Genomic DNA, 55,935 nt, shown 5'->3' with positions numbered 1-55,935 from the left:
CGGCCGGCATGTCCGGCCGCTGCGCCTTGTAGAGCGGGTAGAGATCCTTGCGGAAGGTCTGCTCGCTCTTATCGAAGACGACGGCGAGATGGGTCGGCGGCGGCTGGAAACCGGCATGGGTCTTCGCCGCCTGCACCAGCTTCCACAGCATGTTGCAGAAGCCGGCCACCGCGCCGACCGGGAGCTTGTCGGAGGTGCGGGTCAGCGGCGGCAAAGCGTGGTAGGCGCGGAAGATATAGGCGGAGCCGTCGATCAGGACGACATGGTCGCCGGCATCTAGCGGGTCGGTCTCGGGCATCGGGCGCTCCGGTTCGGGCGCGCACGATGCCCAAGCCCCGCCTGAGGAGCAAGCCCCGCCCGAGGAGCCGTCCCGCCTGAGGAGCAAGCCCGTCGCCGCGGGCAGGACCCCAACCGGGCGCGGCGGGCAGGACCGCGTTTAGGGGACCGGTCTCAATTTCGCCGCCTGAGGCATGGATCGTCAGGCGGAAGCATGATCTTTCGGCAGCGTCGTAAACCGGTGATCGCCCGGTGCGCATGATGTTTGTCGATACCACCCCCGCTTGATGCGGGCACGTTTCTTGCTTGCAGGTTGAGGGATAGATAGAAGAAATCTAGACTGGCCTCTACACTGGGTTGGGGAGCACCTGGATGCTGGATCTGCCATCGATCGCGGGAAAAACCGGAGGTCTTTCTTCTCCGGCCTCTGTGAGACACGTCGATATCTGGCTGATCAAGGCCACCCGCTATGACGATGACGGCTACCCGATCCGCTGGATCCGCTCGGCCATCCCGTCCAATTCGCTCGCCTGCGTCAGCGCTCTCGTGGTGGACGCCATGGAGCGCCGCGTGTTCGGTCCGGACGTCGAGACGCGGGTGCACGCGATCGACGAGACCAACACACGGGTCGACATTCCCGCCATATTGCGGAGCCACCGCGCCGAGGGCACGCGGGCCATCGTTATGCTGGTCGGCGTGCAGACCAATCAATTTCCCCGCGCGATGGACATCGCGCGCCCGCTGCGGCAGGCCGGCGTGCCCGTCTGCATCGGCGGCTTCCACGTCTCGGGCTGCATCGCCATGCTCGGCGAGGATGCCGAGGAGCTGGCCCTCGCGCGGGAGCTCGGCGTCAGCCAGTTCGCCGGCGAAGCCGAGCCCGATCGCCTCGACGAGGTGCTGCGCGACGCCTTCGACGACACCCTGAAGCCGATCTACAACCACCTCGACGACCAGCCCAGCCTGCAGGGCGTGCCGGTGCCGCTCCTTCCCGGCGCGACCGTGCGCCGCTCGTTCACGCACTGGTCGAGCTTCGACCTCGGGCGCGGCTGCCCGTTCGAATGCTCCTTCTGCACCATTATCAACGTGCAGGGCCGCAAGAGCCGGTTCCGCACCGCCGACGAGCTGGAGTCCATCGTGCGGCTGAACGCTGCCGAGGGCGTCACCAAATTCTTCGTCACCGACGACAATTTCGCCCGCAACCGCAACTGGGAGGCCTATTGCGACCGGCTGATCGAGCTGCGGGAAAAGGAGGGGCTGGAGGTCCGGCTGCTGATCCAGGTCGATACCATGGCCCACCGTATTCCGGGCTTCATCGACAAGGTGGTGGCGGCCGGGGTGCGGCTGGTCTTCATCGGGCTGGAGAACATCAACCCGGACAATCTGGAAGCCGCGAAGAAGCGCCAGAACCGCATCGAGGAATATCGCGAGATGGTGCTGGAGTGGAAGCGCCACCCGGTGGTCATCAGTTGCGGCTACATCATCGGCTTTCCCGCCGACACGCGGGAGTCGATCCTGCGCGACGTCGACCTGATCAAGCGCGAGCTGGCGATCGACGTGCTCTACTTCAACATCCTGACGCCGCTGCCGGGCAGCGAGGACCACAAGAAGATGAAGCAGGCCGGGGTGTGGATGGACCCCGACTTCAACAAATACGACCTCAACCACCGCGTCACCCACCATCCGCGCATGAGCGACGCCGAGCTCGACGCCGTCTTCGACGAGGCCAGCCGGCGCTATTACGATTTCGCGCATATGGAGCGGGTGTTCAAACGGCGGGTGCAGCTCAGGAACGGCATGCGCCTGACCACCATGTACAACCTGATCGCCTATCGCCAGGGACCGCGCTACGAGGGCGTCGCCTTCGCCGAGTTCGGCCTCGGGCGCATCATCGACCGGCACGAGCGGCGCTATGGCCTGCCGCGCGAGAACCCGGTCACGTTCTACGCCCGCTATGGCTGGCGCTCGGCACGTACCCTCGCCGCGTACGTCTACACCTATGGCCGGCTGCGCCTCAGCGTCGCCAAGGCCTGGCGGGTCTGGGGCAAGCAGGATCTCTATCCCTATGCGGACGAGGCGATCGCCGCCGTTGAGGCGGCCCACGATCCGCTCGTGCACGAGACCGCCGCGCGCAGCACGCCCTATGCGCGGCGGCGGCAAGAGAACCGTCTGAAGGCGATGAACCGCGACGTTCTCGCCGAGGCCGGCTCAGGCCCCGATCTCGCCGGGCAGGCCGAGCCCGCGCCCGTCGGCGGCAGCACCTGATCGGGGAAGGCGGGCGCCAGGCGAGTGCCCAGCCCGGCGCTACTCGGCCGGCTGCAGCGCCGCGCCGTCCGGCCGCCGCTCGATCTTGAAGCGCTCCGGCCGCTCGAACAGGAACTTCAGCGGGGTGTTGCGCACCAGCGCGTGGAAGATCAGCGGCGTCACCACCCCCGCGGCTGTGACGATCAGCGAGACGACGCCAATATCCTCGATGATGCCGGTTTTCAGCAGCACCACGCGGGTGATCGCCATCGGCAGGAAGAAGGCGAGATAGACGACGATCGAGTTGCGCCCCGCATATTCCAGCCAGCCGAAGGCGCCGCTTCTTGCCAGAAGCGCGCAAAGCGTGACCACGGCGGCGGCGCCGATGAGACCGAGCGCGAGGCTCACCCCGGGAAGCATGGCATAGCCGGCGAACACCAGAAAGCCGTTCAGCAGGCCCCAGGCGAGCAGTCCGGCGATGCCCGCGAGCGGCGCGTTCTGGGCGCGGCCGGCCAGCGCGAAGACCTGCGGCGCGAAGACATAGCCGACATAGAAGAACACGAAGCGCTCGGCGAATTCGTCGATGACGATCCAGCCGGTCTCGATGGTCATCATCTCCAGCGCCGCCGCGATCGGCAGCATGACCCAGATCGGGACACGCCGGGTCAGCTTGGTCACTACGAAGAAGATCGGCAGCAGATAGATGAACCACAGCGTGCCGAAGGGCTCGATATAGCCGAGCAGATAGAGCCCGGGCAGCGCGCCCCAGCCCTCGTCGGCGGCCATGCCCGGCGCCTTGAAGGCGAACTGGATGGTGAACCAGATCACGTAGAAATAGAGGAAGTGCACCACCTTGCGGTCGAGATAGGTGCGCCAGTCGCGGTCGATCACCCGGGCGAGGAAAAGCCCTGAGATCAGGAAGAAATCCGGCATGCGGAAAGGCCGCGCGAAGGCCACGACATAGCCCATGAAGCCGGTGCGCTCGGCGGCGTCCTCCACCCCGAGAGTGGAATGCATCATCACCACGAAGACGATGCAGAAGCCCTTCGCCATGTCGACCCAGTCGACGCGCGGCGGCCTGCCGACACCACCCAACCCGGCATCGGCGCTATACGCCGTGGAGGAAGCCTTGCCCGACATGTGCTCTGATCCCTGTCCCGCTAAGGAACGCTTTTCCAGTCTCGCGCCAATTTCGCAAGCGCCGTGCCATCCGCGGCCATCACATTCCTGTCGCCACGTTCGCCGCCCGCAGCTCAGAGGCGGCCATGACGGTCCGACGGAGCGAGGCGAGGTGACGGAACGCGCCGGCGGCGCTAGACAGCGCCCAGCCCCGCGAGAAACTGATGCCCCGCTACAAGCTCACCATCGAATATGACGGCACGCCCTTCGTCGGCTGGCAGCGCCAGGCCGTGGGGCTGTCGGTGCAGGGCGTGCTGGAGACGGCGGTCGAGCGCCTGTCGGGCGAGCGGGTGCATGTGCAGGGCGCCGGCCGCACCGATGCCGGCGTGCACGCCACCGGCCAGGTGGCGCATCTCGACCTTGCGAAGGACTGGCGGCCGGACACCGTCCGCGACGCGCTGAACGCGCATCTGCGCCCCGCGCCCGTCGCCATCCTCGCCGCCGAGCGGGCGGAGGACGATTTCCACGCCCGCTTCTCGGCGGTCGGCCGCCGCTATGTCTACCGGCTGATCTGCCGGCGGGCCGACCTCGCGCTGGAGCGCGACCGCGCGTGGAAGCTGCCGCGCCCGCTCGATGCGCCGGCGATGCAGGAGGCGGCGCGGCGTCTCGTCGGCCGGCACGACTTCACCACCTTCCGCGCTGCCGACTGCCAGGCAGCCTCGCCGGTCAAGACGCTCGACCGGCTGGAGGTCGAGGCGCTGCCCGGCGCCTTCGGGCAGGAGCTGCGCGTGCACGCTGCGGCGCGCTCCTTCCTGCACCATCAGGTGCGCTCCATGGTCGGCACCATCGTCAAGGTCGGCGAGGGCGCCTGGACACCCGAGGACGTCACCGCCGCGCTGGAGGCGCGCGACCGCACCCGCTGTGGTCCGATGGCGCCCTCCGCCGGGCTCTATCTGGCGGAAGTGATGTACTGACGGTTGCCCGTTGCCGCGCGATCGCGTATCACCGCGCCCGCATCAAGAGTCGGGCCGACGCCCGGCACCAACCTGCTCCCGGGCAAGGTGGTGCCTCCGGATAGTGGAGGGATGTGGCCGGACCGGCAACAAACGGGCTCGCTCCATCCATGCACGTCGTTCCGCCTCCCTGCGTTCAGACAGGAGAAGGCTTGTCCGCCATGACCGACGCCCAGCAATTCGCCAGCGACAACTATGCCGGTATCTGCCCCGAGGCCTGGGCGGCGATGGAGGCGGCGAACCGCGGCTCGGCGCCCGCCTATGGCGACGACGAATGGACGACGCAGGCCTCCGACGCCTTCCGCGCGTTGTTCGAGACGCCCTGCGAGGTGTTCTTCGCTTTCAACGGCACGGCGGCGAACTCGCTGGCACTGGCCTCGCTGTGCCAGTCCTATCACAGCGTGATCTGCGCCTCCTCTGCCCATGTCGAGACCGATGAATGCGGCGCGCCGGAGTTCTTCTCCAACGGCTCGAAGCTGCTGATCGTGCCGACGCCGGACGGCAAGCTGACGCCCGATGCCGTGCGCGCTCTCGCCGTCAGCCGCACCGACATCCATTTCCCCAAGCCGCGCGTGGTGACGATTACCCAGCCGACCGAGACGGGTCAGGTCTACACCGTCGAGGAGGTGCGGGCGCTGTCGGCCATGTGCCGCGAGCTCGGCCTGAAGCTGCACATGGACGGCGCCCGCTTCGCCCATGCCTGCGCCGCGCTCGGCTGCGCGCCAGCCGACATCACGTGGAAGGCTGGCGTGGACGTGCTGTGCTTCGGCGGTACCAAGAACGGCATGGCGGTCGGCGAGGCGGTGCTGTTCTTCGATCCCGCGCTGGCGCAGGATTTCGATTATCGCTGCAAGCAGGCCGGTCAGCTCGCCTCGAAGATGCGCTTCCTCTCCGCGCCGTGGGTCGGCCTGCTCGGCTCGGGCGCGTGGCTCGCCAATGCCCGCCATGCCAATGATTGCGCGGCGCGCCTCGCCGCCGCCGTCGCGGGGTTGCCGGAGATAGAGCTGATGTTCCCGGTCGAGGCCAACGGCGTCTTCCTGCGCGCGCCGGAACCGGTGCTGGAGGCGCTGCGGGCGAAGGGCTGGCGCTTCTACACCTTCATCGGCGGCGGCGCCCGATTCATGTTCGCCTGGGATGCCGACCCCGTGCGGGTCGACGCGCTGGCGGACGATATCCGTGCCGCCTGCGCGGGTTGAGGGTGTCGGCCCATCTCCTGCCCATCCGGCCGGCCGTCATCCTGAGGTGCTCGGGCATCGCCCGAGCCTCGAAGGATGGTTGTCCGGGTGCTCGCAAGAAGCATCCTTCGAGGCGAGCTTGCGCTCGCACCTCAGGATGGCGTGGCATTTCTAGAGGGCCAGAGGCCGCCTCACGCCTTCTTCAGCGTCTCCAGGAACCGCACCGGCCGCCCGCGCGACGGCGCGGTCAGCTCGCCCTCCCACATCACCTTCAGCCCGCGTATGAGCGTGCCGATCGGCCAGCCGGTGACCTCGACGCCGTCATAGGGCGTCCAGCCGGCCTTGGAGGCGATCCATTCGTTGCGGATGGTCTCGCGCCGCTTCAGGTCGACCACCGTGAAGTCGGCGTCGTAGCCGACCGCGATGCGGCCCTTGGTGGCGATGTCGAAGATGCGCGCCGGCCCGGCGCTGGACAGGTCGACGAAGCGCTCCAGCGAGAGCCGCCCGGCATTCACATGGTCCAGCATCATCGGCACCAGCGTCTGCACGCCGGTCATGCCGGAGGGGCTGTCGGGATAGGGCTTGGCCTTCTCCTCCAGCGTGTGCGGCGCGTGATCCGAACCGAGCACGTCGACGACCCCTTCCGACAGCGCGTCCCACAGCGCCGCGCGATGGCGCGCCTCGCGCACCGGCGGGTTCATCTGCACGAGGCTGCCGAGCCGCCCGTACCAGCTCGAATCCATGGTGAGGTGGTGCGGCGTCACCTCGACGGTGGCGACGTCCTTGTGGTCGCGCAGGAACGCCATCTCCTCGGCGGACGTGACGTGCAGCACATGCACGCGCTTGCCCTCCTCGCGCGCGAGATTGACGAGCCGGGTGGTGGCGGTGAGCGCGGCGATCTCGTCGCGCCACACCGGGTGCGAGGAGGCATCGCCTGCCACCCGTAGCCCCTTGCGCTCGGAAAGCCGCGGTTCGTCCTCGCAGTGGAAGGCGGCGCGGCGGCGGATCACCTTGAGGATCGCCCTGACCCCCGGATCGTCGGCCACCAGCAGCGAGCCGGTGGAGGAGCCGATGAAGACCTTCACCCCGGGCACGCCCGGCAGCATCTCCAGCTCCGGCAGGTCCTTCACATTGTCATGCGTGCCGCCGACGAAGAAGGCGAAGTCGCAATGCATGCGATTCGTGGCGGCCGCTATCTTGGCGGCGAGCGCCTCGCCCGAGATGGTGAGCGGATTGGTGTTCGGCATCTCGAACACCGCCGTCACGCCGCCCATCACCGCCGCGCGCGAACCCGATTCGAGGTCTTCCTTGTGAGTGAGCCCCGGCTCGCGGAAATGCACCTGGGTGTCGATGACGCCCGGCAATATGTGCAGCCCCGTGCAGTCGATCGTCTCGCCGGCTTGGCGGGCGTCGAAGCTGCCGATGCCGGCGATCCGGCCGTCCTTCACGCCGACGTCGCGCGGCGCCGTCCCGTCCTGGTTCACCACCGTGCCGCCCTTGAGCAGTAGGTCGAAGGTCTGGGTCATGGGGAGCCTCGCGCGGTCAGGGAGCGCCGCGTCTTAGAGCATGTTCCGCGAAAGTTGAAAGACTTTCGCGATGAGAACATGCTCCAAACTATTGAGTGAGAGCACTTTCTTCTCGATCAGGTGATCCCACCTGATCGGAAAGGGCTCCAGACCAACTTGCCGCCGGCGGGAATGGCCGGACCTCAGGCGAGGGCGAACTCGATCTCGACGCGCGTGCCGCCGCCACCGGAATATTTCACCGTGCCGCCGAGCTGCATGGCGAGCGCCTGGATGATGCGGAAGCCGAGGCTGTTGCCGCTCGCCGGATCGAAGCCGGCCGGCACGCCGCGCCCGTTGTCGGCGACGGTCACGCGATAGCGGCGTTCCGGCAGGGCTTCGATGACGATGCCGATGCGCCCCTGCATCTGGGCGGTGAAGGCATGCTTCAGCGAGTTGGTGACGATTTCCGCGACCAGCAGCGACAGCGTGGTGAGCTGTGCCATGTTGAGCGTCAGGTTCGGGGCCCGGACATCGCAGCTCACCGACGTGCCCGAGGTGGCGATGAGGTCGGCGCAGAGCTCGCTGAGATATTGCGCCGTCGGCAGATTCAGCCGCTGCGGGTCGTACAGCCGCCGATGGATCCGCGCGATGGTCTCGATCCGCACGCGGGCCGCATCGATCACTAGGCCGGGGTCGACCGCGGTCTCGCTCGCGCGGCGCTTGTGCAGGGCGAGCAAGCCGGCGACGAACTGCATGCTGTTGGCGACACGGTGTTGCAGCTCCTGGAACAGGGTGCGCTGCTGCTCGTAGAGCTGCGCGGAGAGCTCCTTTTCCTGTTCCAGCAGATCCAGCGCCCGGATGCTGAAATGCACCAGCGCGATATCGATGGCCGAGACAAACAGGAAGAAGACGATGGCCAGCGCCGATGGTCCGTCGAACCGCATGCCGTTTGCCGGGCCGATGAAGAACGCCCAGGAGACGGCCGCGCCGAGCAGTGCGCAGACGATGCCCGGCCGCAGCCCGCCGAGGAAGGTGGCGAGCACCACCACCGGGAAGAAGGTGATGAAGGGAAAGCCGGGCGGCAGCGCCGGATCGATGGCGAGACGCGTGAGAAAGGCCAGCAGCAGGAGGCCGAGGCCGGCGAGATCGCCGAGAAAGGGATGGCGGCGGAGCGGCCGCGCCATGCCGTTGAGCCGCCAGAAGACGGAATCGGCCCGCGGCCGGGAGTGCCCTTCAGCCATGGAGACGCACGCGCCGCCCACGGTCCCTGCCCGGATCGCTCGCTCGCGGATTGCAATCGTCATGCGCCGCACTCCTCACCCGATACCCCCCGCCCTGGCTATGCGCGACCCATCTGCATTCTTCTAGACACATCGGGGCGCGAGTTCTGCGCACTAGTGAACATTTCGCCGGCTCGCGCATTGAGAGGGCGACCGGTTGAGCCGGGCGGACGGAGCCAGGGAAATCGAACATGCGGGATATCGATTCGCCGGAGGGCACGGGAGCCGGCACGAACGGGATCTCCTCGGGTGGCAACAATTTGCTCGGCGCGCTGCGCGAGACGGACTTCGCCCTCATCCGCGGCGTGCTCCGGCGCATCGACCGGCCGGCCGGCGCGGTACTCTACGAGCCGGGCGAGGACGTGCGGACGGTCTATTTTCCCTGTGCGCAGGCTGTCGTCTCCTTCATGGTGCTGCTCGAGGACGGCCGCGCCGTCGAGATCGGGCTGATCGGCCGGGAGGGAGCGGTCGGCGGCATCGTCAGCCAGGGCCGCCTGCCGGCGTATGCCCGCGCTGTGGTGCAGATCGGCGGACCGCTGCTCAGGCTCGATGTCGGTGAGCTGGACCGCGCCAAGGCGGCCTCGCCGACCCTGAGGAACCTGTTCGCGCGCTATGCCGACTGCCTGCTGGCGCAGATATTCCAGTCGGTCGCCTGCAATGCCGCGCACTCGATCGAGCAGCGCACCGCGAAATGGCTGCTCGCCGCGCGCGATCGCACCGGCGAGGCCGACCTGCGCCTCACCCAGGAGCAGCTCGCCGCCAATCTCGCCGTCGGGCGCTCCTATATCGGCCGCGTGGTGCAGGCGCTGCGCGCTGCCGGCGCGGTGGAGACGCGGCGCGGGCGGCTGCGCATCGGCAGCCCGGAACGGCTGCGGGAGCTGAGCTGCAACTGCAACGATCTGGTGCGCCGCCATTTCGACGACGTGCTCGGCGGCGTCTATCCCAACGGCAACGGCCATGGCGGCGGCCTGATCGTCACCAACGGACCGCTGTTCCGCCCGTGACGGGCGCGGCTGGGATGGGGATATGACGTTCGGATGACGTGATTCAGCGCAAGGCCGGCATTTCGCACTGTGCAAATATGCCGTCGAGTGAACGCGGGGCATCGCACTTATGTCGATCGAACCGGCTGCGATGATCGCCGAAGGCGCGGAGCGGCCGCAAACCGCCGTGCCTTCCGAGGCAGGCTCGGCCGGCCGGGGCGTCGCAGCTGATCCTGTCGTGAAGCTTCAGGTCTCGCACCTCACCTTCCGCTATGGCGAGACGGTGGCGCTGAGGGACGTCTCGCTGCCGATCTACCGCAACAGGGTGACCGCGTTGATTGGTCCGTCCGGCTGCGGCAAGTCCACGCTGCTGCGCGTGTTCAACCGCATCTATGAGCTCTATCCCGACCAGCACGTGGCCGGCGAGGTGCTGCTCGACGGCGTGAACCTGCTAGATCCTTCGATGGACGTGCTCTCGCTGCGTACCCGCGTCGGCATGGTCATGCAGAAGCCGACGCCGTTCCCCATGTCGATCTACGACAATGTGGCGCTCGGCATACGGCTCAACGAGGAACTCTCCCCCTCCGAGCTGGACGGGCGGGTCGAGGACGCGCTCCGCCGCGCCGCGCTGTGGGAGGAAGTGCGCGATATCCTTGCGACCAGCGGGCTGAGCCTTTCCGGCGGGCAGCAGCAGCGCCTCTGCATCGCCCGCACCCTCGCGGTGCGGCCCGAGGTGATCCTGCTGGACGAGCCGTGCTCGGCGCTCGATCCGATCACCACGGCGAAGATCGAGGAGACCATCGCGGAGCTCAGGGCCGACCACACCATCGTCATCGTCACCCACAATCTGCAGCAGGCTGCCCGGGTCTCGGACTACACAGCCTTCATGTATCTGGGCGAGCTGATCGAGTTCGACGCCTCCGGCCGTCTCTTCGTGGCACCACGGAACGAGCTGACGCGGTCCTACGTCACCGGCCGGTTCGGATAAGCCCGCTGCCGCGCGCCGCTGTGCCACGCTCGCTCGCCGGCGCCCTTGTCGCCACCGCTCCCAGCCTTTACCTCTGCCACACGGCCCTGTGACGGGCTGGCGGAGAGTCATCCATGCCGATCGCGGTACTGAAGGATCGGGCGGTGGCGCGGGTCGCAGGACCCGACGCGACGCATTTCCTCGACAACCTGCTGACCGCCCGCATGCCGGCGCCGGGCGCGGCGCGCTATGCGGCGCTGCTGACACCGCAGGGCAAGATCGTCACGGACATGTTCGTACTCGGCACCGAGGGCGGCTTCCGGCTCGACGTGCCAGCCCTCGCGCTGCCGGACCTGTTGAAGCGCCTGTCGCTCTACCGGCTGCGCGCCAAGGTCGAGATCGGCGCGCTCGACGACCTCGCCGTCGCCGTCGCCTGGGGCGGCGCGAGCCCGGTGGTCGACGCCCCCGCTTATGAGGATCCCCGCCTGCCGGCGCTCGGCCGCCGCTTCCTGCTGCCGAAGGGCGAAGCGGCGAATCTGGCCGTCGTCGACGAGGCTGAATGGCAGGCGCACCGCGTGGCGCTCGGCGTGCCGGAGGGAGGCCGGGACTTCCTCTATGGCGACGCCTTCCCCCACGAGGCGGACATGGACCAGCTCACCGGCATCGACTTCGACAAGGGCTGCTATGTCGGCCAGGAGATCGTCAGCCGCATGCAGCATCGCGGCACCGCCCGCACCCGCGTCGTGCCCTTCGCGGTCTGTGGCCCGCCGCCCGCGCCAGGCACCGAGATTCTCGCCGGCGGCAAGGGCATCGGGCGCGTCGGCTCCGGCATCGAGGGGCGGGTGCTCGCCCTCGTGCGGCTCGACCGGCTGGCCGAGGCCCGCGCGGCCGGTCAGATCGTCGAGGCGGACGGCGCCGCGCTGGTGCCCGAGAAGCTCGACTGGGCGCGCTTCGACATTCCCGGCACCGAAACCGCAGCCTGAGGGAGCGCCGCGTGACCGTCCACGTCCACGCCGATGGATTGACCCGCTGCCAATGGTGCGGCACCGACCCGCTCTATGTCGCCTATCACGACACCGAATGGGGCGTGCCGGAATATGACGACCGCGCGCTGTTCGAGAAGCTGATCCTCGACGGCTTCCAGGCCGGTCTCGCCTGGATCACCATATTGAGGAAGCGCGACAATTTCCGCCGCGCCTTCGATAGTTTCGAGCCGGAGGTCATTGCTCGATACGGGTCGGAGAAGGTCGAGGTGCTGATGGCCGATCCGGGCATCGTGCGCAACCGCGCCAAGATCGAGGCGACGGTGCGCTCCGCCCGTTCCTATCTCGACATCATGGAGAAGGGGCCGGGTTTCTCGAAGCTGCTCTGGGGTATCAACGGCCCGGTGCTCGACAATCGCCGCCGGCCGGAGGACCCGCCGATCGTCACCTCGCCGGCCGCGCAGGCCATGTCGAAGGAACTGAAGGCGCGCGGCTTCAACTTCGTCGGCCCGACCATCGTCTACGCCTTCATGCAGGCAGTCGGCATGGTGGACGACCATGTCGTCGCCTGCCACCGCCATGGCAGGGCCGCAGGAGCGGACCGGATATGACCGCGCGGCCCCACGCCAAGCCCATCGCCGCGGCCGATCCGCCGAAGCCGCACGCCAAACCGGCTGCCAAGACCAGGGCTGCCAAGCCGCCCCGGGCCTGGCAGCGCATGCTCTCCGGCCGGCGGCTCGACCTGCTCGACCCGTCGCCGCTCGACATCGAGGTCGAGGACATCGCCCACGGCCTCGCCCGCGTCGCCCGCTGGAACGGGCAGACCCACGGGCCGAACATCTTCTCGGTGGCGCAGCACTCAGTGCTGGTGGAGCTGATCGCGCGGCGGCAGGCGCAGGCGCGCGGGATCGACCTCGACCGGCGCTGGCGGCTCGCCGTGCTGCTGCACGACGCGCCGGAATATGTCATCGGCGACATGATCAGCCCGTTCAAGGCGGTGCTGGGCGGCGACTACAAGGCGGTGGAAGCGCGTCTGCTCGCCGCCATATCGCTGCGCTTCGGCCTGCCCACCGTCTGGCCGGCGGCACTGGTCCGGGTCGTCAAGGAGGCCGACCGCGCCAGCGCCTTCCTCGAGGCCACGCGGCTCGCCGGCTTCGATCTCGCCGAGGCGCGGGGGTTCTTCGGGCACCCCTTCCCGCTCGATCCGGCGAGCGAGAAGCACCATCTGGCACCCTGGAGTGCTGATGAGGCGAAGGCGCGCTTCCTGGCGCGCTTCCGCGACATCGTCGGATAGGAGACGGCCGATGATCTATGTCTGCCCACTGTCGCGGCTGCAGGACACGGTACGCATGAGCCGCGCGCGTCATGTGCTCAGCGTCATCAATGCCAACACCGCGGTGGCCCGCCCGGCCGGCGTTGCCGCCGAGGACCACCTCTTCATCGGCTTCAACGACATCGTCGCGCCGCAAGAAGGGTTGACCCATCCGAGCCTCGATCATGTCGAGGCGATCATCGGCTTTGCGCGCCGCTGGCCGCGCGAGGCGCCGCTGGTGGTGCACTGCTTCGCCGGCATCTCGCGCTCCACCGCCTCGGCCTATATCGCCGCCTGCGCGCTGCAGCCGGATGCCGATGAGGCCGGGATCGCCAGCACTCTGCGCACCGCCTCGCCGAGCGCCACGCCGAATGCGCTGATGGTGGCGATCGCCGACGATGTGCTGGGCCGACAGGGCCGGATGCGCGCCGCCATCGAGGCCATCGGCCGCGGCCGCGAGGCCTTCGAAGGCCATCCCTTCCGCCTGACGCTGACGTGACCGCCGCGGCATTCGCCGCCTGAGCGTCTTCTGAACGCGGTGTTCAAGTGCCGTTCACGCCGGCTTCGCCATAGGGCTGCCCCGACGGAACAGGGACACCCCGATCATGAACCCAGCCAATCGCCAGGTTTTCAACACGAAGACTGTGATCGCCTCCGGGCTCGCCGCTATCGCCTTCGGCGCGCTGCTCGCCACGCCGGCCGCCGGTGCTGACAAGCGCGTCCAGCGCGGAGAATATCTCGTCCACATCATGGATTGCACCGGCTGCCACACGCCGGGCGCACTCGCCGGCAAGCCGGACGCGTCCCGCTTCCTCGCGGGTTCGAACATCGGCTTCGGCATTCCCGATCTCGGCGTCTTCTATCCGCCGAACCTCACCCCGGACAAGGAGACCGGCATCGGCGGCTGGTCGGAGGCCGACATCGTGAAGGCGGTGCGCACCGGCGAGCGGCCGGATGGCCGCATGCTGGTGCCGGTGATGCCCTATCACAGCTATTCCAAGCTGACCGACCAGGACGCCGCCGCGCTCGCCGCCTATCTCAAGAGCATGAAGCCCGTGAGCAACAAGGCCCCGGCCATGGTCGGTGCGAGTGAGAAGCCGGTCGCGCCCTATCTCACCGTGAAGATGCCGTGAGATCGGGACAGCGCGCCGACGGCCCGACGCCGGCGTACCGATCCATCGCCTTTGGTGATCGACCCTTTAACAAATAGTCGTTTCCCTCATGAGGGAACGCGGCATATTTTCCGTTCCCCGCCCGTGCAATGAGGCGGACAGACAGCCGGGAACGCAGATGTCGACCTCCACCGCTTCGGCCCCCACACCGCGTCCGAGTCTTGCCGCGCGAGCGCCCCTTCTCGTGGTGCTGTGCGGCTGCATGATCGCCATGCTCACCTTCGGGCCGCGCGCCTCGTCGGGCATCTTCCTGCTGCCGATGACGCATGAATATGGTTGGGGGCGCGACACCTTCGGTCTCGCCATCGCCATCCAGAACCTGCTCTGGGGCCTCGGTACGCCCTTTGCCGGCGCGGTGGCGGACCGCTTCGGCGTCACCCGCGTGCTGTGCGCCGGCGCGCTGGTCTATGCCGGCGGCCTCGCGCTGATGGCCTTCGCCGCGACGCCCGGCCTGCTGCATCTGTCCGCCGGCGTGCTGATCGGTTTCGGCCTGTCGGGCTGCTCCTTCAATATCGTGCTCGCCGCCTTCGGCAAGATGCTGCCCGAGCGCTGGCGCCCGCTCGCCTTCGGCGCCGGCACGGCGGCCGGCTCGTTCGGCCAGTTCCTCTTCCCCCCGCTGGCCACCGGCCTGATCGGCTCGATCGGCTGGCAGGAGACGCTGATCATCTTCGGCGTCTCGATGCTGCTGGTGATGCCCTTCGCCTTCGCGCTGGCCAATCCGGCTCCGGCGAGCGCGCGCGTGGAGCCGCCGCAGTCGATCCGTGGCGCCCTCGGCGAGGCTTTCGGCCATCCGAGCTATGTCTTCCTCGTGCTCGGCTTCTTCACCTGCGGCTTCCAGCTCGCCTTCGTCACTACCCATCTGCCGGCCTATCTCACCGACCGCGGCCTCTCGATCCAGGTTGGCGGCTGGACGCTGGCGGTGATCGGCCTCGCCAACATGGTGGGCTCCCTCTCCTCCGGCTGGCTGTCGAGCCGCATGCCGAAGCGCTGGCTGCTGGCGGCGATCTATTTCGCGCGCGGCATCGCAATTGCCGCCTTCGTGCTGCTGCCGGCCTCGCCGGTCACCTCGATCGGCTTCGGCATCGTGCTCGGCCTGCTGTGGCTCTCCACCGTGCCGCCGACCTCCGGCCTCGTCATGCTGATGTTCGGCACGCGCTACCTCGCCATGCTGTACGGCTTCGCCTTCTTCAGCCATCAGGTGGGCGGCTTCCTTGGCGTGTGGCTCGGCGGGCTGCTCTATGAGCGGCTCGGTTCCTACGATTTCGTCTGGTGGCTGTCGGTGGCGCTCAGCTTCGCCTCGGCGGTGATCAACCTGCCGATCGTCGAGCGCCCGGTCGCCCGTCCCCAGACGGCGTGAGTTTCGCGCGCCGGCGCGTCCGGCGTTTGCCTCGCATTAACCAAGCTCGATCAGCATAGCGACGTCGCGGGGCGAGTGCCCCGGGGCGCCGCCGCGTTGTGGCGAAGCTGTGTCGAAGGTGTCTTGGGGCGGCATGGCGTTGCGCATGCGCCACAGGAGGGGCGTCGCGTGCCGGTCCGGCCGGCCGCGGGGCGGCGCGAACCTTGACAAGGCACGGCTTTCGCAGCGCATCGTTGGATGCTCAAGGATCGACGGACCCGAACATGCGCCCTTCCATCGCACTGCTTGCCGCTTTGGCTGCCGCGCCGGTCTGCGGGGTTGCCGCTCCCGCCTTCGCCGAGACCCTGACCGCCGACGCGGCCAAGGCTTTCGTCGTCGGCCGCACCTTCGCCTATCGCTGCTATGAGGGCAGCGTCGGCTCCGGCCGCATCCTCGCTGACGGCTCGGTCGCCGGCACCATCCGTCTGCGCGGCAAGGGCTCGCCCCGCTATGTGACGCTGCCGGCCGGCACGCTGCAGGTGAAGGGCGCCTCCGTCTGCGCGCAGATGAAGGGCATGGCCTTCCAGCCCTGCTTCGAGGTGGAGAAGACCACCGAGGTGAGCTTCCGCGGCAATCTCGCCGGCTTCGACCGCATGTGGTGCGAGTTCACCCGCGACGGCGCCGGCCGCACCCGCCTCGCCAGCCGGCGCACGCAGGGCGATGCCGCCCGCGCCGAGCCGGCCCGCGCCAAGACCGCGCAGATCGAAGCCGCCGGCGACTGAGCCTCGAACCGCTCCCGCTTCTTCCGCCGCCCGCTCACGCGGGCGGTTGCGCTTCCGGCGTCGCCGCAGCCCGCCGCTTCAGCAGCAGGTGCTGGTACAACCAGCCGATCCCGACCAGCACCAGCCCGAGGCCGATGAAGGACAGTGCCCGCAGCACGCCTTCGAGGTCTGCCATGTCCCACAGGAACACCTTGGCGATGGTCAGCATCACGATCAGCGCCGAGGCGAAGCGCAGCGCGCGCGAGCGGCTGACGAGGCCGGCGACCAGCAGCGCGATGCCGAAGGCGAGCCAGGCGGCCGAATAGGCGTAGAGCTCGGCGCCCTGCGGATCCGGCCCGGACAGGTCCGGCCCGGCGAACAGCCGCCGCACCTGCAGCGTGATGTAGGCGAGGCCGAGCACCAGGGCGAGCGCGCCGCAAGCGAGGCTGTGCCAGTTCCCGCGCTGGCCTTCGCCGGCGCGTCGCAACAGCGCCGCCAGCACCGCCGGCAGCGCATAGGCCAGCAGCAGCAGGTTGACGAAGCCCCCCTCGATCTCAGGCCCGAAGACCAGCGGGTTCTCGACGGTGAGGGCATAGAGGGAGAGTGCGAGCGCCCCCGCCAGCGCCAGCAGGGCGCCGACATCGTAGACCGGGCTCGGCGCGGCGCGGCGCAGGCGTTCCAGCACCGTGCCATAGGCGAGCGCGACACAGGTGAGCGAGCCCACCTCGGCGAGGCCGAATTCGGTCGAGATCAGCGTGCCGTAGATGGCGTGCCGGATCTGCGTGACCGCCAGCAGCACGGCGAAGAGCAGCGCGAGCCCCTCATGCACCCGGCGCGCCCAGTCGGTGCCGCCCAGCCGCCAGGCGGCGAGCGCGAAGGCGGCGGCCGGCACGCCATAGCCCCAGAGCAGCCAGTTGAGGATCGGCGTCGGACCCGGGTCGCCGCCAGCGATGGTGGGGTCCCAGATGACGCGGGAGAGTACGGCGAGGCCGACCATAGCGGAGAGGCTGCGCAGCCCCGGCAGGCGCTTCAGGCTCCAGATCCAGGCGACGCCGAGGCTCGCCAGCGCCAGACCCACGGTGAGCCAGCCCTTTTCCAGCGCCATGGTGAGGCCGAGCGCCAGCGCGCCGACGGCGCCTGCCGCGAACGCCGCGCCGGCGAAGGCGGGCGGTGCGAGCGAGCCGGGCTCCTCGCCGCCGGAGAGGCGTTCGACCGCCAGCGTTCCCAGCGCCGCGAGGATCAGCGCGACGGCGGCGAAGGCGTAGGAGGTGCCAAAGCCCTCAAGCCGCCAATAGGCCGCGATCAGGATGAGCAGCGGACCGGCGACGGCGGTGGCGCTCCAGATCAGCGCCGGCACGATCCGCGTCGCGCGTTGCGCCCCGAGGAAGCCGGCGCCGCCGAGCAGGGCGCCGAGCACGATTCCGAAGGTGGAGAAGCCGGCGACGTTCAGCACCGGCGGCCCGTCGAGCAGGCCGGCGAGGTTGCCCGGCTCGGCGATGGTGCTGCCGCCATGTGCCATCACGTCCCAAGCGACCAACACGAAGGCGGCCGCCGGAGCGGCGACCGGCGGCCCGGCCAGCGCCGCGTCGCTCTTCCAGGCGGCGGCTACGGCGGCGAGCGCGACGGCCGCGAACAGCAGCAGGGCGGCTGTGCCCTGCTCCGCCTTCACAGTGAGGAAGGCGGCGAGCAGGATCGCGACCGCGAAGCCGATGGACGCCACCGGGTCGGGCCGCGCGGCCCCGCCCGGCTGCGGTCCCCGCAGCAGGCCGGGCACCAGCAGGGTCGTCGTGAGGCCGGTGATCGCCACGATCAGGAAGCCGAGCGGCGCCGCGCTGCCGAGCGCGTCCGGCATGCCGAGCAGCACCATGCCCCAGACGAAGCCGGCGGCGAGCGCGAGAGCGGCGAGCCAGCCCCACAGCCGGATGCGCGCCAGCCCCAGCGCGGCGGCGACCACCACCGCGATATAAATGGCGAGGCCCCAGGCGCTCGGCGTTTCGGTGGAGACCAGCAGCGGCGCGACGGCGGCGCCGGCGAGCCCCAGCGCCGCGAGGATCGGCCCGTGCAGCAGTGCGGCCAGCATGGTGGCGAGGGCGACGAGGCCGAGCAGCACGAAGGCGGCGCCGGGCGGCAGCAGCGCGTAGAGCTCATAGGCCGCATAGACCACCGCATAGGCGGTGGAAGTGCCGGCGGCGGTGATCATCGCCGGCACGTCGGCGAGCGGCAGGCCGGCGCCGATCCGGCGGTCGGAGCGGCGCAGCCATTCGCCGCCGGCGAGCAGGCCGAGCGCCAGCAGCGCGCCGAGGGTGAGCCGTGTGCCGGGGCCGATCAGGTCGGCCTCGATGGCGTAGCGCACCAGGAAGATGCCGCCGAGCGCCAAGGCGAGGCCGCCCAGCCAGACCGTCCACAGGGCGCCGAAGCGCTCCTCGAAGCCGGCGAGACGCGGCTTGGAGGAATCGCCCGGCTCGTCGGCGCGGGTCGTCGCGAACACCGAGAGCCCCGAGGCCGGGGGCGTGGCAGGCTCCGCCGGAGCCTCGGTCTCCGGCACCAGGCCGGGCGCTTCGGCCAGCGTCGGCGTGGCCGGAGGTTCCGCCGGCGTCTCGGGCTGCGGCGCGAAGGGCGAGACCGCCGCCGCCTCGGGCGGGGCGACCATGCCGCTCTCCAGCGCCGTGATGCGGGCTTCCAGCCGCTTCACGCGCCGGCGCAGGCCGAAGATGAGGAACAGGGCGACGAGGAGGAGAAGGCCGGCGAAGTCGTCCATCGGTCAAAGGCCACGCTGCATCAGAGCCGCAATCCGCGGGGAGGGAGCCGCCGCGGAAGGCAGCTTGCAAGCGCTTCGTGCTTCCCCGGTCGGTATCATGCTCTGGATGAGCGCGGCTGAACGGCCGATGAAGCGGGCGTTCATGCCGCATGCGGGCTTTCGCGCGATGCCAGCCGGCGCCGAAAAGCATCATGGCCGGACGAGGTCCGGCCATGGCTTGCTTCTGTCGCAGGGCGAGTGGATCAGCCGCCGTTCTGCTTGGCGGCGGTCGGGGCGATCGGCGGCGTCTCGGCCGCCTTCTCCGCCTCGTCGAGCCCGACGGCGATCTTGCGCTCGATCTTGGCGAGATCGTCCGGCTCGGGCTTGAGGTCGCGCGCATGGTTCCACTTGAACCGCGCCTCGAGCTTGCGGCCGACCTTCCAGTAGGCGTCGCCGAGATGGTCGTTGATCACCGATTCGTCCGGCTTCAGCTCGACCGCGCGCTCCAGCTCGCGCACCGCGTCGTCGTAGCGCTTCACCCGGTAATAGGCCCAGCCGAGGCTGTCGATGAAATAGCCGTCGTCCGGCCGCAGGGCGACCGCCTTGCGGATCATATCCATGCCCTCGTCGAGGTGCACGCCCTGGTCGATCCAGGAATAACCGAGATAGTTCAGCACATGCGGCTGGTCGGGCCGGAGCTCCAGCGCCTTCTTGAGGTCGGCCTCGGACTTCTCCCACTGCTTGGTGCGCTCGTAGCAGGTGCCGCGGAAGTAATAGAGCGTCCAGTTTGCCGAGGTCGGCGCCTGCAACTGGTCGATCGCCTTGGTGTAGACCTCGGCGGCCTCCGGATATTTCTGCTTGGCGCGCAACACGTCGCCGAGCGCGACGATCGCCCGCATGTCGCTCGGGTTCTTGGCGACGGCGGCCTCAAGCGCCGTCCGGGCCTCGTCGAAATGGCCGGCGGCGTCGAGGTTCAGGCCGAGCTGGATGTCGGCGTTCAGCTTCAGCGGCGAGTTGGCCGGCACGCGCCGGAACAGCGCGATCGCCTCGTCATACTTCTTCATGCTCTCGAAGAGGTCGGCGAGGGTGATCTCGATCAGCGGGTGCGAGGGATCGAGCCAGTGGGCGAGCTGCAGATAGACGAGGGCGAGGTCCTCGCCGCCCTGCCGGCCGAGCGCCGAGCCGAGCCCGTACAGCACCTCCGCCGCGCCCTGCTGCGCGGTGTCGACCAGCGGCGGCAGCGAGCGGCCGGCCTCGACCTCCTTCAGCGCCTGCTCGACCAGCGGATCGTTGGGCAGCACCTTGTCGAAGGCCTCATAGGTCTCGATGGCGACCTTCTTGTCGCCGTTGCGCGAGGCCCAGCGCGCATAGGCGTCGACCACGCGCAGCGTCTTCGAATCGATCTTGAGCGCTTCCTCAAGGCGCCGGCCGGCGTCCTTCTTCAGACCCGCCGCGTCGAGCATCAGCCCGGCATTGTAATCCTTGAAGGCGGCGTACCAGTCCGGGCCCTGCAGCGAATCGATCATCTCGACGCCGGCGCGGGGATTGCCGGAGCCGAACTGGCTCCAGGCGGCGAGCAGCGTCGCGCTGAGCTCGGCGATGGCGCCCTGCCCGGCGCGCCGCAGATTGCTGCGGGCGGTGACGTACTGCTTCGCCTTGATCGCCTTGACGCCGAGCACGAGGCGCGAAAGCCGATGCTCGGGATCGATCTTCACGATGCGCTGGGCGAGGTCGACAGCTTCGTCGATGTCGCCATTGGCCAGGAAGGTGAGGAAGGCGCGCTCCAGGATCTCGCCGCTGCGCGGGAACACCTTGATCAGCGCGCGGTAATAGGCCGCGGCCGCGGCGGTGTCCCGTTCGGAGCCGGCGAGGCGCGCGGCGAGATAGTTGCCGGCGGGAGCCGAGCGCGCGATCAGGCTCTGGGGCGGGGCCTCGGCAAAGGCGGGGAGGGCGCCGGCGAGCAGCACAAGCGTGGCAAGCGCGGCCGCAGAAGGCCGCAGCGGCATGCGTCGAAACGTCAAGTCGGAAACCTCCAGCGGCGAAAAGCCGAGCGGCAGCCGCAGATATCTGCCGCATGCCGGCCGACTTGAAGACAGCCCCACGCCCGGTTTGGCAGATTGGTCCTTTTTGCGCGCCACCGCAAGGACGCGCGCGCCATCGGCCGGCCGCGCGTCATCACGGCTGCGCGCGGCGGCACCCGGAATTCAGAGCCGGCGGCCGAGGATGAGCCCGATCAGCGCCGCTCCCGCGGCGATGCCGAGCACCGTGCTGGCCTTGAGCGGAGGCTGCGGCGGACCGGCCGCGGCCGGGCCGGGCGGAGGCACGGTCAGGCCGGCGAGGGGAAGGCCCATCGCTCCCGGCCGCCGCGCCGGCGCGCGCAGGCGCGCATAGGCGACGACCAGCAGGATGGTACCGATCAGGAAAGCCCCCGCCGCCACCAGCAGTGCCGCGACGATCGGGTCATAGGCGAGCGACAGCGCGATGAAGATCGCCGCCAGGAGGCCGATGATGGCGAACACCAGCATCGTCCCGCCGAGGGCGAAGAGCAGCGTCGTCGTCGCCGCCCGGCGGGCGGTGAGCCTGAGCTCGACGCCGGCGAGGCCGAGCAGGAAATGCAGCATCACCGGCTCCGCGTCAGCAGGCCGAACACGAAGCCGATGCCGAGCGCCGCCACCACGGCGCCGAAGGGGTTGCGCTCGATGGCGCCGCCGACGTCGCTGGTGAGCGACTGGGCGCGCTCCTTGGCGTCCTGCAGCGCCGCCGCGCCCTCGTCGAGCAGGTTGGTGGCGGTGGCCTCGGCGCGCGCCGCCCCTCGCTTCACCTGATGGCGGACCGCGGCGCCGACCGCCTCGCCCTCGGCCTTCGCCAGCGTGGTGAGGGTATCGGCGAGCTTGGCGACGTCGGCGCGCAAGGTCGCGAGATCGGCGCTGAGCTTGGCGAAATCGTCCTGCGCGCTGGATTCGGCCATCGGTACTCTCCTGTCGACTGGGAACCATCGGACAACGCGCCGTCCCTCGCGTTGTTCCGACTATACCACCCGGTATTCAGATGCGCAGGAACTCGTAGTAACACGGTATACGTCCCTCCCGCCGCGCCTTGGCCTCGTAGCGGGTGCCCGGCCAGCCGGGGAAAGGCCGGCGCCAGTCGTCGGCGCGCCGCGCCGTCCACTCGAAGCGCGGATCGGCCGCCAGGTGCCGCAGCGTCCAGGCGGCGTAGCCCTCGACGTCGGTGGCGAAGCGGAACGTGCCCCCCGGCGGGAGCAGCCGCGCGACGCGGTCGAGATTGTCCGGCTGCACGAAGCGGCGCTTCCAGTGGCGGCGCTTCGGCCACGGGTCGGGATAGAACAGGTCGATGCGCTCCAGCGCGCCGTCGGGCAGCCGGTCGAGCAGCGGCACCACGTCGTCGCCGTGGAGGCGCACGTTCTTCAGGCCGGACTCGGCGATCGCGGTGGTCGCCTTGGCGAGGCCGTTGAGGAAGGCCTCGGCGCCGATATAGCCGATGTCGGGATGGCTCCTGGCGTCGTCGATCAGCCGCTCGCCGCCGCCGAAGCCGATCTCCAGCCGCACCGCGCGGACCGGCACCGGGAACAGCGCGGCCAGCGTCGGCGGGATCGCGTCGACGTCGATCGCCAGCGCCGGCAGGTCATGGGCAAGATGTCCGGCCTGCCCCGCGCGCAGCGGCTTGCCGCGCCGTCGCCCGTAGAAAGCGGCCTCGCGCGGCGCGGTGGGCCCGTGATCGGAGGAGGAGTGGTTCATAACGCATTCGGGGCGGAGTGATCTCCGCCCCGATTATAGCCGGCGCAGGGCGCCCGCAACCGGGGGCCCTGCCATGTCGCGCGGCTCAGCTCAGCGCCGAGCGGATTTCCTTGGCGAGATCGGTGCGCTCCCAGGAGAAGCCGCCATCCTCCTCGGCCGGCCGGCCGAAATGGCCATAGGCCGAGGTGCGGGCATAGATCGGCTTGTTGAGCTCGAGATGCTCGCGGATGCCGCGCGGGCGCAGGTTCATCACCTCGCGCAGGATCACCTCGAGCTTAGCCTCGTCGACCTTGCCGGTGCCGTGCAGGTCGACATAGACCGCGAGCGGGTCGGACACGCCGATCGCATAGGCGATCTGGATGGTGCAGCGGTCGGCGAGGTCGGCGGCCACCACGTTCTTGGCGAGATAGCGCGCGGCATAGGCGGCGGAGCGGTCGACCTTGCTCGGGTCCTTGCCGGAGAAAGCGCCGCCACCATGCGGGGCCGCGCCGCCATAGGTGTCGACGATGATCTTGCGGCCGGTGAGGCCGCAATCGCCGTCCGGGCCGCCGATCACGAACTTACCGGTGGGGTTGACGTGCCAGATGGTCGAGGGGGTGATCCAGCCCTCGGGCAGCGCCTCGCGGATATAGGGCTCGACGATGGACTGCACGTCGTGGGACGAGAGGTCGGCGTCGAGATGCTGCGTCGACAGCACGATCTGCGTGACCTCGACCGGCTTGCCGCCGGCATAGCGCACCGTCACCTGGCTCTTAGCGTCGGGGCCGAGCACCGTGCTCTCGCCGGAATGGCGGGCATTGGCAAGCAGCTTCAGGATCTTGTGGGCGTAGAAGATCGGCGCCGGCATCAGCTCCGGGGTCTCGCGGCAGGCATAGCCGAACATGATGCCCTGGTCGCCCGCGCCCTCGTCCTTGTTGTTGGCCGAATCGACACCCTGGGCGATATCGGCCGACTGGGCGTGCAGGTGCACGTCGACCTCGGCCTTGTCCCAACTGAAGCCTTCCTGCTCGTAGCCGATATCCTTGATGGCCAGCCGGGCGAGATGGGTGATGTAGTCCCGGGTGATCTGCGAGGGACCGCGGGTCTCGCCGGCGATCACCACGCGGTTGGTGGTGGCGAGCGTCTCGCAGGCGACGCGTAGCTGTCCCGGATCCCAGCCATATTCGGGGCCGTGGCGGAAGAAGGCGTCCACCACCTCGTCGGAGATGCGGTCGCAGACCTTGTCCGGATGGCCTTCGGAAACGGATTCGCTGGTGAACAGATAGTCTTGGCGGGACACGGGGCGCGTCTCCTCGGCTAGAGCCCTTCCTTGCCGGCGTAGCGGATCAGCGTCGGGAAAGAGCTCGCGGTCCAAACGGAAGCATGTCCGCGGATCAAACATGCTCTGAGGCCGCCGCCCACGGGGCGACCGGCCCTCGTTTTCTGACAAGAGCCTGTCGGGCGGTCAAGGCTGTTGCGAAGAATTCGTTCGGAAAAAAGAACGCGTGGCCCTCGTGCCACGCCTTTCCTCACGCCTGCGCTTCGTCTCCGGCGATCGCCTCGACGAGGTCGACGACGCGGCGCCGCACCTTGGCGTCGGAGATGCGGGTGAACGCGCGGGTGAGCGCAAGTCCTTCCGATGTCGCCAGAAAATCCGACACGAAGGCCGGCGAGGCATCCTCGGCGAAGCCGTTGGCGGCAGGTACTCCCGACGGCGCGCCGTCGAAGAAGAAGGAGACCGGGACACCGAGCACCGTCGAAATGTGCTGAAGCCGGCTGGCCCCGATCCGGTTCGTGCCCTTCTCGTACTTCTGGATCTGCTGGAAGGTAATGCCCAAGCTCTCCCCAAGCTTTTCCTGGCTCATATTCACCATCATGCGACGCATGCGAACCCGGCTGCCGACATGCTTGTCAATCGGATTGGGAGACTTCTTGGTCATCGACGTTCCTATATGCAAACAGAAAAACCTCCTCGCTCTCGCTGGAACGAGGAGTGACGCTAGCCCCCGGGGCCGGCAGTCTAGGCAAAGCGGGGAGGAGCGTCGATCAACCTATGCGTGTAGATCGCCGTCGTGCCCAAAGCGCCGCGGCGAAGGCAGACATTACGAGAACGAACGGTACCGTGTTGCCAATGCGACTGTAGAGCGTGGGAGCCGCGGCCGCCGGCAGCTCCCCATCCAGTACCCCGCGCGCACCCAAGGGTAGCATGCCGGTGATTCGGCCGAGCGGATCGATGATGGCCGAGATGCCGTTGTTGGTGGCCCGGATCATCGGCAGGCCTTCCTCGACGGTGCGCAGCCGCGCCTGCGCGAAGTGCTGGTAGGGGCCGGGCGTCATGCCGAACCAGGCATCGTTGCTGACGTTGAGCAGCACGCCGGGCCGCTTCGCCGGGCCGGCGGCCGTCGCTTCCGGCAGCACGGCGCCGGGGAAGATCGCCTCGTAGCAGATCAGCGGCGCTGCCGCCGGCAAGCCCGGAATGGCGATCGCCCGCCGGGCCGGCGCCGCCGCAAAGCCCCCGCGCACCCGCGTGAGCTGTTCGAGGCCAAGGCTCTCCAGCAGGTTCTGGAAGGGCAGATATTCGCCGAAGGGCACCAGATGCACCTTGTCGACGGTGGCGAGGATGGCGCCGTCCGAGCCGATCGCCCGCAGGCTGTTGAACACCTGCGGCCTGTCCGAGCCGGGCAGCGGCGGGCCGAGCCGAGCCGCACCGGTGACGAGTATGGCGCCCGGCGGCAGCAGGTCGGCGACGCGCAGCAGCGCGTCGGGCTCCCGTTCGAGGAAGAACGGGAAGGCAGATTCCGGCCAGAACAGATGGGTGACGTTCTCCAGCCCGGCGCTGCGGCTGGTGCCGACATAGAGGTCCATCACCGCGTTGCGGGCGTCGTAGCGGAACTTCTGATCCTGCGGCAGGTCAGGCTGCATGATGCGCAGCTTCACGCCCGGCACGGTCGGGATTTCGGTCCGGGCGAGCCGCCAAGAGCCGGCCCCCCACAGGCCGGCGAGCACGAGCGCTGCAACCAGCGGGGGCAGGAAGCGGCCGGAAGAACGAACGGCGAGCGCGGTGGTGCTTGAGAGGCTCGCGACCGCCACGAAGCTCAGCCCCCACAGGCCGAACACCGCCGCCGACTGGGCGATGGGAAGGTCGCTCGCTAGCGCATAGCCGAAATTGTTCCATGGAAAGCCGGTGAGCACCCAGCCGCGCAGCCATTCCGAGGTGGTGAGGGTGGCCGCCAGCGCGAGGAAGCGCAGCGGCCCCCCGCACCAGACGAGGCGCGCCAACAGGCACCCGAGCGCGATGAAGAGAGCCATCCCGGCCGGCAGGATGAGCACGGCGAACGGCAGCAGCCAGGCGAAGGCGTCCGCCTGCACCAGGAAGGCATTGCCGATCCACCACAGGCCGGCGAGGAAATAGCCGAAACCGAACCACCAGCCGCTGGCGGCGGCACCGGCGAGGCCGCGCCCGCCGCTGATCGCTGCGCTGTCGATCAGCAGGACCAGCACGGGGAAGGTCAGCGCCAGTACCGGCCAGACCGAGAAGGGCGGCATGGCCAATGCCGAGACCGCGCCGGCGAGGAAGGCGACCGCCAGCCGTCGCCAGCCGATGGTCAGCATGATGCCGTCGGCAGCCGCCGCCGGCAGGTCGGCGAGGCGCCGCATCCAGCCGTCGGGGCCGGTCGCGGCGGAGCGGCGTGCGAGCAACGGCCGGTCCGCCACGCTCCGGCTCACGCGGCGTCCGAATCGTGGTTCGCGGCCGCGCGCGGGCCTCCGCCCGACTGCTCGGCCGGCGGCGGCAGGCTGTTGCGGGCCGCGGGAGCCTCATTGCCGCCGCGTTCGCGGCGGCGGGCGCGCGCCGCGCCGTCGCGGGCGACGACGATGCGCAGGCGCTTCACCCGGCGCGGATCGGCGTCGAGCACCTCGATCTCGAAATTGCCCGGCCCGGCGACGATCTCGCCGCGCACCGGCACCCGGCCGGCGAGCGTGACCAGCAGGCCGCCCAGCGTGTCGACCTCCTCGGCCTCCTCGCCGAGCGCGAAGGCCGGGTCGACCATGTCGGCCACCTCCTCCAGCCCGGCGCGGGCATCGGCGAGGAAGCTGCCGTCGGCCTGGCGCACGATCATCGGCGTCTCGTCGTCGTCGTGCTCATCCTCGATGTCGCCGACGATCTCCTCCATCAGGTCTTCCATGGAGACGATGCCGTCGGTGCCGCCATATTCGTCGATCACCAGGGCGAGGTGGATGCGCCCGGCCTGCATCGAGGCGAGCAGCTCGATCGAGGGCATGGAGGGCGGCACGAACAGCAGGCGGCGGATCAGCTTCGCCGAGCTCAGCGGCGCGGAGAGGTCGATCGCCTTGAGGTTGAAGCTCGGCGGCCTGGCGTCCGGCGCCGCGCCGGCGCTCCGCTCCGCGGCGGGCGAGCCTTCGCCGGTGGGGGCCTTCTCGCCGGTGGAAGCCTTGTCTCCCGCGGCCGCCTTGGCGCGGGGCGTCATCGCCTTCTGCGTGAGATGGGCGACGAGGTCGCGGATATGGACCATGCCGACCGGGTCGTCGAGCGTGTCGTCGTAGACGACGAGGCGCGAATGGCCGGCATTGGCGAAGACGGCGAGCAGCTCGCCGAGGCTGATATCCTTCTGCACCGCCACGATGTCGGCGCGTGGCACCATCACGTCGCCGACCCTGAGGTCGCGCAGCTCCAGGATGTTGCGGAGCATGGTCCGCTCGGTGGCGGTCAGATCGGCCGCCACGTCGCTGTCCGAGGCCAGTACCTCGGCGAGGTCGGAGCGCAGCGAGCCGGAGCCGCGCCAGCCGGCGATCAGGCCGCGCAGGCGGTCGAACAGGCCGGCACGCTCGCGCGGCTCGGCGGATCGATAATCCGCGCCCGCGCCGGAGGCGCCGCTGCGCGCGGTGCTACTTGGCCCTTCGGCAGAGGCCTCGGCGGGAGGCGGCGTGGAGCGGGAAACAGGGTCGGACATGGCTTTCTTCTGCGTTCAATATCAATGAGATCAAATGACGGGTTCGGTCTCGGCATAGGGATCGGGCACGCCGAGGCCGGCCAGCACGCGACGCTCCGTCGCCTCCATGGCCTCGGCCTCCTCCCCGTCCTCATGGTCGTGGCCGATGAGGTGCAGCGCGCCGTGCACGGCGAGATGCGCGAGATGATGGGCGATCGGCTTGCCTTCCTCGGCCGCCTCGCGCTGCGTCGTCTCGAAGGCGATGGCGATGTCGCCGAGATGCGGCGCCTCCTGGAAGGCGTCCTCGTCCGGCGCCGGGAAGGACAGCACGTTGGTCGCCTTGTCCTTGCCGCGCCAGTCGCGGTTGAGCACGCGGATATGCGCGTCGTCGGTCAGCATCACCGCGACCTCGGTGCCAGGCTCCAGCCCGGGCGCGGCGGCCGCGCAGGCCGCCCTCACCGCCGCCTCGACGATGGCGGCGGCGTCCGGCACGGCCGACCAGCCATCCGTCTCGACGAGCACGTCGACGGCGACGAGGTCGGCCTCGGGTCTACTGCCATCGCTCATGGAGCGGATTCCCTTGGGGCAGATTCCCTCGGCGTGGAATCCTGCGGCGCGGCTGCCGCGGCCGGCGGCTTGCCCTTGTTGTCGTAGGCCGTGACGATGCGGCCGACCAGCTCGTGGCGCACCACGTCCGCCGCCTGGAAGTGGCAGACCTCGATGCCCTCGACGTCGCGCAGCAGCGTGATCGCCTCGGCGAGACCGGAGGTCTGGCCGGGCGGCAGGTCGATCTGGCTCGGATCGCCGGTGACGATCATGTGCGAGTTCTCGCCGAGCCGGGTCAGGAACATCTTCATCTGCATCGACGTCGTGTTCTGCGCCTCGTCGAGGATCACGCAGGCATTGGCCAGCGTGCGGCCGCGCATGAAGGCGAGCGGGGCGATCTCGATTTCGCCCGACGCAAGGGCGCGCTCGACGAAGGCCCGGTCCATCAGGTCGTGCAGGGCATCATAGATCGGGCGCAGATAGGGGTCGACCTTCTCCTTCATGTCGCCCGGCAGGAAGCCAAGCCGCTCGCCGGCCTCCACCGCCGGGCGCGACAGGATCAGCCGGTCGACCGCCCGGCGTTCCAGCAGATGCACCGCATACGCGACTGCGAGCCACGTCTTGCCGGTGCCGGCCGGGCCGACGCCGAACACCAGCGTGTGCCGCTTCAGGGCACGGATATAGGCATCCTGCGCCGCGGTGCGAGCCCGGACCGGGCGCCGGCGCAGTTGGATCTCGTCGAAGCTCTGCTTGCGGGTCGCCGGGTCGAAGTCGAACAGGAAGCCCTGCGCGGCCGCCTCGCGGATCACCCCCTCGACATCGCCTTGGCTGAGCTCGGCACCCTGCTTCAGCCGGGCATAGAGCGTCTCCAGCACGTGGCGGGCTTGGTCGCAGGCCTCGCGCGTGCCCTCCAGCGTCACATGGTTGCCGCGCTGCTCGGCCACCACCTCGAGCCGCCGCTCGATCAAGGCGAGGTTCTGGCCGTAATGGCCAAACAGCAGGCTGGCGAGCCGGTTGTCGTCGAAGGCGAGCACGATCTGCGTCGGCCCGTCGGCATCCGGGGGCAGCCAGCGCGGGGGGCTGGCTGACGCGGTGCCGGCGGCGCCGGCGCGCGCCCCCACCAGCGTGCGGTTGGAACTCCGTCGGTCGCTATCGTGTCCGGGGCGACGCACGCTCAAGCCTCTACCTCCTGTGTGGGCGCGGAGGATGCCGCGCCGGTCCTGACGCTGTCGGCACTGCCTGCATACGCACGCTCACGCGGTAGAATATCGCCGTGGAAGAATTCGCCGCCGAGGATTTCGGCGGAAAGGCTCTTGGTCGAGACCTCGCGCACCTCGACGGTGGCCAGCGTCCCGAGTGCCGCCGGCGGCGCGACGACGACCACGGACTGGAGATAGGGGGAGCGGCCGATGAGCTGGCCGGGTAGCCGGCCCGGCTTCTCCAGGAGGATGTCGAAGCGCCGGCCGCGGCAGGCTTCGTCGAACGCCGCCTTCTGGCGGTCGAGCAGCGCTTGGAGCGCATAGAGCCGCTCGTTCTTCACCGCCTCGGGGAGCTGATCCTCCTCGCCCGCCGCCGGGGTGCCGGGGCGGGGCGAATATTTGAACGAGAAGGCACCGGCGAAACCGACCTTCTCCACGAGGTCCATGGTGTCGGCGAAGTCCTCGTCGGTCTCGCCTGGAAAGCCGACGATGAAATCCGACGAGAAGGCGATGTCGGGGCGCGCCGCGCGCACCTTCGCCACCAGCTCGAAATAGAGCTCGCGGTCGTGCTTGCGGTTCATCGCGGCGAGGATCCGGTTCGAGCCCGACTGCACCGGCAGGTGCAGATAAGGCATCATCGCCGGAATCTCGCGATGCGCGGCGATCAGCCCCTCGTCCATGTCGCGCGGATGGCTCGTCGTGTAGCGCACGCGCGCTATGCCGCCGATCGCCGCCACGCGGCGCACCAGCTCGGCGAGGCCGGCGGGACGGCCATGGGCGTCGAGGCCGTGATAGGCGTTGACGTTCTGGCCGATCAGCGTGACCTCGCGCACGCCGGCATCGGCGAGGCGCTTTACCTCGTCCAGCACCTTATCGACGGGCCGCGAGAACTCGGCGCCGCGCGTATAGGGCACGACGCAGAAGGTGCAGAACTTGTCGCAGCCTTCCTGCACGGTGACGAAGGCGGTCGGCCCACGCTTGGCGATCGCCGCCGGGGTGGGCGGCGGCAGATGGTCGAACTTCTCTTCGACCGGGAACTCCGTCTCCACCACACCCCGCCGCTGTTCGGCACTGGCGATCAGCTCGGGCAGGCGGTGATAGCTCTGCGGACCGACCACGAGGTCGACCACCCGCGCGCGCTTGATGATCTCGGACCCTTCCGCCTGCGCGACGCAGCCGGCCACCGCGACCATGGTCTTGCGGCCCTGCTCCTCCTGCTGCTTGCGCAGCCTTCCGAGCTCGGAATAGACCTTCTCGGCCGCCTTCTCGCGGATGTGGCAGGTGTTGAGGATGACCAGGTCGGCGTCGTCCGGCCTGTCGGTCTCGACATAGCCTTCGCGCGCCAGCGTGTCCGTCATGCGCTGGGCGTCATAGACGTTCATCTGGCAGCCGAAGGACTTGACGTAAAGCTTGCGGGGCTCGCTCATTGCGCTTCGATCGACCGGAACCGCGGCGGCGTTGCGACACATGCAAGCCCGGCGATGCGGAACCGACTGGGAACTGTGGCGCGCTCATGCGACGCCGTGGTGAAGGCGTCCGCACAAATCGTCGCTCGTTCCCTCTTTGAGATCGTCAACGTCTCCTCGGCCACGCCTGATCCTTCTATTAACGGGATTCCCCCGAAAAGGGAATGCGCAGCGGTGTGCTTCGGCTCAGCTTCCCTGCGCGGCGCGTGTCCGCCCGGTGAGCGCCCCGGCCAGCATGGCGCGGCTCGCCCGCTCGGCCGCCAGCGTGATGGCTTTGCGCTCGGACGCCTCGACCGGCGCGCCGACATGCACCTCGACGTCGACGGCGCCGCGCCTCAGCAGGGCGAACAGATGCGGGGCGAGGTCCATATCGCCATACCAGGCGACCTGCGGGCGCCGCGGCCGCCCCATCGGTATGCCGCCGAAGCCGACATAGGCGATGGCGAGCGGCTGCACGCTGGCCGGCGGTCCCTCGCCGAAGGCCTGCCGGGTCGCCCCGAGCAAGGCGGAGCGGAAGGGCAGCACGCGGTTGCCGTCGCTCGACGTGCCTTCGGCGAACAGCACGACCGGGTCGCCCTCGGCGAGCCGCTCGGCGATTTCCCGGTTCACGCGCCCGGTGGCGCTGCGGCTGTTGCGGTCGACGAAGACGGTGCGCTGCAGGCGCGCCAGCAGCCCGACGCCGGCCCAGGAGGCGACCTCGCTCTTGGCGACGAAGCCGAGCGGCGCCAGCGCGCCGAGCACCGGTATGTCGAGCCAGGAGACGTGGTTGGAGACCAGAATCAGCGGCCGCGTCGCCGTGACCGCGCCGACCACGCGTATCCTCGTGCCGATCATCCGCAGCAGGAACCGGTGGTAGAGCACCGGAATCCATCGCCGGCTCGGCAGCTTCAGCCTGATCGACAGCCATTGTAGCGGGATGCCGACGAGCGTGACGATGACGACCGGCACGAGCACGAGGATCGCGCGCACGGAAGGGTCTATCCCTTGGGCTTGCTGTCGAGCGGCACGCCGTAGAGCTCCAGCCGGTGGCCGACCAGCCGGTAGCCGAGCTTGCGGGCGATCTCCTCCTGCAGCCGCTCGATCTCCTCGGACTGGAACTCGACGACATGTCCCGAGCGCAGATCGATCAGATGATCGTGGTGCTCGTCCGGTACCGGCTCGTAGCGCGAGCGCCCGTCGAGGAAATCGTGGCGCTCGATGATGCCGGCATCCTCGAACAGCTTCACCGTCCGGTAGACGGTGGAGATGGAGATGCGGTCGTCCACCGCCGCTGCCCGCCGGTGCAGCTCCTCGACATCGGGATGGTCCTGCGCATCGGCGATCACGCGCGCGATCACCCGCCGCTGGTCGGTCATGCGCAGACCGAGCGTGACGCAGGCTTCCTCGATGCTGGTGGGCTTGTCGCTCATCTCTCGCCCGTTTCCGTTTTCGCGAACAGCCTTAGGACTACCCGCCGCCGGGGGCAACCGTTTCGTCAGGTGAGATCGCGCCGCATGACGATGGCGCTGGCGGGCGTGCCCGCGGCGGTACGGTAATAGCCGGCGCGCCGGCCGATCTCGTGGAAACCCGCACGTTCATAGAGGCGGCGCGCGCCTCCATTACCTTCCTCGACCTCGAGGAAAACCGTGGTGTAGCCCTCCGCCGCGAGGCGCCCGAGCGCGCCGTCGACCAGCCGCCGGGCGAGGCCCTGCCGCCGCCAGCGGGGCGCCACCGCCACCGAGAGGATCTCGGTTTCCGGCGCGACGCCGCGGGTCAGGATGAAGCCGACGACGGGGCCGGCCGGCCCGTCCGTCGCCACCAGCGCGCGGGTGAGGCGCTCGGCGAGCAGCCGCTCGAACTCCGCAGCGTCCCAGGCGATGTGGAAGGAGGAGGCATGCACCACCGCGAGCGCGGGCGCGTCCGCAGTGTTCGCCGCGCGGATGGACGGCTCCCGGGCGGGCCAGAGACGTTGAAGCCACCGCATCTGCATGGCGTTTCAGCGCCGGGCGATCCGCGCCGCGTCCTGCGGACGCGCGTCGGGGCCGCGCAGATAGAGCGGGCGCGGCTTCGAGCGGGCGGGGTCGGCGACGGCGGCGAGGCGCGCGAGCCATGTCGGGTCGGGAATCGCCGTCGCGTCGACGAGCAGCGGGGCCGCCTCGCCCGAGGGCCAGTGCGCCGCCAGCACGCCGGCGCCCGAGCCGACCATCCGCACCGGGCCGATGGCCACCGCGCGCACCGCCTCGCGCACGCCGATCGCGCGCGCGCCCATCAGCACCCGCCCGCTGGCGCCGAACATCTGCATGTAGACATTGTCGTGCCGGGCATCGATCGCCGCCACCACCGGCACCGCGTCATCCGCGGCGAGCAGCGGCGCGGCGAGCGTGATCAGCGTCGAGATGCCGAGCACCGGGCGGCCGGTGGCGAGGCCGAAGCCGCGCGCGGCGGCGAGCCCGACCCGGAGCCCGGTGAAGCTGCCCGGGCCGACCGTGACGGCGAAGGCGTCGATGGTGGAGAATTCGCGTCCCGCCATCACCCGCCCGACCATCGGCACCAGCGCCTCGGCGTGACCGCGCGCCATCGGCCGCGATTCGAGGGCAAGCGTCTCCTCCTCCGCCGCGTCGTAGAGCGCGACGGAACAGGCCTCCAGGGCGGTGTCGATGGCGAGAATCAGCATGCGTCGTCGGCTCCCAACCGGTGAGCATGCAACGGATTACGTGCCGGCAGAAGACGACCTCACGACGGGATCACACCGGGCGCACTTCGACGACGTCCGGCACGAAGTGGCGCAGCAGGTTCTCGATACCGTTCTTCAGCGTCGCCGTCGAGGATGGGCAGCCCGAGCAGGAGCCCTTCATGGCGAGGAACACGACACCGTCCTTGTAGCCGCGGAAGGTGATGTCGCCACCGTCATTGGCGACCGCCGGCCGCACGCGGGTTTCGATCAGCTCGCGGATGGTGTCGACGACACCGGCGTCCTTGCTCTCGAAGAAGGCGTCGTCCTCGCCGTGCTCATGCTCGTCGGGCAGGATTTTCTGGCCGGAGACGAAGTGCTCCATGATCGCGCCGAGGATGGCGGGCTTCATGTGCGCCCATTCGCCGCCCGCCTTGGTGACGGTGACGAAGTCCGAGCCGAAGAACACGCCGGTTACGCCGTCGATCTCGAACAGCCGCGCGGCGAGCGGCGAACGCCCGGCTTCGTCGGGCGAGCGGGCCTCGAAGGTGCCGGCGCCGAGCACGCTGCGGCCGGGCAGGAACTTCAGCGTCGCCGGGTTGGGGGTGGCTTCGGTCTGGATGAACATTTCGGTCTGGCTCCTTCCGCACGGGGTTCAAGGCCCCGGCGGCATGGTTCTGGCTCACCCATAGATAGGTCGTCGCGCGCGCCAAAGGAAGTCTTGGCGAACCCCGTCCACCGCAGCTATCGGGTCATGGTGATCATGCGCCCGAGCGGGGAGGTCTTCGGTATCCGGCTGAGATCGAGCCGGCGCAGCATCTCGTTGAACAGATGAACGCAGCGGGTGCGCGGCGTGATGAGGCTCTCGACGGTCAGCTCGGGGTCGAGCAGCCGGTCCACCGCGCCGTAATGCACAGGATAGAGCACGTCGACCGGCAGGGCGTGTCTATCGACGCCGTGCTCCCGCGCGAGCCAGGTGAGCGCGCGCGGTCCGATCACGCCCCAGGGAAGGTCCTCCAGCAGCGTAGGCTGTCCGACCTCGGCCTTCTGGCGCAGTTCCGCGCGCAGTTCGGGCGGCATCCAGGGTGGGATCGGCGCCGGGTCGTCCGATACCTCGTTCAGCGATCTGAGCAGCGCGGAATCCTTCGGCAGGCGCAGGATCGCCGTGTTCAGAGTGGTCTCGTCCTCATAGCCGAACAGATAGTCGTCGATCTCCAGCGGCTTCAGGCAGAAGACATCGCAATCGACATAGATCCCGTCGCACTGTTCCAGCAGGCGGTAGCGGAAGATGTTGGCGAACAACGCGTAGCTGCCGGTGGCGCGATGGCGGGTGACCCGGTGCGGCGGGACGATCCGTGCGGCGTCGGAAAAGACGATGCCCGTCGGCAGGTCGGCGGGCCGCTGATAGCCATGGAGCGTGACGGGATGGCCGACCCTGACGAAGGAGGTGAGGCAGGTCCGGCTGATGAGGCCGAGTTCGGCGCCGATCCAGAAGGCATGCACGGGCGGCGGCGATGTGAACGCCACATCTGTCTCCTGTCGGGTGGCGCGGCGGTCAGCGGGAAATCTCGATCGGCGACGGGATCGGATTGTAGTGAGGCAAGCGGCTTACGCCAGTGCGTCGATCTCGGAGTCGCTGAGGCTGCCGGGCACGATGGTGATCGGTACGGCGAGGCCGGCCCAGGCACCGGAGGCGAGCGCGGAGACGAGCGGCCCCGGCCCCTCGCTGCCGGTGCCTGTGGCGAGCACGAGGATGGCGATGTCCTCGTCCGCCTCGATCAGCTTGACGATCTCCTCGGCGACCTGACCCTCGCGGATCACCTGCTCCGGCTCGATGCCGGAGATCGAGCGGGAGCGCGCGGCGAAATTGTCGAGGCTCGCCTGCGCCTTATCGGTCGCCTCGGCGCGCATCAGGTCGGCGACGCCGAGCCATTGGCTCTGCACGTCGGCGAGCTCCAGCACGGCGAGCATCACCACGCCGCCGCCGGTGCGGGCGGCGCGGCGCGCGGCATAATAGACCGCGCGGTCGCATTCGGGCGTCTCGTCGATCACCACCAGGAATTTCCGGCGGTGTCCGGGTTCATGGCTTTGTCGCCTGCGCGGCATGTCGTCCCCCGTCCGGCCCGAGTCCGGATTCCCAAGCTGAAGCGGCGAAGGCTACGTCATTTCCGTTGCCGGCCGATAGGGCGGTGCGGCGATCTTTCAACACACGATCAGGGCGATGTTATCGGCAAAACTGCAATATCAACGTCGCTATATTGCTTCTGGAGTTGCGGAAAGGCATGAGCGACTCTCCGTTCACACGAGATGAGACGCCGCATGGCGCGGCGCCCATCCGCGAATGGATGGAGACCGACAATGAACAAGATCCTGATCGCCACTATCGCCCTCGCCACCCTGGGCGCGAATGTCGCCTATGCCGGCGGCCGCGACGATGCCGAGCGCGCGGCCTATGCACAGACCCTGCGCAGCGAAACGCTTGCCTCAGCGCCGGTGATTGAGGGCCGGAATGCGGCGGTCGTCGCGGCCCCTGCCCAGCAGACCTCGCAGGGCCTCGTCGGCCGCGGCAGCAAGTGATCCGCGACGGCGTTTGCGCAGGGCGCGGCCCCCTCGCGACCTGCCGGTGAGACAACGAGTATCGGGAGGACGTGGCCGGGTGGCTGCGTCCTTTTCGTTTCGGCGTCTCAGCGCACCAGGCCGACGATGTCCTTCACCTCGCGCATGGTGACGTCGGCCATGGCGCGGGCACGATCGGCGCCGTCGCGCAGCACCGCGTCGATGTGGCCCGGATCGGCGACGAGGCGCTTCATCTCCGCTCCGATCGGCCCGAGCTTGTCCACCGCCAGCTCCACCAGCGCGCCCTTGAAGGTGGAGAACTGGCCGCCGCCGAAGCTCGCCAGCACCTCCTCCTTGCCGGTGCCGGAGAGCGCGGCATAGATGCCGACGAGATTCTCCGCCTCCGGCCGGCCCTTCAGCCCCTCGACCTCGCCCGGCAGCGGCTCGGGATCGGTCTTGGCCTTGCGCACCTTGGAGGCGATGGCGTCGGCGTCGTCGGACAGGTTGATGCGCGAGAGGTCGGAAGGGTCGGACTTCGACATCTTCTTCGAGCCGTCGCGCAGGCTCATCACCCGCGCCGCCGGGCCACCGATCAGCGGCTCGGGCAGCGGGAAGTAGGTCTCGCCCAGCCCGTTCGCCGCGATCGAGGTGCCGAAGTCGTTATTGAACTTCTGCGCAATGTCGCGGGCGAGCTCGAGATGCTGCTTCTGGTCCTCGCCCACCGGCACATGGGTGGCGCGGTAGAGCAGGATGTCGGCGGCCATCAGGTTCGGATAGGCGTAGAGCCCGACCGAGGCGTTCTCGCGGTCCTTGCCGGCCTTCTCCTTGAACTGGGTCATGCGGTTCAGCCAGCCGAGGCGGGCGACGCAGTTGAACACCCAGGCGAGTTCGGCATGGCCGGAGACCTGGCTCTGGTTGAACACGATGTGGCGCTTGGGGTCGATGCCGGCAGCGAGATAGGCGGCGGTGACCTCGCGGATCGAGCGCTTCAGCTCGACCGGGTCCTGCCAGACGGTGATGGCGTGCAGGTCGACCACGCAATAGAGGCAGTCATAGCTGTCCTGAAGCTCGACGAAGCGCTTGATGGCGCCGAGGTAATTGCCGAGATGCAGGTTCCCGGTCGGCTGCACGCCGGAGAACACGCGCTGCTGGAAGGCCATGGTCGGATAGTCCCGTCGCCGGCGCCGCGGTCGCGGCGCGCCCAAGAAAAGCCGGCGCGTATTGCCATGCGGGCGCCGGGCCGGCAAGTGAAGGGGCTGATTTGAAGGCGGTCATCCGCGCCGCAGGGCGGCGGAGAGTGCTTTGCGGTCGAGCGCGCCGAACCGGAAGGCAGCCGCAGCATAAACCGCCATGCCGGCGGCGATGATGCCGGCGAGCGCCGCCACCCCGCCGAGCCCGCCCGCCGCCAGCGTTTCCGCCAGAAAATGGGCGAGAAACGCGACCACCATGGTCATGACCATAGTGGCGCAAGCCAACATCCTCGCGCGCCGGAGCGCTGACAGGTCCAGGCTCAGATGGTGGTGGCGCACCAGGCCGTAGCCGAGGCCGAGCAGCCCCGCGAGGCTTGAGGCCAGCACGCCGAGCGCCGGCCCCGCGACGCCCATGACCGGCGACAGCGCGAAGCCGGCAATGCCGCCCACCAGCAGCGCCGCCAGTCCGGCCAGCGTCGCCAGCCGGCGGTGCCCATGGGCGAAGGCGAGCGCCGCGAGGATCTTCTCCGCCGCCTGCAGCGGCAGGGAAAGTGCGAGGAAGATCAAGGCCGTGGCGGTTAAATCGACGGCTGATACATCGAACGCGCCGCGGCCGAACAGAAGCGTCACGATCGGCCCGGCGAGCACGGCGAGGCCGAGGGCAGCGGGCAGAGCGAGCGCCAGCGTCGCCTCCATGCCGCGCCAGACCGGCGCCCCCTCCTCCGCGTCCCGGACCCGCGCGGCGAGTGCAGGCAGCAGCACCGCCCCGGCGCTGGCCCCGATCACGCCGAGCGGCAATTCGACGAGGCGCGAGGCGTAGAACAGCGCGGCGACGCCGCCGACCGCGCCGGAAGCGGCCGCGCCGGCGATCAGGAAACGAAGCTGCGGCAGCGCGGCGGCGAGCAGCGAGGGCGCTGCCGCGGCCAGTATCGGCCGCGCGCGGGCGAGCGCTTCCCGGCCGAAGCGCGACGGCGCCAGCCGGCATGACGACACCGCGAACACCATGACGGCGAGCTGCGCGGCGGCGCCGACGACGGAGGCGAGCGCCAGCCATCCCAGGGCCGTCCCGCCGGTCGTCGTCGCCTGCCCGGTCAGGTCGGCGAGATGGACAGCCAGTGCGGTCAGCACGATCAGGACGGCGATGTTGCCGACCACCGGCGAGGCCGCCGGCAGGCGCATCCGTCCCGAGGCGTTGGCGAGCGCCGACAGCACGCCCGCCGCCGCCATCAGCGGCAGGCAGACGACGGCGAGCCGCCCGACCAGCACTGCGCCGTCCAGCCGCTCCCCGCCGGCGTCGAAGCCGGGGGCCAGCACGCGGACCGCCTGCGGCATGAAGAGGAACAGCAGCATGGCGAGCCCGGTCGCCGCCATCACGGTGAGTGCCAGCGTCGCGCCGGCCACCGCGCGCGCCTGCACTGCGCCTTCCGCCCGCTCGGCGGCGACGAGGCCCGGCACGATGGCGCCGTTCAGCGCCGCCTCGCCGAGCAGCCGCCGGGCGATCTGCGGGATGGCGAGGCCCGCCACCGCGGCGTCGCCCACCACCCCGGCGCCGAACAGCGCGGCCACCGCCGCATCGCGCACGAAGCCCAGCACCCGCGAGGCGAGCGTCAGCGCTGCGACGGCCGAGGCGTGGCGGAGGAGGGACATGGAGTTCGGGCACACCGGGCGCTGAGGAACGCCGATCAATAGGCCGCCATGCCCGGCGGCGCAAAGCCGAGAGCGCGAGTAGGGCCCTGCCTGCGATACATGCGGCTGCCCCGCGTCAGCGCTCGGCGATACGCCGCCCTGTCGGCGGCACCGTGGCGCAGGCCGGGGTGCCGTCCTTGCCGGTGCCGATGACCGCCGTTTCGATGACGCCTCCACCCTCGGCCGCGCGATCCAGCAGGTCGCGTCCGATGTCGTGGATGTCGATCTTCATCCGGCGGGACCAGGGTGAGGAGGGGTCGCCGGCCAGTTGACCGATACGGATATAGACAAATCTCCGCACGGAGCCTTCGCGGCGCACCTGATCGCCCGAGAGTTTGAACCCCGGCCCCGCGCGGACCTGGAAATCGAACAGGAGCGCCTCACCCTCGCGCGAATATTTCGGATCGAGTGGCGATTCATCCTTCGCCTGAAGGCTGTGGAGCACGCCGATCACCGGCTGCTCGATGATGATCCGCAGTCTGATCGCGCGCTGGTCTGTCTGTGCCATGCGCGTTCATAGCTCAACGGCGGTATCGAGACGAGACGGCGGCATACCGTCCGGAAGCCGACCTTCGAGCGGCGGCACGGCCTGTCTCCCCGCCGTTGCCCGGCGGGACGGCGTCTGCTACCGCAGGCGGGCTCGCCCTTTCCCCCTCGCCCCTTGCTGAAAGGTCCCGCCCTTGACCGCACCCCGCCTCGACGTGCTCGGTTTCGGCAATGCCATCGTCGACGTCCTCGCCCGGACCGAGGACGATTTCCTGCTCGCCCACGACATGCGCAAGGGCGGCATGACGCTGATCGACGAGGCGCGCGCCGAGGCGGTCTATGCCGCCATGGGGCCGGGCGTCGAGGTCTCCGGCGGTTCGGCCGCCAACACCATCGCCGGCGTCGCCGCGCTCGGCGGGCGCGCCGGCTTCGTCGGCAAGGTGAAGGATGACGGCCTCGGTAGCATATTCGGCCACGACATCCGCGCCGCCGGCGTCGCCTTCGCCACCCCGTCCGCCGCCGACGGGCCGGCCACCGCGCGCTGCCTGATTCTGGTGTCGCCGGATGGCGAGCGCACCATGAACACCTATCTCGGCGCGGCGCAGAACCTCTCGCCCGCCGATGTCGACGCCGACACGGTGGCGGGTGCCGCCATCACCTATCTCGAAGGCTATCTGTGGGATCCGCCTGCCGCCAAGGAGGCCTTTCTCAAGGCCGCTGGCATCGCTCACGCGGCCGGACGAACGGTGTCGCTGACGCTGTCCGACGCCTTCTGCGTCGACCGCTACCGCGCCGAATTCCTCAAGTTGATGCGCGAGGGCACGGTCGATCTCCTCTTCGCCAATGAGGGCGAGCTGAAATCGCTCTACGAGACCGCCGATTTCGACGCCGCGCTCGCCCAGCTCCGGCAGGACGTGAGGCGCGCCGTCGTCACCCGCAGCGAGAAGGGCGCGCTCTCGGTGAGCGGCTCCGATCTGGTCGAGGTGCCGGCGCATCCGGTGGAGCGGGTGGTCGACACCACCGGCGCCGGCGATCTCTTCGCCGCCGGCTATCTGCACGGCCATGCGCAGGGCTTCGCGCCGGCGGATTCGCTCAAGCTCGGCGCGCTCTGCGCGGCGGAGATCATCAGCCACATGGGCGCCCGCTCCGAACGGAGCCTGAAGGATCTGGCGCAGGAGAACGGGCTGAGGGTGTGAGGCAAGGCCAGACCCGGAACGGTTGTTCCGGGCCGTCAGGCCTCAGCGCGGCGCACGCTTGGCGAGGATGCGCTGCAGGGTGCGGCGGTGCATGGAGAGCCGGCGCGCGGTCTCCGAGACGTTGCGCCCGCACAGCTCGTAGACCCGCTGGATGTGCTCCCAGCGCACCCGGTCGGCCGACATCGGGTTCTCAGGCAACTGCGGCTTGTGCTCGGCCTGCGCGTTCAGCGCGGCGCAGATGTCGTCGGCGTCGGCGGGCTTCGCCAGATAGTCGACCGCGCCCATCTTCACAGCGTTCACCGCCGTGGCGATGTTGCCGTAGCCGGTGAGGATGATGCCGCGCGCGTCCGGCCGGCGGCGCTTCAGCGCCGAGATCACGTCGAGCCCGTTGCCGTCGCCGAGCCGCATGTCGACCACCGCATAGGCGGGCGCGGCGGATCCCTCGACGCGGGCGAGGCCGTCGGCCACCGTCTCGGCGGTGGTGACGTTGAAGCCGCGCGATTCCATGGCGCGGGCGAGGCGCTGCAGGAACGGACGATCGTCGTCGACGATCAGCAGCGTGCGGTCATTGGCGTCGGATGTCACATCGAGCATGGTGTCTTCCTTCGGGCCGCGCCGTCCCGCGCGCGATGCGGCCGCATTCTCACCCAGGGTCCTCCCTCAGGCTGGCGACAAATTACACTTCTCTGCGGTGAGAGCAAAATCCGTTGCGTCGGCGGCCCTGAATACCGTCGCCTCACGCGGTCAGCCGGCCGGCGACCGGCTCCGCGCCACCAGCATCGGGAGCCGCGCCCGATATGTCCACGAGGCCGCGCGGCCAGCGTATGGTGACCTCGGCGCCGTGGGCCGGCGGGGTCCGGTTGAGGAAGGCGAGCTCGGCGCCGGAGCGCTCCAGCAGCGTCTTGGCGATGAACACGCCGAGCCCGAGCCCCTCGGAGGTGCTCTCGGCCTCGCCCTCCGCTGACGGCGGGCGGCGCCAGCGCTGGCGGCCGCGGCTCGTCACATAGGGCGCGCCGATGCTGTCGATCAGCTCCGGAGGGAAGCCCGGGCCATCATCGGTGACGGTGATGGTGACGTGCGCCTCGCTCCACACCGCCACCACCTCGACGCGGGTGGCGGCGAAGTCGACGGCGTTCTCGACGATGTTGCCGAGCCCGTAGAGCAGGCCGGGATTGCGCGCGATGACCGGCTCGGCGGAGCGGTCGGAGGGCAGCGAGACGGCGATGGTGATGCCGAAATTGCGGTGTGGCGCCACCACATCCTCGAGGATGTGCGAGATCGGCATGCGGTCGAACGGGGCGTCGCCGGAGCCGAGCGAGGTGAGCGTGCGCAGGATGGCGCGGCAGCGCTCCACCTGCTCGCCGAGCAGACGGATATCGTCGCCCATCGGGCTGTCGGGGCTGAGCGCGCGGGCGAGCTCCTTGACCACAACGGTGATGGTGGCGAGCGGCGTGCCGAGCTCGTGCGCGGCGGCGGCGGCGAGGCCGTCCAGCGCCGAGAGGTGCTGCTCGCGGGCCAGCACCAGCTCGGTGGCGGACAGCGCCTCGGAGAGCTCGCGGGTTTCCTCCGCCACCCGCCAGGCATGCACGCCGATGAAGGCGATGGCGATAGCGAGCGCGCTCCAGATGGCGGCGAGATAGAGCGTCGGCAGCACCGGGCGAGGGCCGAAGGCGCCGCCGTCCGACCAGGGCAGCGGCATCTGCCAGATGCCGACCAGCCCGGCGCAGGCCGCCGCCAGCACGCCGAGCAGGATGGTGGTGCGCGGCGACAGCGCGGTTGCCGAGATCAGCACCGGCGCCAGGAACAGGAAGGCGAAGGGGTTCGACAGGCCGCCGGTGAGATAGAGCAGCGCGCCGAGCTGCAGGATGTCGTAGGCCAGCAGCCAGGCCGCCTCGCCGTCCGAGAGCCGCCGCGCGCCGGGATTGCGCAGCCTGAGCGCGAGGTTCAGCCACGCCGACAGCGCCACCACAGCGAGGCACGCGCCGATCGGCAGCGAGAAGCCGAGCGGCCACTGGACGATGACGATGGCGAGCGTCTGCCCGGCGACGGCGAGCCAGCGCAGCCGCACCAGCGTGTCGAGCCTGAGGCCGAAAAAGCGTTCGCCGATAGGGCGGTCGAGCGAGAGAGACATGTGCCCTCTATAGCGCGTCTCTTCGCTTGTGGCGCGCAATCCGCGGCGTCGTGGTTGATCGGGAACTTTCGACGGCCTATCTATGTTGCAGTGCACAAGGAAGGGGAGCGAGACTTCCCTGCCGGTGTTCGCTACACGCTGCCGGGGTGGACCAGGGGCCGATCGCAAATTTTGTTCAACTTTTGCGGATCATGCTCGAAGCCATGGTCGGTGTCGCGGCTGGCCCTTTCCGACCGGGCGGAAATCGTCCGGCCGGCGGGCAAGGGTCCCGGGCTCAACAGGTCGGGCATCTTCCGGTGAAGGTGCTCCAAGGAGGCTGAACATGGCCATTGGCGTTTTCGCGGACCTTGTCGGCGACGAGGACGACCTCCCCTCGCCGGCCGTTGAGGCGGTCTCGGCGCTCTCCCGCCCGCTCTACTGGATGTTCGAGATGGGGCAGGCGGCGCTCAATCCCTATCGGGCGCTGGCCGATGCCGGCCGGCTCTATTACCGCAACCCGGTCAATCCGCTGGCCCATACTGATTTCGGCAAGTCGGTGGCCGCCGCCTGCGAGCTGTTCGAACGCTCGACCCGGCGCTACGGCAAGCCGGACTGGGGCATCGACCACACTGTGGTCGGCGCCACCCGTGTTCCGGTGCAGATCAAGTCGGTGTGGGAGCGGCCCTTCTGCAACCTGCTACACTTCGAGCGGGCCTTCGAGCACCCGCCGCGCCGGCCGCAGCCGCGCCTGCTCATCGTCGCGCCGATGTCCGGCCACTATGCGACGCTGCTGCGCGGCACGGTGAAGACCATGCTGCCCAACCACGACGTCTATGTCACCGACTGGGTGGACGCGAAGCTGGTGCCACTCACCGAGGGCCGCTTCGACCTCGACGACTACATCGATTACCTGATCAGCATCTTCCACAAGCTGGGCGGCGGCGTGCATGTGATGGCGGTGTGCCAGCCGGCGGTGCCGGTGCTCGCCGCGGTGGCGCGCATGGAGGCCGAGGGCGACCCCCATGTGCCGGCCTCGATGATCCTGATGGGTGGGCCGATCGATACCCGCGAGAGCCCGACGGCGGTGAACGACATCGCCATCGACCGCGGGCTTGACTGGTTCGCCCGCAACGTCATCGCCTCGGTGCCGTGGCCGCATCCGGGCGTCATGCGGCAGGTCTATCCCGGCTTCCTGCAGCTTCACGGCTTCGTCTCGATGAATCTGGAACGGCACCTGCAGGCGCATTCGGACATGTTCCGGCACCTGGTGAAGGGCGACGGCGACTCGGCCGAGAAGCATCGCGAGTTCTACGACGAGTACCTCTCGGTGATGGACCTGACCGCAGAGTACTATCTCCAGACGCTCAAGACCGTGTTCGTTGACCATGCCCTGCCGAAGGGGCAGATGACGCATCGCGGCCTGCCCGTCGATCCTTCGAAGATCCGCAACGTCGCGCTGCTGACCATCGAGGGCGAGAACGACGATATCTCCGGCGTCGGCCAGACCCGCGCGGCGCATAAGCTCTGCCCGAACATCCCGGAGGAGAAGCGCGTGCACTATCTCCAGCCGGCGGTCGGGCATTACGGCGTGTTCAACGGCTCGCGCTTCCGCGCCGACATCGCCCCGCGCATCTCCGACTTCATCCTGTCCAACAACTGGCCGCGCAAGGGCCACAACGCATCGGGGAGCTGAACGCCCCCCTGAACCCCCCGACGCGTTGGGTCTCAATCCTGCTCCAGCCTGTCCGGTACGAGGCGGCGCAGGCGTTCCACATAGGGACGCACCGCTGCCGCGTCGGCCCCGCCTTCGGCCCGCAGGCGGTCCATTCGCGCCCGCTCCTCCTGCACGAAGACGGCGATTTCCGCCTTCTGTCCCGAGGTGAGTTTCGGCGCCTTTGACAGGCGTTCGGCCAGTTCCCTGAACAGGGTGTCGACCGTGCCCTGCGGAATGTTGGCGAGATAGCCGCACATGGTCGCGTTCAGCGCGTCGCGCCAGCTCTCGCGGGTGAATCCCGCCTTGGCGATGACGCCACCCGCTTCGGCGTCGCGCGCGAACCAGTCGTCGGCGACCTCCTCGTCATAGGCGAGGGAACCGAACTCCGGCTGCAGCCGCTCCATCACCGTGACGACCCGGTCGGCGTCCTGCGCAGTGAGGGCGGCCGCCGCTGCCGGAGGCAGAACGAAGGTCAAGGCGAGGCAGGCGAGGCGAAGCGCGGCGCGCAGCGGTACGCCGGGGAAGTATCCGTTCATGATGATCTCGCGTCGATAAGCTCGGCCGCCTTCTAGCCACGCTCCGACGACGTGTCTCGGCAGGGAGCGAACCGACCATGCAAGCGGCGACGCCGCCTGTCGACATGCGGCGAACGTCGGCTCTATTGGCGGGCGCGGCGCAATGCGCGGGCGCGGATGTCGGAAGGCGTGCAGTCGAAATGCCGTCGGAAGGCACGGTTGAAGGTCGAGAGATCTCCGAAGCCGGCTTCATAGGCGATGCTGGCGACGGCCTGGCGGGTTGCCGGGTCGCCGAGCCGCCGGAACGCCCGGTCGAGGCGCTCGCCGCGCAGAAAATCGGAGAAGCTCGTGCCCTCCTGCGCGAACAGCCGCTGCACATAGCGTGGCGAGATGGCGTGGTGGCGGGCGACGGTGGAGATGTCGAGCCCCGGATCGTCGAGGCGGTCGACGATATACTGCTTCAGCAGATCGAGCCGCGCCGCGCGGAGCGCGGAACCGTGCTCTCGCTCACCCTCGGCCGGGTCGGCGGCGAGCGCGACCGCCGCCAGCTTCAGCAGGTGGTCCGCCGTCACGCGGGCAGCCTGCGCAGTGGGCGGCGGCTCGCGCCGCAGCAGCTCGGCATAGCCGGTGAGCAGCCCGAGCCCCGGCGCGCCGTGCCGGATGCGGCGATGCGAGCGCGCGCCGAGCCGCGGCGCCTGCGCCGCGAGCGCTCGCCGGGGCAGGATGATCACCTCGAAGGAGTTCGCCGGCGCCCGCGTCACGAAGCGCGCGCCCTGGTCGATGACCAGAAGATCGCCGGCGGCAAAGTCGAGCGTCCTGCCACCCTCGATCTCGGTTTCGAAGCCGGCCCGGCTGACGAGCAACTGGTAGTCGTCCCGGCCGTCGGCGAGGAGCTCGCCCGGCCGCCTGGCGGTGAAGGCGTCGTAGCTGGCCTCGCCCACCAGCGTACGGCCGTCGAGCGGCAGGATGCTGAAAGAGGCGCGGAAGGTGGTCCGGTCGACTGGGTCGAAAGCCATGCCGGCGGCATGCCGCCCCACCACGTCATGGATGAAGGCGAGGCGCTGGTGCCGCGGCACATCCTCGCTCGAAAGTCGCTGCATGTGGCCCCCCGCCGGTCAGGATCGATGGCCGGGAGTGGCCGGGCGCGGCTGAACGCCCGGTGAACGCGGCATCGGTGCCTGCGGCCGACGCATGTCGTCTCAATGGGCGCGGGCGAACATCTCGTTGAACGAGTAGCCGGAGCCGCGCACGGTGCGGATCGGGTCGGGCTGGCGCGGGCGGTTCAGCGCCTTGCGCAGCCGGCCGACATGCACGTCGACGGTCCGCTCGTCGATATAGACGTCCTGGCCCCACACGCCGTCGAGCAACTGCTCGCGGGAGAAGACGCGGCCCGGCGACTGCATCAGGAACTCCAGCAGCCGGAACTCGGTGGGGCCGAGATGCAGCTCGCGGCCGGCGCGGTAGACGCGCTTGGTCTCGCGGTCGAGCTCGATATCGCCGGCGCGCAGCAGCGTGGCGATGTGGTCGGGCTTGGCGCGGCGCAGCAGCGCCCGCACGCGGGCGACCAGCTCCGGCACCGAGAACGGCTTCACGACGTAGTCGTCCGCCCCGGTGGCGAGGCCGCGCACCCGCTCGGTCTCCTCGCCGCGTGCGGTGAGCATCAGCACCGGCATGCGCTCGGTCTCAGGCCGCGCCCGCAGGCGCCGGCACAGCTCGATGCCGGACAGGCCCGGCAGCATCCAGTCGAGGATGACGAGATCCGGCACGCTCTCGCGCAGCCGTGTCTCGGCCTCGTCGCCGCGCCCGACGCTCTCCACCGAATAGCCCTCGGATTCGAGGTTGTAGCGCAGCAGCAGGGTGAGGGGCTCCTCATCCTCGACGATCAGTATGTTGGTCGGCATGATCTCGATCCGGATGGGTTCCCGCGCTGCCGAGGCTTCGCCGCGTTCAGCTCGGGAACGCGACGGCGGTGAGGCTGGTCGTGTCCTGCTTCGGCCGTTCCTCCGTCGGGAGCTGACCCGTGACGAGATAATGCACGGTCTCGGCGATGTTGGTGGCGTGGTCGCCGATCCGCTCGATGTTCTTGGCGCAGAACAGCAGGTGCGTGCACAGCGAGATGTTGCGCGGGTCCTCCATCATATAGGTGAGGAGCTCGCGGAACAGCGACGTGTAGAGGATGTCGATCTCGCCGTCGCGGCGCCACACCTCGAGCGCCCGGACGTCGTCGCGGGCGGCATAGGCGTCCAGCACTTCCTTGAGCTGTTCCAGCACCATGCCGGACATGTGCTCGACGCCGCGCACCAGCTTCTGCGGGTGGAACTCGCCGGTCAGCGCCAGCACGCGCTTGGCGGTGTTCTTGGCGAGGTCGCCGATGCGCTCGATGTCGTTGGCGACGCGCATGGCGGCGACGATCTCGCGCAGGTCGATGGCGAGCGGCTGGCGGCGGGCGATGGTGAGGATCGCCTTCTCCTCGATCTCCCGCTGCAGCAGGTCGACCGGCCCATCCAGCACGATGACCTTCTGCGCCAGCTCGGAGTCGCGCTTGACGAGGGCCTGCACCGAGTCGGCGACGAGGCGCTCGGCCTGGCCGCCCATCTCGACCACCTTGCGGCCGAGTTCCTTCAGGTCCGCGTCGAACGACGAGACGATGTGTTCAGTCATGGTCGGGGCCTCTCGCGTCGTCGGCATCAGCCGAAGCGGCCGGTGATGTAGTCGCGCGTGCGCGGCTCGCGGGGGTTGGTGAAGATGTCCGAGGACACGCCGACCTCGACCATCTCGCCGAGATAGAAGAAGGCGGTCATGTCGGCGCAGCGCGCCGCCTGCTGCATGTTGTGCGTCACGATGACGATGGTGAATTCCTGCTTCAGCTCGTCGATCAGGTCCTCGATCTTGGAGGTCGAGATCGGGTCTAGCGCCGAGGTGGGCTCGTCGAGCAGGATCACTTCCGGGCGCACCGCGATGGTGCGGGCGATGCACAGGCGCTGCTGCTGGCCACCGGACATGCCGAGTGCCGAGGTGTGCAGGCGGTCCTTGGTTTCTTCCCAGATCGCCGCCTTGCGCAGGCACCACTCGACGCGCTCGTCCATCTGCGCCTTCGAGAGGCTCTCATGCAGCTTCACCCCGAAGGCGATGTTGTCGTAGATCGACATCGGGAACGGCGTCGGCTTCTGGAACACCATGCCGATGCGCGAGCGCACCACGGTGGAGTCGAGCTGCTTCGACAACAGGTCGGCGCCATCGAACAGGATCTTCCCTTCCGCGCGCTGGCCCGGATAGAGCTGGTACATGCGGTTGAACACGCGCAGCAGCGTGGACTTGCCGCAGCCCGACGGTCCGATCATCGCGGTAACGCGCTTCTCGGGAATGTCGAAGTTGATGTTCTTCAGCGCGTGATTGTCGCCGTAGTAGAAGTTGAGCTTCTCGACCTTGAGCTTGGTGGTCGAGGGCACGCCGTTGGCGCGGTTCACGGCTGCGGCGATATCGAGGGAGGTATCGGGTGCGAAGTTCATGGCCGTCTCACTTCATCTTCGCCAGGACGAGGCGGGAGAGGATGTTGAGGGTCAGCACCCCAACGGTGATGATGAGCGCGCCGGCCCAGGCGAGGGCGACCCAGTCGTCGAAGGGACTGGCGGCGTATTGGTAGATGGCGATCGGCAGGCTGGCCATCGGCCCCGACATGTCAAGCGACCAGCCATTGTTGCCGAGCGAGGTGAACAGCAGCGGCGCCGTCTCGCCGGCGGCGCGGGCGAGCGCCAGCAGGATACCCGTCATGATGCCGGCACGGGCCGCGCGCCAGGTGACCATGGTGACCACCTTCCACTGCGGCGCGCCGAGCGCGAAGGCCGCTTCGCGCAGGCCGATCGGCACCAGATTGAGCATGTCCTCGGTGGTGCGCACCACCACCGGGATGATGATGACCGCGAGCGCGGCCGCACCAGCCCAGCCGGAGAATCCGCCGACCGGCACGACCAGGAGCTGATAGACGAACAGGCCGATCAGGATCGAAGGGGCCGAGAGCAGCACGTCGTTGATGAAGCGCACGACGTTAGCAATCTGTGTGCCGCGGCCGTTCTCGGCGAGGAATGTGCCGCAGAACAGGCCGATCGGCGTACCGATGACAAGCGCGACGACGATCTGGATCAGCGAGCCGACAATGGCGTTGAGGAGGCCGCCCTCATGGCCCGGCGGCAACGTAATCCGGGTAAAGACATTCGGTCCGAGCGCCGGCAACCCTCGGGCGATCAGGGTCCATAGGATCCAGGCGAGCAGGATCAGCGAGAGCGCGGCGAAGGCCGTGCTGATCGCCTTGACGATGTGGTCGGTGGCGCGGCGGCGGGCGAGCGATGCCATGACGATCCTCCTCAGCCCTTGAGCTTGGTGCGCACCAGCATGCGCGAGAGCGCAAGCACGATGAAGGAGATGACGAACAGGATGAAGCCGAGCTCCAGCAGCGATTGCAGCTTGAGCGAGCCCGGCGCAGCCTCGGGGAATTCATTGGCGATGGTGGACGCGATGGTCGAGCCGGGCGCAAACAGCGAGGCTGACATCCGCGTCGCGTTGCCGATCACGAAGGTCACCGCCATGGTTTCGCCCAGCGCCCGGCCGAGGCCAAGCATCACCGCACCGACCATCGCCGTGCGGCCATAAGGCACCGAGACGTTGCGATAGACCTCGAAGGTGGTGGCCCCCACGCCATAGGCCGATTCCTTGAGCATCGGCGGCACTGATTCCAGCACCTCGACGAACATCGCGGTGATGAAGGGCAGGATCATGATAGCCATGATCAGGCCGGCGGTGAGCATGCCGGCGCCGAGTGGCGGTCCCTGGAACAGCGCGCCGATCAGGGGGATCGGGCCGAGCCACTCGATCAGCGGCGGCTGCACATAGGCCGCCATGAGCGGCACGATGACGAAGAAGCCCCACATGCCGTAGATGATCGATGGGATGGCGGCGAGCAGCTGGATGGCGACGCCGATCGGCCGGCGCAGCGGCCCGGGAGCGATTTCGGTGAGGAAGAAGGCGATGCCGAAGGACAGCGGCAGGGCGATAATGACCGCGATGATGGCGCTGAACAATGTGCCGAAGATCATCACGCCGGCACCGAATTTTTCGGTCACCGGGTTCCAGGTCGTCGACCAGAGGAAGGAGATGCCGAATTCTTGCAGCGCGGGCAGGCCGCCCTCGAACAGCATCGCGATGATGAGGCCGAGCAGCACCAGCACGAAGATGCCGCTCGCCCACAGCAGTCCGACGAAGATCGGATCGCTGACCTTACCGGTCGGCTTGTGAGCAGAGGCGAGCGCCTGGTCGGCCTGCGTGCCGCTGAGGGTCGCGTCCATGATGTGTGATCCTTCGGCGCCGCCCGGCGATGCGGGCGCGAGCGCTTCCAAGCTACAGGTCGAACGGCGTGTCGGAAAGACACGGGCGGCTGCGCCTCATGCGTCGCCGCCCGCAACTTGATTTGTCAGTTGGTCCAGACCGGCTTGCCGTCGGCCTTCACTTCCGCCTTCCAGGCGTCGCGGACGCGAGCGACCACGTCGGCCGGAAGCGGGATGTAGTGGAGCTTCTCGGCGATTGCGCCACCGTCTTTGAAGGCCCAGTCGAAGAACTTGATCACCTCGGCGGCCTGGGTGCCGGATTTCGGCTCCTTCGGCAGCAGGATGAAGGTCGCGCTGGTGATCGGCCAGGTCGTGTCACCGGGAGTGTCGATCATCGAGGCGGCAAAGTCCTTGGCGCCGGCCCAGTCGGCATTCGCAGCAGCGGCCTGGAAGGAAGGCACGGTCGGCGAAACGAACTTGCCCGCCTTGTTCTGCACTTGGGCGGTGACGAGGTTGTTGGCCGAGGCGTAGATGTACTCCACGTAGCCGATCGCGCCCTTGGTGTTCTTCACGGTGCCGGCAACGCCTTCATTGCCCTTGCCGCCCGCGCCGGCCGGCCACTGCACCGAGGTAGCGGCGCCGACCTTCGACTTCCAGTCGGCGCTGACCGCCGAGAGGTAGCTGGCAAACACGAAGGTGGTGCCCGATCCGTCCGAGCGGTAAACCGGAACGATGGCGAGGTCGGGAAGCTTTACGTCCTTGTTGATCTCGGCGATCTTCGGATCATTCCACTTGGTGATGTTGCCGAGATACATATCGGCGAGGATCGGGCCGGTCAGCTTGAGCTTGTTCGCTTCGATGCCGTCCAGATTGACGATCGGAACCACCGAGCCGATCACAGCCGGGAACTGAAGCAGCTTCTGAGCGGCGAGCTTGTCAGTGGCAACCGGCGCGTCGGAAGCGCCGAAATCGACGGTACGGTTGAAAATCTGCGTCTGGCCCGCGCCCGAGCCGATCGACTGGTAGTTCAGGCCGGTGCCGCTCTTTTCCTTATAGGCGACCGCCCAGGCCTGATAGACCGGAGCCGGGAAGGTGGCGCCGGCGCCGGTGATGTCGGCGGCGAACGCGCCTCCCGAAAGCACACTGGTTGCCGCAATCACGGCGGCGCTGAAAATATGGGTGAATTTCAAGGGTCTCTCCTTAGCTCATGTGTCCGGTTGCGTTCCGGTCAGGCCGGAGGCGACGGAAAGCATCGACACGGGACTTTTTAGCGGCCCGGCGCCAAGGTTCTATGACCCCCCGATGACATCTGGATGACATTCCAAATGTCTGATTATATTCGATTTATTCTCCACGCTCGGTGACCGCCGAAAGCCGCACGGCAAATGTCGCTCCTTCGCCCGGAACGCTCTCGACGCTGAGCCGGCCGCGGTGCCGGGCGACGATGTGCTTGACGATGGCGAGGCCGAGCCCGGTGCCGCCCTGCTCGCGCGAATGGGCGGTGTCCACCCGGTAGAAGCGCTCGGTCAGCCGCGGCAGGTGTTCCGGTGCGATGCCCGGCCCGAAGTCGCGCACGCTGGCGACGACGTCGCGCCCCTCGCGGGTGAGCGCGATCTCCACCTTGCCGCCGCTACCGCCATATTTCAGCGCGTTCTCGACGAGGTTCTCGAACACCCGGATCAGCTCGTCGCGGTCGCCGCGCACCGCCACCGGCGCCTGCTGCGCGTCGAAGGCGATCTCCACCCCGCGCTCGCGGGCGATCGGGGAGAGAGTGTCGCGCACATGACCGATCACCGTGACGAGGTCGACCTCGGCCTCGGGGCGCAGATGCGCGTTGAGCTCGATGCGCGACAGCGAGAGCAGGTCGTCGATCAGCCGCGACATGCGCCGGGCCTGGTCGGCCATGATCTTGAGGAAGCGCTCGCGGGCCTGGGTGTCGTTCTTCGCCGGCCCCTGCAGCGTCTCGATGAAGCCGGAGAGCGAGGCCAGCGGCGTGCGCAGCTCGTGGCTCGCATTGGCGATGAAGTCGACCCGCATCTGCTCGGCCCGGCGCTGCTGGGTGAGGTCGTGGAAGGTGAGCAGCGTGGCGTCCGGGCGGCCGGGATCGGCGCCCGCCGAAAAGCGGATCGGCACCACGTCGGCCTGCAGCCAGCGGTCGACCGGCACCCGCTCGGAGAATTCGACGCGCCGCGCCGTGCCGTCCGCGCTCGCCGCCCGCACCGCCTCCAGCACTTCGGGCACCCGCACCGCGAAGGAGACCGGGTCGCCGATCTTGACGCTCGCCACCGTCTTGGCAGCGCGCTCGTTGGCGACCAGAACGGTGCCGCGCGGATCGAGCAGCATCGCCGCCTCGGGCAGCGCCCGCACCAGTGCCGAGAGCCGGCCTTCCACCGGCGCCGGCGCGGAGAGGCGGGCCTCGCCGCCGGAGAAGCGGGCAAGCGCCGCCGCCACCGGGCGGCGCCGGGCCGGTATAGTCGCGGCGAGCAGCAGCGTGGCGGCGAGGCCGAAGGCAACCGGCATGCTCACCGCCTCGCCCGCCGCGGCGGCGGCGAGGCCGGCGATGCCAGCCCCGAGCACCCAGCGCGCGGCCACCAGCCGCTGCAGCAGCGTGTCCTCCACCGCCGCGTTCAGGCCGCCCGGACTGGCATCACGCAAAGCCATCGCACCCTTCCCTCCCGCTCCCGCGGGTCGAACCGGCATTGCGGCGGACGGCTGATCGTGCCGCCCGCTGCGACTGCTGGAGTCCCTCCGTCCTGCCGGAATCACCCGGCCGTCGGCCAAGACCTCCCTGTCAACGAGCCGGAGCATGCTCCCGTCGCAAAAGTCTTCCAACTTTCGCGGAATATGCTCATGTCGTTGAAACCGGAGCATTTCCGTTCCGATCGGACGGTACCCGATCGGGAAATGCGCCGGCGCTTCTTATCGCGCGATATGGGAGGTCTCCATATGACGAAGAAGACGGGCAAGGGCGAAAAGCAGAAGCCGTCCACCAAGATCGCTACATCTTCGCCGGCCAAGGGCTCCGAAACCCTCGCCCGTGCGCTCGCGGCCTTCTCCTTCGATGCCCCGAAGCTCGACCCCGCCATTGATTCGCGTGCCTATCGCAGCGGCAACTATCCTTATGCGGACCGGCCGAAGCGCAAGGCCTACGAGAAGGACCTCACGGCGCTGCAGATCGAGCTGCTCAAGCTGCAGAGCTGGGTGAAGGCGTCGGGCGAGCGCATCGTCATCGTGTTCGAGGGCCGCGACGCCGCCGGCAAGGGCGGCACCATCCACCGCGTCACCCAGCATCTCAACCCGCGCTCGGTGCGCGTCGTCGCGCTTGCCAAGCCGACCGAGGTCGAGGCCGGGGAATGGTATTTCCAGCGCTACATCGAGCACATGCCGACCAAGGGCGAGATCGTGATGTTCGACCGCTCCTGGTACAACCGCGCGGTGGTAGAGCCGGTGATGGGCTTTTGCACGCCGCAGCAGACCGCGCATTTCCTCGAACAGGCGCCGACCTTCGAGCGCATGCTGGTCGACGACGGCATCCGGCTGTTCAAGATCTGGCTCGACATCGGCCGCGAGATGCAGCTCAAGCGCCTGTTCGACCGCAGGAAGGACCCTCTGAAGCGCTGGAAGCTCTCGCCGATCGACCTCGCCGCCCCGGCGCGCTGGGACGCCATATCGAGCGCCCGCGACGCGATGATCGGCGCGACGCACGCGCCCCACGCACCTTGGACGGGCGTGCTGGCCAACGACAAGATGCGCACGCGGCTCGGCGTCATTCGGCACATTCTCGCCCATGTGCCCTATGAGGGACGGGACGATGCCGTTATAGGAGTGCCCGATCCCGCGATCGTGCTTGATGGCGGCGATTTCCTCGCCCGCCGCTCCGCCTGAGGACAGAATGCTCCATCCCGCCACCGCTTTCGTCGTCCTGGCGGTGCCCGCCGCCTTTGTCTTCGCCGGCGAGGCGCGCGCCGAGCGGCTGCCGCGGCCGAGCGTGGACTATGCCCTGAGTGGGCGGACCGCTGCCGGCGCGGTGGAGCTCGTCTATGGCGGCGGGAGGATGCGGCTCGACGTGGCGCTCCCCGGGGCGCCGGGCGTGTTCACCGGCTATATCGACGATCAGCAGGGCCGCGTGACGGTGCTGTTGGACATCCCCGGCATGCGCAACCGCGCCGTCGAGGTTGACCTTCCCGACGACTATGTCTTCGTCAACCTGCCGGCCGAGGGCGCCCGCATCGGCCGCGACACCGTGGCCGGCGAGGCCTGCGATATCTGGCGTGCCGGATCGGGCGGGCGCACCATTGACGCCTGCATAACGGCGGACGGCATCGTGCTGCGCGCGCAGGCGAGCGCCGGCACCGCGCCGCAGCTCGTCTTCGAGGCCAAGTCGGTGCGGCGCGGGCCGCAGGACCCGGCGAATCTCGCTTTGCCCGAGGGGGTGAAGGTGCGTGCCATGCCGCCGGGCGTGCAGAACATCCTGCCCGGCCTCGGCCGCTGAAGCCGCTCAAGGCTAGCTGGCGATGCGCTTGCGCTCCGGCGCGTCGGCGGAGGTCTCCGGCGGATCCTCGAGCAGCACCGGCAGCACGTCGTCCGGTAGCGCCGTCGGCTCCACCGCCGGCGTGCTCGGCTGGGCCCGGCGGCTGCGGCTGAGCAGCAGCTCGCGCGTGCCCAGGGCCAGCAGGGCGAGCGTGAAGGGCGTGACGTAATAGAGCAGGCGCAGCAGCAGCAGCGCGCCGAGCAGCGGTTCCTTCTCGAACTGCGGCAGCGCCACCAGCATCGCCGCGTCGAACACGCCGAGCCCGCCCGGCGCGTGGCTGGCGAAGCCGAGCAGCGTCGCCGAGATGAACACCACGCCGAGCGCGATCGGATCGATGAACGGCGCCTGCGGCATCAGCACATACATCGCCGCCGCGCAGAAGGAGAGATCGATGATGCCGATGCCGATCTGCAGCAGCGTCAGCCTGGAGCCCGGCAGCGTCACCGCCCAGTGACCCTTGCCGATGCCGACACGCCGGGGCTTCAGTCCAACCCAGGCGACATAGAAGGCGAGCCCGGCGAGCAAAGCGAGGCCGATCAGCCGGTTGACCCACGGCGGAAGCTGGTCGACCGCGCTCGCCGCCCACGGCTCGATGCTGATGCCTATGCCGAGTATGGCGATGTTGCCGAGCCAGAAGGTCAGCCCGGTGACGAAGCAGAGCTTGGCGACGTCGATCGCCCCGAGCCCATGCGCCGAATAGATGCGGTAGCGCACCGTGCCGCCGGTGAAGGCGGAGAAGCCGACATTGTGGCCGATGGCATAGGAGGTGAAGGAGGCGAGCGCCGCGGTGCGGTAGGGCACGTGGCCCATGCCGATGGTGCGCAGCGCGAACCAGTCATAGAAGGTGAGCGTGAAATAGGCGCCGGCGACGAACAGGGCGGCGAGGCCGACGCGCCACGGCTCGGTGCCGGTCAGCGCGTCGAGCACCTCGCCGGGATTGATGTTCCGCAGCATCTCGTAGAGCACGACCGCGGCGATGGCGATGATCACCAAGCTCGCCGCGAGGCCGACGCCGTGCCAGCCGATCCGCTCGCGCAGGAAGCTGCCGATCGCCTTGAAGCCGCTCATGCCCTGCCGTGCCATTCGCTGTCGCGTCTTCCCACTACGCCGCCGGGGGCCCGGCGGTTTCTTGTTTCGTTGCCTTCCCGGACCCGTGCGTCCGTACCAGCGCATCCCGGTCCGGTCCGATGGGATGACGTACCGGAACGTCGCATCGGCCGGGCGGCCTG

At 69.1% G+C, this 55,935-nt stretch carries 55 protein-coding genes and 1 riboswitch (1 of these 56 cut by a window edge); of the genes, 17 read left to right on the top strand and 38 right to left on the bottom strand.

Annotation, left to right across the window (positions count from 1 at the left end):
- Positions 1-298 carry the 5' portion of a DNA polymerase I gene (gene polA, locus U742_RS0107205; protein ID WP_029351500.1) on the bottom strand. 2,681 nt of this gene lie to the left of the window's left edge, so only the first 298 of its 2,979 coding nucleotides appear in the window; its start codon is at positions 296-298; its stop codon lies beyond the left edge, outside the window.
- A 407-nt stretch (positions 299-705) separates the two neighbouring features.
- Here polA and U742_RS0107200 point away from each other — a divergent pair, with 407 nt between their 5' ends.
- Complete coding sequence (locus U742_RS0107200) at positions 706-2,538, top strand: B12-binding domain-containing radical SAM protein (RefSeq protein WP_248310295.1); 1,833 nt, start codon at positions 706-708, stop codon at positions 2,536-2,538.
- Positions 2,539-2,577: 39 nt separating this feature from the next.
- Here U742_RS0107200 and U742_RS0107195 read toward each other — a convergent pair whose 3' ends face one another.
- Positions 2,578-3,570, bottom strand: a complete 993-nt coding sequence (locus U742_RS0107195; protein WP_248310314.1) for an acyltransferase family protein — start codon at positions 3,568-3,570, stop codon at positions 2,578-2,580.
- 290 nt (positions 3,571-3,860) lie between these two features.
- On the opposite strand from U742_RS0107195, the gene truA reads away from it, so the two are divergent.
- Positions 3,861-4,610, top strand: a complete 750-nt coding sequence (truA, locus tag U742_RS0107190; RefSeq protein WP_029351495.1) for a tRNA pseudouridine(38-40) synthase TruA — start codon at positions 3,861-3,863, stop codon at positions 4,608-4,610.
- A 34-nt stretch (positions 4,611-4,644) separates the two neighbouring features.
- Positions 4,645-4,753, top strand: a riboswitch (SAM-I-IV-variant riboswitch).
- Positions 4,754-4,810: 57 nt separating this feature from the next.
- On the top strand, positions 4,811-5,845 hold the full coding sequence (locus U742_RS0107185; protein WP_029351492.1) for a threonine aldolase family protein: 1,035 nt from the start codon (positions 4,811-4,813) through the stop codon (positions 5,843-5,845).
- A gap of 170 nt (positions 5,846-6,015) precedes the next feature.
- Here U742_RS0107185 and U742_RS0107180 read toward each other — a convergent pair whose 3' ends face one another.
- On the bottom strand, positions 6,016-7,350 hold the full coding sequence (locus U742_RS0107180; RefSeq protein WP_029351490.1) for a dihydroorotase: 1,335 nt from the start codon (positions 7,348-7,350) through the stop codon (positions 6,016-6,018).
- Positions 7,351-7,532: 182 nt separating this feature from the next.
- Positions 7,533-8,633, bottom strand: a complete 1,101-nt coding sequence (locus tag U742_RS0107175) for a sensor histidine kinase (RefSeq protein WP_051660933.1) — start codon at positions 8,631-8,633, stop codon at positions 7,533-7,535.
- Positions 8,634-8,800: 167 nt separating this feature from the next.
- On the opposite strand from U742_RS0107175, the gene U742_RS0107170 reads away from it, so the two are divergent.
- The 9 genes from U742_RS0107170 to U742_RS0107130 all read left to right on the top strand — a co-directional run bounded on the left by U742_RS0107170 (position 8,801) and on the right by U742_RS0107130 (position 16,144).
- Positions 8,801-9,613 (top strand): Crp/Fnr family transcriptional regulator, encoded by an 813-nt coding sequence (locus U742_RS0107170; RefSeq protein ID WP_029351486.1) that lies wholly within the window; start codon positions 8,801-8,803, stop codon positions 9,611-9,613.
- Between the two features lie 217 nt (positions 9,614-9,830).
- Positions 9,831-10,580: a phosphate ABC transporter ATP-binding protein PstB gene (pstB, locus tag U742_RS0107165; RefSeq protein ID WP_248310294.1), complete on the top strand. Its 750-nt coding sequence runs from the start codon at positions 9,831-9,833 to the stop codon at positions 10,578-10,580.
- Positions 10,581-10,693: 113 nt separating this feature from the next.
- Complete coding sequence (locus U742_RS0107160) at positions 10,694-11,542, top strand: CAF17-like 4Fe-4S cluster assembly/insertion protein YgfZ (RefSeq protein ID WP_029351482.1); 849 nt, start codon at positions 10,694-10,696, stop codon at positions 11,540-11,542.
- An 11-nt stretch (positions 11,543-11,553) separates the two neighbouring features.
- Positions 11,554-12,153 carry a DNA-3-methyladenine glycosylase I gene (locus U742_RS0107155; RefSeq protein WP_029351480.1) on the top strand — a complete coding sequence of 200 codons (600 nt, stop codon included), beginning with the start codon at positions 11,554-11,556 and terminating at the stop codon, positions 12,151-12,153.
- 107 nt (positions 12,154-12,260) lie between these two features.
- Complete coding sequence (locus tag U742_RS0107150; RefSeq protein WP_156034174.1) at positions 12,261-12,836, top strand: HD domain-containing protein; 576 nt, start codon at positions 12,261-12,263, stop codon at positions 12,834-12,836.
- 10 nt (positions 12,837-12,846) lie between these two features.
- Positions 12,847-13,353 carry a tyrosine phosphatase family protein gene (locus U742_RS0107145; protein ID WP_029351477.1) on the top strand — a complete coding sequence of 169 codons (507 nt, stop codon included), beginning with the start codon at positions 12,847-12,849 and terminating at the stop codon, positions 13,351-13,353.
- Positions 13,354-13,459: 106 nt separating this feature from the next.
- Positions 13,460-13,987: a c-type cytochrome gene (locus U742_RS0107140; protein WP_029351475.1), complete on the top strand. Its 528-nt coding sequence runs from the start codon at positions 13,460-13,462 to the stop codon at positions 13,985-13,987.
- Positions 13,988-14,144: 157 nt separating this feature from the next.
- Positions 14,145-15,383 carry an MFS transporter gene (locus tag U742_RS0107135; RefSeq protein ID WP_029351473.1) on the top strand — a complete coding sequence of 413 codons (1,239 nt, stop codon included), beginning with the start codon at positions 14,145-14,147 and terminating at the stop codon, positions 15,381-15,383.
- 263 nt (positions 15,384-15,646) lie between these two features.
- Entirely contained in the window at positions 15,647-16,144 is a 498-nt protein-coding gene (locus U742_RS0107130) for a hypothetical protein (protein WP_029351471.1), read from the top strand.
- A 34-nt stretch (positions 16,145-16,178) separates the two neighbouring features.
- On the opposite strand, the gene U742_RS0107125 is transcribed toward U742_RS0107130, so the two are convergent.
- The 19 genes from U742_RS0107125 to U742_RS0107035 all read right to left on the bottom strand — a co-directional run bounded on the left by U742_RS0107125 (position 16,179) and on the right by U742_RS0107035 (position 35,510).
- On the bottom strand, positions 16,179-18,881 hold the full coding sequence (locus U742_RS0107125; protein WP_029351469.1) for a DUF2339 domain-containing protein: 2,703 nt from the start codon (positions 18,879-18,881) through the stop codon (positions 16,179-16,181).
- A gap of 242 nt (positions 18,882-19,123) precedes the next feature.
- Positions 19,124-20,881, bottom strand: coding sequence for a tetratricopeptide repeat protein (locus U742_RS0107120; RefSeq protein ID WP_248310293.1), 1,758 nt, complete (start codon positions 20,879-20,881; stop codon positions 19,124-19,126).
- A gap of 183 nt (positions 20,882-21,064) precedes the next feature.
- Entirely contained in the window at positions 21,065-21,481 is a 417-nt protein-coding gene (locus tag U742_RS0107115; RefSeq protein ID WP_029351465.1) for a phage holin family protein, read from the bottom strand.
- Positions 21,481-21,828: a hypothetical protein gene (locus tag U742_RS0107110; protein ID WP_029351464.1), complete on the bottom strand. Its 348-nt coding sequence runs from the start codon at positions 21,826-21,828 to the stop codon at positions 21,481-21,483. The genes U742_RS0107115 and U742_RS0107110 overlap by 1 nt, the downstream gene beginning before the upstream one ends.
- A gap of 76 nt (positions 21,829-21,904) precedes the next feature.
- Positions 21,905-22,615: a tRNA (guanosine(46)-N7)-methyltransferase TrmB gene (gene trmB, locus U742_RS0107105; protein ID WP_029351462.1), complete on the bottom strand. Its 711-nt coding sequence runs from the start codon at positions 22,613-22,615 to the stop codon at positions 21,905-21,907.
- 85 nt (positions 22,616-22,700) lie between these two features.
- Positions 22,701-23,894, bottom strand: a complete 1,194-nt coding sequence (metK, locus tag U742_RS0107100) for a methionine adenosyltransferase (RefSeq protein WP_029351460.1) — start codon at positions 23,892-23,894, stop codon at positions 22,701-22,703.
- Between the two features lie 229 nt (positions 23,895-24,123).
- The gene (locus tag U742_RS0107095) at positions 24,124-24,534 is read right to left on the bottom strand and encodes a helix-turn-helix domain-containing protein (protein ID WP_029351458.1); all 411 of its coding nucleotides are present in this window, start codon (positions 24,532-24,534) and stop codon (positions 24,124-24,126) included.
- Positions 24,535-24,640: 106 nt separating this feature from the next.
- Positions 24,641-26,320, bottom strand: a complete 1,680-nt coding sequence (gene lnt, locus U742_RS0107090) for an apolipoprotein N-acyltransferase (RefSeq protein WP_348981012.1) — start codon at positions 26,318-26,320, stop codon at positions 24,641-24,643.
- Positions 26,317-27,564 (bottom strand): hemolysin family protein, encoded by a 1,248-nt coding sequence (locus tag U742_RS0107085; protein ID WP_029351454.1) that lies wholly within the window; start codon positions 27,562-27,564, stop codon positions 26,317-26,319. The genes lnt and U742_RS0107085 overlap by 4 nt, the downstream gene beginning before the upstream one ends.
- Before the next feature lie 30 nt (positions 27,565-27,594).
- On the bottom strand, positions 27,595-28,110 hold the full coding sequence (ybeY, locus tag U742_RS0107080; RefSeq protein WP_029351452.1) for an rRNA maturation RNase YbeY: 516 nt from the start codon (positions 28,108-28,110) through the stop codon (positions 27,595-27,597).
- Entirely contained in the window at positions 28,107-29,156 is a 1,050-nt protein-coding gene (locus U742_RS0107075; protein ID WP_197028219.1) for a PhoH family protein, read from the bottom strand. The genes ybeY and U742_RS0107075 overlap by 4 nt, the downstream gene beginning before the upstream one ends.
- Positions 29,157-29,263: 107 nt before the next feature.
- A complete protein-coding gene (gene miaB, locus U742_RS0107070) occupies positions 29,264-30,715 on the bottom strand; it encodes a tRNA (N6-isopentenyl adenosine(37)-C2)-methylthiotransferase MiaB (RefSeq protein ID WP_051660931.1) in 1,452 nt (483 codons plus the stop codon).
- A gap of 225 nt (positions 30,716-30,940) precedes the next feature.
- A complete protein-coding gene (locus U742_RS0107065; protein ID WP_029351447.1) occupies positions 30,941-31,723 on the bottom strand; it encodes a lyso-ornithine lipid O-acyltransferase in 783 nt (260 codons plus the stop codon).
- 8 nt (positions 31,724-31,731) lie between these two features.
- The gene (locus U742_RS0107060) at positions 31,732-32,163 is read right to left on the bottom strand and encodes a Fur family transcriptional regulator (protein WP_029351445.1); all 432 of its coding nucleotides are present in this window, start codon (positions 32,161-32,163) and stop codon (positions 31,732-31,734) included.
- A gap of 65 nt (positions 32,164-32,228) precedes the next feature.
- Complete coding sequence (locus U742_RS0107055) at positions 32,229-32,717, bottom strand: GNAT family N-acetyltransferase (protein ID WP_029351443.1); 489 nt, start codon at positions 32,715-32,717, stop codon at positions 32,229-32,231.
- A 12-nt stretch (positions 32,718-32,729) separates the two neighbouring features.
- Positions 32,730-33,407: a tRNA (adenosine(37)-N6)-threonylcarbamoyltransferase complex dimerization subunit type 1 TsaB gene (gene tsaB / locus U742_RS0107050; RefSeq protein ID WP_029351441.1), complete on the bottom strand. Its 678-nt coding sequence runs from the start codon at positions 33,405-33,407 to the stop codon at positions 32,730-32,732.
- 70 nt (positions 33,408-33,477) lie between these two features.
- Entirely contained in the window at positions 33,478-34,032 is a 555-nt protein-coding gene (locus U742_RS0107045) for a NifU family protein (RefSeq protein WP_029351439.1), read from the bottom strand.
- A 116-nt stretch (positions 34,033-34,148) separates the two neighbouring features.
- Positions 34,149-34,931 (bottom strand): glycosyltransferase family 32 protein, encoded by a 783-nt coding sequence (locus U742_RS0107040; protein WP_029351437.1) that lies wholly within the window; start codon positions 34,929-34,931, stop codon positions 34,149-34,151.
- An 81-nt stretch (positions 34,932-35,012) separates the two neighbouring features.
- Positions 35,013-35,510: a universal stress protein gene (locus U742_RS0107035; RefSeq protein WP_029351435.1), complete on the bottom strand. Its 498-nt coding sequence runs from the start codon at positions 35,508-35,510 to the stop codon at positions 35,013-35,015.
- A gap of 252 nt (positions 35,511-35,762) precedes the next feature.
- Here U742_RS0107035 and U742_RS0107030 point away from each other — a divergent pair, with 252 nt between their 5' ends.
- Positions 35,763-35,981 (top strand): hypothetical protein, encoded by a 219-nt coding sequence (locus U742_RS0107030; RefSeq protein ID WP_029351433.1) that lies wholly within the window; start codon positions 35,763-35,765, stop codon positions 35,979-35,981.
- A gap of 107 nt (positions 35,982-36,088) precedes the next feature.
- Here U742_RS0107030 and trpS read toward each other — a convergent pair whose 3' ends face one another.
- The 3 genes from trpS to U742_RS0107015 form a co-directional block, all read right to left on the bottom strand.
- Entirely contained in the window at positions 36,089-37,120 is a 1,032-nt protein-coding gene (gene trpS, locus U742_RS0107025; protein WP_029351431.1) for a tryptophan--tRNA ligase, read from the bottom strand.
- A 111-nt stretch (positions 37,121-37,231) separates the two neighbouring features.
- The gene (locus tag U742_RS0107020; protein ID WP_029351429.1) at positions 37,232-38,797 is read right to left on the bottom strand and encodes a lipid II flippase MurJ; all 1,566 of its coding nucleotides are present in this window, start codon (positions 38,795-38,797) and stop codon (positions 37,232-37,234) included.
- A 115-nt stretch (positions 38,798-38,912) separates the two neighbouring features.
- Positions 38,913-39,344: a DUF5990 family protein gene (locus tag U742_RS0107015; RefSeq protein ID WP_029351427.1), complete on the bottom strand. Its 432-nt coding sequence runs from the start codon at positions 39,342-39,344 to the stop codon at positions 38,913-38,915.
- Between the two features lie 172 nt (positions 39,345-39,516).
- Here U742_RS0107015 and U742_RS0107010 point away from each other — a divergent pair, with 172 nt between their 5' ends.
- Positions 39,517-40,518 carry an adenosine kinase gene (locus U742_RS0107010; RefSeq protein ID WP_029351426.1) on the top strand — a complete coding sequence of 334 codons (1,002 nt, stop codon included), beginning with the start codon at positions 39,517-39,519 and terminating at the stop codon, positions 40,516-40,518.
- Between the two features lie 42 nt (positions 40,519-40,560).
- On the opposite strand, the gene U742_RS0107005 is transcribed toward U742_RS0107010, so the two are convergent.
- Both U742_RS0107005 and U742_RS0107000 read right to left on the bottom strand, forming a co-directional pair.
- Positions 40,561-41,112 (bottom strand): ActR/PrrA/RegA family redox response regulator transcription factor, encoded by a 552-nt coding sequence (locus U742_RS0107005; RefSeq protein WP_029351424.1) that lies wholly within the window; start codon positions 41,110-41,112, stop codon positions 40,561-40,563.
- Positions 41,113-41,254: 142 nt separating this feature from the next.
- A complete protein-coding gene (locus U742_RS0107000) occupies positions 41,255-42,649 on the bottom strand; it encodes an ActS/PrrB/RegB family redox-sensitive histidine kinase (protein ID WP_051660930.1) in 1,395 nt (464 codons plus the stop codon).
- A 322-nt stretch (positions 42,650-42,971) separates the two neighbouring features.
- Here U742_RS0107000 and phaZ point away from each other — a divergent pair, with 322 nt between their 5' ends.
- Positions 42,972-44,321, top strand: a complete 1,350-nt coding sequence (gene phaZ, locus U742_RS0106995; protein ID WP_029351420.1) for a polyhydroxyalkanoate depolymerase — start codon at positions 42,972-42,974, stop codon at positions 44,319-44,321.
- Positions 44,322-44,353: 32 nt separating this feature from the next.
- Here phaZ and U742_RS0106990 read toward each other — a convergent pair whose 3' ends face one another.
- The 9 genes from U742_RS0106990 to U742_RS0106950 all read right to left on the bottom strand — a co-directional run bounded on the left by U742_RS0106990 (position 44,354) and on the right by U742_RS0106950 (position 52,836).
- Entirely contained in the window at positions 44,354-44,878 is a 525-nt protein-coding gene (locus U742_RS0106990) for a hypothetical protein (protein WP_029351418.1), read from the bottom strand.
- A gap of 122 nt (positions 44,879-45,000) precedes the next feature.
- Positions 45,001-45,957, bottom strand: coding sequence for an AraC family transcriptional regulator (locus tag U742_RS0106985; RefSeq protein WP_029351416.1), 957 nt, complete (start codon positions 45,955-45,957; stop codon positions 45,001-45,003).
- 99 nt (positions 45,958-46,056) lie between these two features.
- A complete protein-coding gene (phoB, locus tag U742_RS0106980) occupies positions 46,057-46,758 on the bottom strand; it encodes a phosphate regulon transcriptional regulator PhoB (protein ID WP_029351414.1) in 702 nt (233 codons plus the stop codon).
- Between the two features lie 46 nt (positions 46,759-46,804).
- The gene (gene phoU / locus U742_RS0106975) at positions 46,805-47,518 is read right to left on the bottom strand and encodes a phosphate signaling complex protein PhoU (protein WP_029351412.1); all 714 of its coding nucleotides are present in this window, start codon (positions 47,516-47,518) and stop codon (positions 46,805-46,807) included.
- A gap of 26 nt (positions 47,519-47,544) precedes the next feature.
- Entirely contained in the window at positions 47,545-48,366 is an 822-nt protein-coding gene (gene pstB, locus U742_RS0106970) for a phosphate ABC transporter ATP-binding protein PstB (protein ID WP_029351410.1), read from the bottom strand.
- Positions 48,367-48,373: 7 nt separating this feature from the next.
- The gene (pstA, locus tag U742_RS0106965) at positions 48,374-49,207 is read right to left on the bottom strand and encodes a phosphate ABC transporter permease PstA (RefSeq protein WP_051660929.1); all 834 of its coding nucleotides are present in this window, start codon (positions 49,205-49,207) and stop codon (positions 48,374-48,376) included.
- Between the two features lie 11 nt (positions 49,208-49,218).
- Positions 49,219-50,196 (bottom strand): phosphate ABC transporter permease subunit PstC, encoded by a 978-nt coding sequence (pstC, locus tag U742_RS0106960; RefSeq protein ID WP_029351406.1) that lies wholly within the window; start codon positions 50,194-50,196, stop codon positions 49,219-49,221.
- Between the two features lie 125 nt (positions 50,197-50,321).
- Positions 50,322-51,365, bottom strand: coding sequence for a phosphate ABC transporter substrate-binding protein PstS (gene pstS, locus U742_RS0106955; RefSeq protein WP_029351404.1), 1,044 nt, complete (start codon positions 51,363-51,365; stop codon positions 50,322-50,324).
- Positions 51,366-51,519: 154 nt separating this feature from the next.
- A complete protein-coding gene (locus tag U742_RS0106950) occupies positions 51,520-52,836 on the bottom strand; it encodes an ATP-binding protein (RefSeq protein WP_051660928.1) in 1,317 nt (438 codons plus the stop codon).
- Between the two features lie 285 nt (positions 52,837-53,121).
- Here U742_RS0106950 and ppk2 point away from each other — a divergent pair, with 285 nt between their 5' ends.
- Both ppk2 and U742_RS0106940 read left to right on the top strand, forming a co-directional pair.
- Positions 53,122-54,060 (top strand): polyphosphate kinase 2, encoded by a 939-nt coding sequence (gene ppk2, locus U742_RS0106945; protein WP_029351400.1) that lies wholly within the window; start codon positions 53,122-53,124, stop codon positions 54,058-54,060.
- A gap of 7 nt (positions 54,061-54,067) precedes the next feature.
- Positions 54,068-54,667 (top strand): hypothetical protein, encoded by a 600-nt coding sequence (locus tag U742_RS0106940; protein WP_029351398.1) that lies wholly within the window; start codon positions 54,068-54,070, stop codon positions 54,665-54,667.
- A gap of 12 nt (positions 54,668-54,679) precedes the next feature.
- Here U742_RS0106940 and U742_RS0106935 read toward each other — a convergent pair whose 3' ends face one another.
- The gene (locus U742_RS0106935) at positions 54,680-55,774 is read right to left on the bottom strand and encodes a putative bifunctional lysylphosphatidylglycerol flippase/synthetase (protein ID WP_029351396.1); all 1,095 of its coding nucleotides are present in this window, start codon (positions 55,772-55,774) and stop codon (positions 54,680-54,682) included.
- Positions 55,775-55,935 lie beyond the last annotated feature (161 nt).

Source organism: Allobosea sp. 117 (assembly GCF_000702305.1).
GTDB lineage: Bacteria > Pseudomonadota > Alphaproteobacteria > Rhizobiales > Xanthobacteraceae > Ancylobacter.
Note: the sequence above shows the minus strand (reverse complement) of the source record. Positions and strands in the feature narration are given on the sequence as shown.

Coding starts and splice junctions, on each gene's coding strand:
- U742_RS0107195 (WP_248310314.1), bottom strand. CDS start 3,570: ATGGCGAAGGGCTTCTGCATCGTCTTCGTGGTGATGATGCATTCCACT.
- truA (WP_029351495.1), top strand. CDS start 3,861: ATGCCCCGCTACAAGCTCACCATCGAATATGACGGCACGCCCTTCGTC.
- U742_RS0107185 (WP_029351492.1), top strand. CDS start 4,811: ATGACCGACGCCCAGCAATTCGCCAGCGACAACTATGCCGGTATCTGC.
- U742_RS0107180 (WP_029351490.1), bottom strand. CDS start 7,350: ATGACCCAGACCTTCGACCTACTGCTCAAGGGCGGCACGGTGGTGAAC.
- U742_RS0107175 (WP_051660933.1), bottom strand. CDS start 8,633: ATGACGATTGCAATCCGCGAGCGAGCGATCCGGGCAGGGACCGTGGGC.
- U742_RS0107170 (WP_029351486.1), top strand. CDS start 8,801: ATGCGGGATATCGATTCGCCGGAGGGCACGGGAGCCGGCACGAACGGG.
- U742_RS0107160 (WP_029351482.1), top strand. CDS start 10,694: ATGCCGATCGCGGTACTGAAGGATCGGGCGGTGGCGCGGGTCGCAGGA.
- U742_RS0107150 (WP_156034174.1), top strand. CDS start 12,261: ATGCTCTCCGGCCGGCGGCTCGACCTGCTCGACCCGTCGCCGCTCGAC.
- U742_RS0107145 (WP_029351477.1), top strand. CDS start 12,847: ATGATCTATGTCTGCCCACTGTCGCGGCTGCAGGACACGGTACGCATG.
- U742_RS0107140 (WP_029351475.1), top strand. CDS start 13,460: ATGAACCCAGCCAATCGCCAGGTTTTCAACACGAAGACTGTGATCGCC.
- U742_RS0107135 (WP_029351473.1), top strand. CDS start 14,145: ATGTCGACCTCCACCGCTTCGGCCCCCACACCGCGTCCGAGTCTTGCC.
- U742_RS0107130 (WP_029351471.1), top strand. CDS start 15,647: ATGCGCCCTTCCATCGCACTGCTTGCCGCTTTGGCTGCCGCGCCGGTC.
- U742_RS0107125 (WP_029351469.1), bottom strand. CDS start 18,881: ATGGACGACTTCGCCGGCCTTCTCCTCCTCGTCGCCCTGTTCCTCATC.
- U742_RS0107115 (WP_029351465.1), bottom strand. CDS start 21,481: ATGCTGCATTTCCTGCTCGGCCTCGCCGGCGTCGAGCTCAGGCTCACC.
- U742_RS0107110 (WP_029351464.1), bottom strand. CDS start 21,828: ATGGCCGAATCCAGCGCGCAGGACGATTTCGCCAAGCTCAGCGCCGAT.
- trmB (WP_029351462.1), bottom strand. CDS start 22,615: ATGAACCACTCCTCCTCCGATCACGGGCCCACCGCGCCGCGCGAGGCC.
- U742_RS0107095 (WP_029351458.1), bottom strand. CDS start 24,534: ATGACCAAGAAGTCTCCCAATCCGATTGACAAGCATGTCGGCAGCCGG.
- U742_RS0107085 (WP_029351454.1), bottom strand. CDS start 27,564: ATGTCCGACCCTGTTTCCCGCTCCACGCCGCCTCCCGCCGAGGCCTCT.
- ybeY (WP_029351452.1), bottom strand. CDS start 28,110: ATGAGCGATGGCAGTAGACCCGAGGCCGACCTCGTCGCCGTCGACGTG.
- miaB (WP_051660931.1), bottom strand. CDS start 30,715: ATGAGCGAGCCCCGCAAGCTTTACGTCAAGTCCTTCGGCTGCCAGATG.
- U742_RS0107060 (WP_029351445.1), bottom strand. CDS start 32,163: ATGAGCGACAAGCCCACCAGCATCGAGGAAGCCTGCGTCACGCTCGGT.
- U742_RS0107055 (WP_029351443.1), bottom strand. CDS start 32,717: ATGCGGTGGCTTCAACGTCTCTGGCCCGCCCGGGAGCCGTCCATCCGC.
- tsaB (WP_029351441.1), bottom strand. CDS start 33,407: ATGCTGATTCTCGCCATCGACACCGCCCTGGAGGCCTGTTCCGTCGCG.
- U742_RS0107045 (WP_029351439.1), bottom strand. CDS start 34,032: ATGTTCATCCAGACCGAAGCCACCCCCAACCCGGCGACGCTGAAGTTC.
- U742_RS0107035 (WP_029351435.1), bottom strand. CDS start 35,510: ATGCCGCGCAGGCGACAAAGCCATGAACCCGGACACCGCCGGAAATTC.
- U742_RS0107030 (WP_029351433.1), top strand. CDS start 35,763: ATGAACAAGATCCTGATCGCCACTATCGCCCTCGCCACCCTGGGCGCG.
- trpS (WP_029351431.1), bottom strand. CDS start 37,120: ATGGCCTTCCAGCAGCGCGTGTTCTCCGGCGTGCAGCCGACCGGGAAC.
- U742_RS0107020 (WP_029351429.1), bottom strand. CDS start 38,797: ATGTCCCTCCTCCGCCACGCCTCGGCCGTCGCAGCGCTGACGCTCGCC.
- U742_RS0107015 (WP_029351427.1), bottom strand. CDS start 39,344: ATGGCACAGACAGACCAGCGCGCGATCAGACTGCGGATCATCATCGAG.
- U742_RS0107005 (WP_029351424.1), bottom strand. CDS start 41,112: ATGCTCGATGTGACATCCGACGCCAATGACCGCACGCTGCTGATCGTC.
- U742_RS0107000 (WP_051660930.1), bottom strand. CDS start 42,649: ATGTCTCTCTCGCTCGACCGCCCTATCGGCGAACGCTTTTTCGGCCTC.
- phaZ (WP_029351420.1), top strand. CDS start 42,972: ATGGCCATTGGCGTTTTCGCGGACCTTGTCGGCGACGAGGACGACCTC.
- U742_RS0106990 (WP_029351418.1), bottom strand. CDS start 44,878: ATGAACGGATACTTCCCCGGCGTACCGCTGCGCGCCGCGCTTCGCCTC.
- U742_RS0106985 (WP_029351416.1), bottom strand. CDS start 45,957: ATGCAGCGACTTTCGAGCGAGGATGTGCCGCGGCACCAGCGCCTCGCC.
- phoB (WP_029351414.1), bottom strand. CDS start 46,758: ATGCCGACCAACATACTGATCGTCGAGGATGAGGAGCCCCTCACCCTG.
- phoU (WP_029351412.1), bottom strand. CDS start 47,518: ATGACTGAACACATCGTCTCGTCGTTCGACGCGGACCTGAAGGAACTC.
- pstB (WP_029351410.1), bottom strand. CDS start 48,366: ATGAACTTCGCACCCGATACCTCCCTCGATATCGCCGCAGCCGTGAAC.
- pstA (WP_051660929.1), bottom strand. CDS start 49,207: ATGGCATCGCTCGCCCGCCGCCGCGCCACCGACCACATCGTCAAGGCG.
- pstC (WP_029351406.1), bottom strand. CDS start 50,196: ATGGACGCGACCCTCAGCGGCACGCAGGCCGACCAGGCGCTCGCCTCT.
- U742_RS0106950 (WP_051660928.1), bottom strand. CDS start 52,836: ATGGCTTTGCGTGATGCCAGTCCGGGCGGCCTGAACGCGGCGGTGGAG.
- ppk2 (WP_029351400.1), top strand. CDS start 53,122: ATGACGAAGAAGACGGGCAAGGGCGAAAAGCAGAAGCCGTCCACCAAG.
- U742_RS0106940 (WP_029351398.1), top strand. CDS start 54,068: ATGCTCCATCCCGCCACCGCTTTCGTCGTCCTGGCGGTGCCCGCCGCC.
- U742_RS0106935 (WP_029351396.1), bottom strand. CDS start 55,774: ATGAGCGGCTTCAAGGCGATCGGCAGCTTCCTGCGCGAGCGGATCGGC.